Source organism: Stenotrophomonas rhizophila (genome assembly GCF_003651185.1).
GTDB classification, from domain to species: domain Bacteria; phylum Pseudomonadota; class Gammaproteobacteria; order Xanthomonadales; family Xanthomonadaceae; genus Stenotrophomonas; species Stenotrophomonas maltophilia_Z.
In genome coordinates this window covers 434086-491756 of record NZ_RCDC01000005.1, presented here as the reverse complement: position 1 = coordinate 491756, position 57671 = coordinate 434086, and the positions used below count along the sequence as shown (strand labels likewise).

Below are 57671 nucleotides of genomic sequence, written 5' to 3'. Positions count from 1 at the left end.
TTGGCTTTCTCACGCGACAGAACGGTTTCACCGAAGCCGTTCTCGATGGAATCGAGGGCAACCTTGACGACGTCGCCTTCAGCGACATCGATCTCGCCAGCGTCGTTACGGAACTGTTCGATCGGCACGATGCCTTCGGACTTCAGGCCGGCGTTGATCACCACGACATCGCCGCGGACTTCAACAACGACACCGCTGACGATCGAGCCCGGCTTCAGCTTGGCCAGATTGGCCTGACTGGCTTCGAACAGCTCTGCAAATGATTCGGTCATTAGATTTACTCTGTTGGACACATGGGCATTGGCCCCCGAAGGGAACCGCTTACTGCCCGCCTGTTGGTCGACCCCGGTAACGCAGGTCGTGTGTTAAGTAGGAAAACCGCCACGCATCATTGCGGGACGGAGCTTTTGTTGCCTTGCGATGGTGCGACACCGTCGATGGATTGACGGCCTCCTTTACAACGGATCAGGCACCCGAAACCGGAAGCAGATCCAATACCTTGGCAACGACAGCGTCGATGCCAATACCACTGGTGTCGATGACGACGGCATCGTCTGCCGGCTTCAGGGGCGCCACTGTGCGCTGTGCATCACGGGCGTCGCGGGCCATGATCTCGCGCAGGAGGTCGTCAAAGTTAACCGAAACACCCTTGTCTTTCAACTGCTTATGCCGCCGCTCGGCCCGTTCCTCGGCGCTGGCGGTCAAAAACACCTTGAATGGGGCGTCCGGGAAGATGACCGTGCCCATGTCCCGTCCGTCGGCGACCAGGCCCGGCTCCATCCTGAATGCGCGTTGGCGCTCTTTCAGCGCCGCCCGGACCTCCGGGATGGCGGCAATGGCCGAGGCCAGCGCCCCGGTGGTCTCCAGGCGCAGCTCGTCGGTGGCATCGGTCTCGTTGACCAGCACCCGCAGCCCGCCATCGGCCGATTCCACGAAGCGCACGTGGGTGTCGAAGGTGCAGCGCACCAGCGCCGAGGCGTCTGAGGTATCGATATCAGCCCAGCTGGCGGCCACGCCCACCGCCCGGTACAGGGCGCCCGAATCCAGGTAATGCCAGCCCAGGCGGCGTGCGACAATGCGGCTGACAGTGCCTTTGCCGGCCCCGGAAGGACCGTCGATGGTGAGCACGGATGGAAGCTGATTCATGGGTTTCCCGGTAGATGTGACCGCCCATTCTAGCCCCTGCCCGGGGCGGCTTGAGACTTTTTTGGCCCAACCACTTGAAAGGATGGGAAAAAGCCCGGTAGAATGGCGGGCTTGAACGGGCGTCACCTGCCGATTGTCATCTGCATATCGCGGCCGCGCTCCAACCGAATCCAACGTTTACGCCGAGGTATGCAATGAAAGTCCTGTCTTCCCTGAAGTCGGCCAAGACCCGTCACCGCGACTGCAAGGTCGTCCGTCGCCGCGGCAAGATCTTCGTGATCTGCAAGTCGAACCCGCGCTTCAAGGCTCGCCAGCGCTGAGCCGGCTGGCCTCACGGCCGCCATCGGTCCCTCACCGGACCGGGTGATGAACAAAAAGCCGCCTCCGGGCGGCTTTTTGCTGCCATTTTTGGTGTAATCGCCGGGTAGCTCACGACCGTTGGCCGTGGGACCTTCCGCATTCTTGACCACTGGGGAGTAGATCGAGATGAAGCGTTACCTGACCACTTTGCCGTTGCTGGCCGTGCTGGCCGTTTCCAATGCCCACGCCGACACCCTGCTGATCGACCGCAGCCGTGAAAAGCCCGCCGTCGCCCTGCCCGTCCGCGGCCAGAGCATGCAGCAGGTCCAGGCCCAGTTCGGCGAGCCGGGCGAGCGCCTGGATCCGCGCGGCGGGCAGAAGCGCCAGTGGCCCACGATCAACCGCTGGGTCTACCCGCAGTTCACCGTGTACTTCGAAAAGCAGAAGGTGATCGACGTGGTCGCCAACCGCGCCGACGCCAACGAGATCGGGCCGAAACCGCCGATCCGCTGACCCCTTTCCCTTTGCCCGCCAGCCGGCGGGCCATCGCACTGAGATCATGAACGACACGCTCCGCTTTCCGGCCGAATGGGAATCCCAGTCCGCCATCCTGATCGCCTGGCCCCACGCCGACACCGACTGGGCCGACCGCCTGGGTGACGTCGAGGACACCTACATCGCGCTCGTCGCGGCCATCACCCGCTTCCAGCCGGTGGTGATCATCGTCGCCGACGACGACCTGGAGGCGTACGCCGATGCGCGCCTGCGTTCGAACCGGATCGACACGGATCGCGTGCGGTTCGTGACCGCCCAGTACGATGACACCTGGCTGCGCGACTCCGGCCCGATCACGCTCAAGCGTGCCGATGGCGGCTTCCGCCTGCTGGACTTCCGCTTCACCGGCTGGGGCGGCAAGTTCGACGCCAGCCTGGATGACCAGCTGGTGGGTGTGCTGCACGCGGCCGGCACCTTCGCAAACGCCGAACTGCAGAGCATTCCGTTCGCGCTGGAAGGCGGCGGCATCGAGACCGACGGCGCCGGCACCCTGCTGACCACCTGGCAGTGCCTGCACGAGCGTCATCCGGACCGCAGCCGCGAATCGCTCAGCGCCGACCTGGCCACCTGGCTGGCCCAGGACCGTGTGCTGTGGCTGGACCATGGCTATCTGGAAGGCGACGACACCGACGCCCACATCGATACCCTGGCCCGCTTCGCCTCGACCGACAGCATCGTCTACCAGGCCTGCGATGACGCCGGCGATTCGCACTACGCCGAACTGCAGGCGATGGGTGCCGAGCTGGCGGCGCTGCGTACGACCGACGGCCAGCCGTACCGCCTGTTCCCGCTGCCGTGGGCGCAGCCGGTAATCGACGAAGGCCGCCGCCTGGCGGCTTCCTACGCGAATTACCTGATCCTCAACGGCGCGGTGCTGATGCCGGCCTACGGCGATGCGGCCGACGAAGCGGCGCGTGCGGTGTTGGCCCAGGCTTATCCGGACCGCGAGATCGTGCCGGTGCCGTGCCGTTCGCTGATCTGGCAGAACGGCAGCCTGCACTGCATCACGATGCAGCTGCCGGCGGGGTTGCTGGCCTGACAGCAAAGCACGCGGCCTGAAGGCTGCGGAGGCTGGGCTGGCGGGGGCGGAGGTGCGGGACGCGCCGTAAACCCATCCCTGGGGGCTCGTGGGCGCCATCCATGGCGCCCTGACGGTCCCGCACCTCCGCCCCCGCCATCCCTTCGACAGTGCACGGGCGGCCAACGGAAGAGCGACAGGTCACGCCGATGCGCCTGGCCAGTGAACTGTTGCCCGGAACATTCTGCGGAGCCGGCCAGCGGCCGGCACTACCGACGCGCGGGTGTTGACCATTTAGCAGCCAGCACGCTGCGTGCACCCATCCGCGATAAACTGCGTTTTTCCCCTTGCAGGACCGTCTCCGGATGAGCTCACGCCACACCCTTTCCGTCGCCCTGATCCAGGAGCGCAACCACGGCGATGCCGAGGCCAATCTGGCCGTCATCGAAGCGCGCGTGGCTGAAGCGGCCGCGCAGGGTGCCAAGCTGATCCTGCTGCAGGAACTGCACAACGGTGCGTACTTCTGCCAGCACGAGTCGGTGGATGAATTCGATCTGGCCGAGCCGATCCCGGGCCCGAGCACGGAGCGCCTGGGCGCGCTGGCCAAGAAGCACGGCGTGGTGATCGTCGGCTCGCTGTTCGAGCGTCGCGCTGCCGGGCTGTACCACAACACCGCGGTCGTCTTCGAGAAAGACGGCACCCTGCTCGGCAAGTACCGCAAGATGCACATCCCGGATGATCCGGGCTTCTATGAGAAGTTCTACTTCACCCCGGGCGATCTGGGCTTCACCCCGATCGACACCTCGGTGGGTCGCCTCGGCGTGCTCGTGTGCTGGGACCAGTGGTATCCGGAAGCGGCGCGCCTGATGGCGCTGGCCGGCGCGGAGCTGCTGCTCTACCCCACCGCGATCGGCTGGGATCCGGACGACCAGCGCGACGAACAGGGCCGCCAGCGCGATGCGTGGGTGCTCAGTCACCGCGGCCATGCCGTGGCCAACGGCGTGCCGGTGTTGAGCTGCAACCGCGTCGGCCATGAAGCCTCGCCGATGGGTGCCTCGGGCATCCAGTTCTGGGGCAACAGCCACGTGCTGGGCCCGCAGGGCGAGTTCATCGCCGAAGCCGGTGGCGAGCCGACTGTGCTGGTCTGCGATGTGGACCTGCAGCGCAGCGAACACGTCCGCCGTATCTGGCCGTTCCTGCGTGATCGCCGCATCGATGCATACGGCGATCTGCTCAAGCGCTACATCGACTGACCGACCAGGACACCCCACCGTGACCGTGCACCTGCGCGACGCCACCGATGCCGATATCGCGGCCATCACCGCGATCTATGCGGTGGAAGTGACCGACTTCGTCAACACCTACGAGTACGAGATCCCGGAGGCGGCGGAAATGCGCCGCCGCATGCAGGACATCGTCGGCCGCGGCTTTCCATACATCGTGGCCGAAGTCGATGGCCAGGTGGCCGGCTATGCCTACGCCAATACCTACCGCGGCCGGATCGCCTATCAGTGGACCGTGGAGAACTCGGTCTATGTGGATGCGGCGTTCCAGGGCCGTGGTGTCGGCACCGCACTGATGCAGGGGCTGATCGATGCCTGCGTCGCGCGCGGTTACCGGCAGATGGTGGCCGTCATCGGCGAGCCCACCAACACCGCCTCCATCAAACTGCACGAGCGTTTCGGTTTCCATACCGTCGGCGTTTTCCGCGGCCTCGGCCGCAAGCATGGCCGCTGGCTGGATACCGTCCAGATGCAGCGCGCGCTCGGCGATGGTGCCGACAGCGCCCCTTCGAATGAATGATGCAATGACCGATACCCTGATTGACGCCGGCGACACGTTGTTCGCCGGCCAGCCCGTCCGCATCGTCGAACGCGATGGCGTGCGCTACACCCTGCTGGGCACCGCGCACGTCTCGCAGGCCAGCGTGGAAGCGGTGGAACGTGCGATCGAAAGTGGCCGCTTCGATGCGGTCGCGGTCGAACTGGACGCGCAGCGCCTGCAGGCACTGACCGACCCGGATGCGCTGGCCAAGCTCGACCTGGTCGAGGTGATCCGCAAGGGCCGCGTCGCCCTGTTCGCGGCCAACCTGGCCTTGGCCGCCTACCAGCGCCGCCTGGCCGAACAGCTCGAGATCGAGCCGGGTGCCGAGCTCAAGCGCGCGGTCACCCTGGCCAACGAGCGCAACCTGCCCGTGCATCTGATCGACCGCGAGGTCGGGCTGACCTTCCGGCGTGCCTCGCAGCGCCTGGGCTTCTTCGGCAAGATCAAGCTGGTGATGGGCCTGGGCGCTGGCCTGTTCGCGTCCGAGGAAGTCGGCGAAGACGAGATCGAGAAGCTCAAGCAGGGCGACATGCTCGAAGCCAGCTTCGGCGAGTTCGCCAGCGAGAGCCCTGCCCTGTACGAAACCATCATCGGCGAGCGCGACCGCTACATGGCCACGCGCCTGCGCGAAGTGCATGATCCGGCCCAGCGCGAAGTGCTGGCCGTGGTCGGTGCCGGTCATCTGGCCGGTCTGGCCAAGTACCTGGAAACCGACACCGACGCGCCGGGCCCGCTGCGCGAGTCGCTGGAAGACGTGCCGAAGAAGCGCAACATTCCGTGGATCACGCTGGCGATCCTGGCCATCGTGCTGACCGGTATCGGCGTGGGCTTCTATCGCGGTGGCCTGGGTGTCGGCAGTGAACTTCTGGCGGTCTGGGCGATGTACACCGGCGGCTTGGCCGGCCTGGGCTGCCTGCTGGCCGGCAGCCACCCGCTGAGCATCCTGACCGCGATCGTGGTCGCGCCGTTCAAGCCGTTCCGGCTGAGCATCCCGACCGGTGCGTTCTCGGCCCTGGTGGAAGCGCGCCTGCGCAAGCCGGCCTACGAGGACTTCCTGAAGCTGCGCGACGATGCGCAGAGCGTCAAGGGTTGGTACCGCAACCGGGTGACCCGCGTGGTGCTGACCTTCATGCTGACCAACCTGGGCAGCATGCTCGGGTTGTGGCTGACCGGGTTCCAGGTGTGGGGCAAGGTCGCGGGGTGATTCCCGCGCCGGCTGTGAATCGAAAGGCCACGCAATGCGTGGCCTTTTTTGTGCGCGAATGTGGGAGTCGCGGGTAATGCACGCGTGGGTGCGGTCCGCGAAAAAAAGGAGGTCCGCCCAACGGGCCTCCATGCACCCTCAAACCGATTCTGCGCCCGGTTCTACCACCGGAGCATCCACGCCGCGGCCACGCGCGCGCAGGATGATCCGCGACACCGCGGTGCTCATGTCATCAAGCATCGCGTAGATGGTCGGCAGGAACAGCAGGCTCACCACCGTGGAGAACGCCAGGCCGCCGGCGATGGCGCGGGCCATCGGGTAGTACGGCGGGCCATTGCCGAGCAGCTGGGTGTCGGTCATGGAGATCGGGATCATCGCCAGGATCGCGGTGCCCATCGTCATCATGATAGGGCGCAGGCGCTCGCGCGAGCCTTCCACCAGCGCCTGGGTCCGGCCCATGCCACGGCGGCGCAGGTTGTTGATGTGCTCGATCATCACGATGCCGTTGTTCACCACCACGCCCATCAACACCAGGATGCCGATGAAGGACATGATCCCGAACGAGGTGCCGGTGATCCAGAACAGCCAGAACACGCCGAAGATCGAGAACAGCACGCCGCTCATGATCGCGGCCGGGAACAGCAGCGACTCGAACACGGCGGCCATCACCACGTAGATCATCACCAGCGCGATCACCAGATTGAACATCATCTGCGACATCGCCTGGTCGTCGTCGCCGTAATCCCCGCCGTCGAAGCTGAAGGTGTAGCCGGCCGGGAAACTCATCGGCTTGAGCGTTTCTTCCATCGCCTTGCGGCCGTCCGGCACCGTCACCTTCTCGGCCAGGTTGGCCTTGATGGTCAGCGTGGTCTGACGGTTGGTGCGGCCGATCTGGGTGGCCGACGGCTTGATTGCCACATCGACCAGGCTCAGCAAGGGCACCGAGCGGCCGTCGCCAGTGCGTACCGTGTAGCTGGCCAGGTCCTCCGGGCTGCTCTGCTCGGCACCGGCGAAGCGCACCCATACCGGCACTTCGCTGTCACCGCGGCGGAACTCGCGCAGCGGCGCGCCACGCAGGGCCAGGCCGACGAAACTGGCGACCTGCTCGGCGTTGAAGCCGAAGGCTGCCGCGCGCTCCCGGTCCACATGGATGGACAACTCGGTGCCCTTTTCGCCGTTGTCGATGCGAACGTCGCGCAGCTCCTTGCGCTGGGCCAGCAGCGGCACCACTTCCTCGCCGATCTCCTGCAGCATCTTGGTCGAGTCGCCGACCAGTTGCACCTGCACCTGGTTGTTGCCGCTTCCGCCATTGCCCTCGCCCGAATTACCGACCACGTAATCGGCACGCGCCGAGCGAGGCAGCCCCTTTCGCAGTGCTTCCTGCACGGCCGGCATGTTCTTGGCGTGCGCGGTGTCGAACGTCACGATCGTGCTGCTGCCTTCCTGCTCGCTGTACCAGGAATACACCTGGGTGATGTGCAGCGCCTGCCGGTTGTCGTCCAGGTAGCGTTCGACGCGCGCCACTTCCTCGGACATCTGCCCGAAGGTATAGGCGCCCTTCCAGTTGTACCCGATGAACACCTCATGGCCCCCCTCGCCACCGAACATGTCGATCTTGGTCAGCTTCATCGGCACCAGACTGATCAGGATCACCATCGCGATGCCGAACACGCTCCAACCGCGGTGCTCCAGGGTCCACTGCAGCAGTGTGGCGTAGCGGCGCTGCAGGCGTGCGATCACGCCGCTGTCCGAATGCACCAGTTTGGGCGTCTGCATGCGCGCGGACAGCATCGGGATCAGACTCACCGCGACCAGCCAGGAGGCCAGCAGCGAGACCGAGATCGTGATGGCGATCTGCGACATGAAGATGCTGATGTTGTTGGTCTCGCCGAACAGGTTCGGCACGAATACGATGCAGTGGCACAGGGTGCCGGCGCTCAGCGCGATGGCCACGTTGCGGGTGCCGATGATCGAGGCCAGCCGCGGCTGGTCGGGCATGCGCTCGCGTTCCTGGTAGATGCTTTCCACCACCACCACGGCATTGTCCACCAGCATGCCGACCGCCAGCAGCAGGCCCATCATGGTCAGGATGTTGAGGGTGACGCCGGCGAAATACATGAAGCCCAGCGTGATCACGAAACAGATCGGGATCGCCAGGGTCACCATCAGCGTGGACGGCCAATGGCGCAGGAAGAAGAACAGCACAGTGATCGACAGCAGCAGGCCGACCGCACCCGCCTCGGCCAGTTCCAGCAGCGAAGACGTCACCATCTTGCCCTGGTTGTCGATCACCTTGATCTGCACATCGCGCATCGAGGGCTGCGTGCGGATCGCCTCCACTTCGGCCAGCGCGGCACGCGACACCTCCACCAGGTTGGCGCTGCGCTCCTTGTAGATATCCAGGCCGACGGCCGGGTTGCCATCCAGGCGCCGCCCGTAGTTCATGCGGGTGGGCTTGAGCCGGATCTCGGCGATGTCGCCCAGGCGCAGGCCCTTGTTGTCGATCACCAGATCGCGCAGTTCCTGCAGGTCGGTGATCTCGCCTACTGGCTGGATGCGTACGCGCTGGCCGTTGTCGTCGATCTGCCCGGCCGAGATCGAGAAGTTCAGCGTGCGCAGGCGATCGCTGAGCTCGTTGATGCTCAGGTTGTGCGCGGTCAACCGGTCCGGGCTGATCGCGATCTCGACCTCGTTCGGCGGGGCACCGGAGATGTTGACCCGCGCCACGCCCGGGATGCGCTCGATCCGCCGCTTGAACTCGCGGTCGAGCATGTCGTAGGCGCCGGTCAGGTCGGTGGCACTGGCCAGGCGCACCTTCAGCACCGGGTCGTCGCTGCTGGACCACTTGAACACGTTGTAGCGCTGCAGGTCGTCGGGCAGATCGCTGCGGATCGCATCGATGCGCTCGCGGGCGTCCGAAGCCGCGATGGCGATGTCGCGGTCCCAGTCGGTGAACTCGATGAAGATGCTGGCGCCTTCGGAGGTGGCCGAGGAGCGCATGCGCTTGATCCCGGTCATCGTTGCCAGCGCTTCTTCGGTCGGCCGGATGATGTTGCGCTCGACCTCCTCCGGGGTGGACCCGGTATACGGCACCTGCACGAACAGGAACGGCGCGGAGATGTCCGGCAGCGCTTCCAGCGGCAGCCGGAACGAGGCGATCAGGCCCACCACCGCCAACGACACAAAACACATGATCGTGGTGATGGGCCGGCGGATGGAGAACTCGGCAATGCTCATGCCGGCTCCCGTGCGGTGTCATGGCCGGCATCGGCCAGCGGCGTCTTGAGGTGGCGGCCACGCTCGCGGTAGTAGGCGTCGCCACGACGATCCAGCAGGTCGTACACCACCGGGATCACCACCAGGGTCAGCAGGGTGGAGACCAGCAGGCCACCGATCACGGTGATCGCCATCGGCGCACGCACTTCCGCGCCCTCGCCCATCGCCACCGCCAGCGGCAGGAAGCCGAACAGCGTGCACAACGTGGTCATGATGATCGGCCGCAGGCGGGAACGCGCGCCCTCCACCAGTGCCTCGCGCTTGGGCACACCGGCCTCGCGCAGCTGGTTGACCTTGTCGATCAGGATGATCGCGTTCTTGGTTACCAGGCCCACCAGCAGGATCAAGCCGATGAACACCACCACCGAGATCGGCTTGCCGGTCAGCATCAGCGCCAGGATCGCGCCGACCAGCGCCAGCGGGATGGTGAACAGGATGACGAACGGGTGCAGCAGCGACTCGAACTGCGAGGCCATCACCAGATACACCAGGAAGATCGCCAGGCCGAAGGCGAAGATCAACGAGCGTGCCGAGTCGGCCAGCTCCTCACCCTGGCCGCCGATGTGCATGCCCACACCCGCACCCAGCGGCTGCTTGGCGACCATGTCCTGCACTTCGCGCACGGCGCCGCCCAGGTCGATGTCGCGCAGATTGGCAGAGACCACCGCCACGCGGGTCTGGTCGGCGCGATGGATCTCGCTGGGGCCGTTGGTGGCGACCACCTCGGCCACCGAATCCAGCGTCACCGGCCGGTTGCTGCCCGGATTGACGATCAGCCGGCGGATGCTGTCCACGCTGGCCCGGTCACCTTCCTGGGCACGCACCAGCACGTCGATCTTGCGGTCGCGGAAGCTGTAGCGCGTGGCCACGTCACCGCGCACCTTCTTGACCACCACATCGGCAATCTGCCGCGTGGTCAGGCCCAAGGCACCGGCGCGCTCCTGGTCGAAGCGGATCTGGATCTCCGGGAAGCCCTCTTCCACCGTGGATTTGACGTCAGCATAGTGCGGGTTGTTGCGCAGCATCGCGGCCAGCGCCTTGCCGGCCGTCTCCAGCGTGGCCATGTCCTGGCCACGCAGTTCCACTTCCAGCGGGGTGGAGAAGCTGAAGAGCGCCGGGCGGGCGAAATCGACCTGCACGCCAGGGTGCTGCTGCATCGATTCACGCAGACGCTCGGTGATCGCCGCTTCGGTGCGCGCGTTGCCGCCGCCGGCCATGACCACCGTCAACTTGCCGATGTTCTCGCCACTCTCGGTCGGGCTGGCATCCAGGCGGGTGCCGCTGCCACTGACCCCATACAGCGAGGCGATGCTGTCATCCTTGGCATGGGCCAACTGCATCTCGCGGACCAGCGCATCGGTCTGCTTCAGCGGTGTACCGGCCGGCAGCTTGGCGGTCATTTCGAAGCGGTCCTGGGCCAGCTGCGGGATCAGATCCGCACCCAGCATCGGCACCAGCGCCATCGTGCTGACGAAGGCCAGCGCGGCCAGACCGAGCACCTTGCCCGGGTGATGCAGCGCGCCCGGCAGCAGCTTCAGGTAACCGCGCTCGGCACCGGCGTACGGCTTCATCGCCACATCGCTGGCCTTGCGCATCACCGGGCCGACCACGGCCACCAAGCCGCGCCAGACGCGGATCACCGACCAGGCCATCCCGAAGCAGATCCAGCGCACCAGCGTGCCCACGCCACGACGGCTGCCGGCGACCGGCTTCAGCCAGCGGCTGTCCGGCTGCCACGGTTGATGCGTGGGTTCTTCCGGGAAGGCCAGCGGTGGGCGGCCCTTGAGCGAGCTCAGCATCGGGATCAGGGTCATCGAGACCAGCAGCGAGATCGCGATCGCGATCGCCACGGTCAGCGCCTGGTCGCGGAACAGCTGGCCGGCGATACCGTCCACGAACACCAGCGGCAGGAACACCGCAATGGTCGTCAGGGTCGAGGCGACCACGGCCATGCTCACTTCGCGGGTGCCGACGATGGCGGCCTGCAGGATGCTCAGGCCACGCTCGCGCGCCTTGGCGATGCTCTCCAGCACCACGATCGAGTCATCCACCACCAGGCCGGTGGCCAGCGCCAGACCGCCCAGCGACATCACGTTCAAGCTCAGGCCGAGCTGGCCCATGAAGAAGAACGTGGTGATGATCGAGACCGGCAGGGACAGGCTGATCACGAACGTGCTCCAGCCATCGCGCAGGAACAGGAAGATGATCAGGATGGCGAGGATGCCGCCGATCACGGCGTCTTTCTTGACGTCGCTGATGGCGTGTTCGATGAAGCGCGACTGGTCTTCGATCGTGGTCAGCTCGGCATCGCCGGGCACCTGGCCCTTGATCTGCTCCAGGCGCGCACGCAGCGCTTCAGCGGTCGAGACCGTGTTGGCATCGCCCTCCTTGTAGATCGCCAGCTCGACCGCTTCCTTGCCGCCCAGGCGGATGATCGCTTCGCGTTCCTTGTAACCCTGGCGCACGGTGGCGACATCCTTGAGCCGCACCGGCACGCCGTTGGCGATGTTGGTGGAACTGCTGCTGGATGCGCTCTGCGCGGCCGAGGCGGCGGCCACGGCGGCATCCGAGCCGGTCGAGGCGGCGATGGCGAACATCTGCTGCATCGCTGCATCGGCCGCGCTGCCGTTGCTGCTCTGGGTGGTCACCAGCAGGTTGCGGATATCCTCCAGATCGGCGAACTGGTTGACGGTACGCACCAGGTAACGCTGCGAGCCTTCCTCCAGGCGACCGCCGGAGATGTTGATGTTCTCTTCCTTGAGCCGCTTGATGACGGTGTCGATCGGCAGGTTGAGCTGGGCCAGCTTCTGCTGGTCGATGTCGACCTGGATCTCATCCTCCAGACCGCCGCCGACCTTCACCGCCGCCACGCCGGTAACCGGCTCCAGCTTCTTCTTGAGGTCTTCATCGGCGTAGCGGCGCAGCTCGGTGAGCTGGCGCACGGCCTCGGCATCGCTGGCTGGATCGGTTTTGGCCGAGATCACCAGACGCATGATCGGTTCGGTGGACGGATTGAAGCGCAGCAGCACCGGAGACTTCGCCTCCAGCGGCAGGTTCAGCGCTTCCATCTTGTCGCGCACCTCCAGGCTGGCCTGGTCCATGTTGGTGCCCCAGGCGAACTCGAGCACGACATCGCTCTGCCCGGTACGCGAGATCGATTTGAGTTTGCGCAGGTTCTTGACCACGCCGACGGCCTCTTCGACCGGCTCGGTGATCAGCGTTTCGATTTCCGCCGGCGCTGCACCGGTGTATTCGGTGCGCACGGTCAGGGTCGGGTAGCTCAGGTCGGGCAGCAGGTTGACCTTGAGATTGCCCAGCGCGATGAAGCCGAACAGCATCAGCGTGACGGTGAACATCGCGATGGTGACGCGGCGGCGGGTGGCGAACTCCACCAGGCCGCCGCCGTGGGCACCGGGGCGATCGCCCTGGTGCGGATCGTTGCCGTGGTCGTTGCCGGCCGCTGTCATTGACGGCTCTCCGCCTTGGCCGGCGCCGGCGTGGCCGCGGCGGTGGCGGCCGGCTTGGTGCCGATCACCTGCACCGCGGTGCCATCACGCAGCGCCACCTTGCCGGCGGTGACCACCTGATCACCGGCGGCCAGGCCTTCGCGGATTTCCACCCACGGGCCTTCGGCGTAGCCGAGCTTGACCGGCACGCGCGCCGCCTTGCCCTCGCGCACGCGGAACACCGCCGGTTCACCGTCATCAAGCAGCGCCAGGCGCGGCACCACCAACGCATCGGCGCGCTGGTCGTAGTCGATCCGGATGCGGCCGAACATGCCCGGCTGCAGGCCTTCAGCATCTTCGCCGAAGCCGCTGACCACGCGGAACGTACCACTGCCTGCATCGACCACCGGCGAGATGCGGTCCACCGTGCCCGGGAAGGTCTTGCCCGGCAGCGCATCGGCGATCAGCGTCACCGGCTGGCCCGGGCGCAGCGTGGCCAGCTCGCGCTCGGGCACATTGAGCGTGGCTTCCAGGCGCGAGGTGTCGACGATGCGGAAGATTGGCGTGTTGATCTGCACGAAGTTGCCGGTCTTGATCGAGCGCGAGGCGATCACGCCCGAGATCGGCGCGATCACCGTGGTGTAGGACAGTTCCAGCGTGGCCAGCCGGTACTGCGCGCGGGCGTTGTCGAGGTCGTACTTGATCTGGTCGACATCGGCGGCGCTGACCATCTGCTGGCCCACCAGCTTGTGGGCGCGCTGGTAGTTGTTCTCCAGCTTGCGCATCTGCGCTTCGCTCTGGGCAACCGCCAGGCGCGCACGGTCCGGATCCAGCCGCACCAGCGGCTGACCGGCACGTACCTGCTGCCCTTCTTCGACCAGAACGACCAGCGCGACGCCGGAGGTCTTGGCGACCACCTGCGACTCGCCCCGCGGTTCCAGTGCGGCCGTGCCGGTGTAGCTGGCGGCGACGGCGCGACGGCTGGCGGCGACGGCTTCGACCGGTACCGCATCGACCTTCTTCTCGGCCTTGCCGTCCTTTTCAGCAGCGTTGGCTTCGGCGGGGCCGGCGCCACCGCAGCCGCTCAGCAGCAGGGTGGAAGTGATCAGCAACGCGGCGGCACAGCGTCCGGTGCGGCCGAGCAGGAAAGAATGTCGCGACATCGTCGTGTCCCTAAGGATGCGTGGGCAGGTGTGGTAGCAAAGTAATGCACCACGTCACGACCACACCATATCCCAAAGGTCATGGTGACCTGCGGCGATGGCTTCCGGGGGCCGGTTTCAGCTAGATGAAATGGCAGGCTATACTCGGCCCAGTTCCGTACCCCACGCCGGAACGACCAGACCCGTTTATCGGAAAAGGACATCATGCGCCCGCAGCCGCTCGCCGCTTGTCTCGTTCTGGCCGTCCTCCTGCCCCTCGGGGCCGCCGCACAGGCCGCAACACCCGCTCCTGCTGTACCTGCCACCCCCGCTCCGGCCGCCACTGCGCCGGCGCCCGCCGCCGTCACCGGCCGGTTCGACAATGGCCGGGTCCTGGCCTACACGTGCCAGGGGTGCCACGGCATCACCGGGTACAAGAACGCCTACCCCAGCTACAAGGTGCCCAAGATCGGCGGGCAGACCCGTGAGTACCTCAGCCAGGCGCTGACCGAGTACCGCCACGGCAAGCGCAAGCATCCCACGATGCAGGCGCAGTCGATGAGTTTCAGCGAACAGGAGATCGCCGATCTCGCTGTTTACCTGTCCACCGTCAAATAAGCGCGCTCATGTCGAAAGCCACGCCACTCCAGCGTTATGCCATCGCCCTGTCCGTTGCCCTGCTGATGACTGCGTGTTCGCAGTCACAGGTGGAGAACAGCGCAGATTCCGCCGCCGATCCGGGCCACGCCAGTGGTGAACACGGGTCCGGCTCCTCCGCCGGCCTGCCGGCCGGCCGCATCGCCGCCGGTGAGGCGCGTGCCCAGGTCAAGGGCAAAGCCACCGGCCAGAGCTGCATCGACTGCCACGGGGCGGACGGCAACAAGCCGATCGACCCGACCTATCCGAAACTGGGTGGGCAGTACGGGGATTACCTGGCGCACAGCCTGCAGGCCTACCGCGCGGGGGATCGCCAGCACGCGCTGATGACCCCGCAGGCGACCGACCTGAGCGATCAGGACATCGCCGATCTGGCTGCATATTTCGGCTCACGACCGACCCAGCTGCGGGATCTGCACGGCTTGAAGTGACGACGGTGGAGCCGACCAACGGTCGGCTCTACATCGATCGCTGGATCAGGCGTCCAGCTCTTCCCAGCGCGCGTACGCGGCATCCAGCTCGGCCTGCACCTTGGCGAGCTTCGCATTGTGCGCGGCCATGTCGGGCGCGCTGCGCTGATAGAACGCCGGGTCGTTCATCGCGGCGGTGAGGCCTTCGACGTCCTTCTCCAGCGTTTCGATCTTCAGCGGCAGCTGTTCCAGCTCGCGCGCGTCCTTGTAGCTCAGCTTGCGCTTGGGCTCGGCCGGCGCGGCAGCGGCAGCAGCCGCAGCAACCGGCTTGGCCGCCACCACCGGTGCGGACGCAGCCGCGGCGGCCACGCGTGCGGCGTGGCGCTGCCAATCGGTATAGCCGCCAACGTACTCGCCGACCACGCCGTCGCCTTCCATCACCATCGTGGAGGTCACCACGTTGTCCAGGAAGTCACGGTCATGGCTGACCAGCAGCAACGTGCCGGTGTAATCGCTCAGCAGCTCTTCGAGCAGCTCGAGGGTTTCCACGTCCAGATCGTTGGTCGGTTCATCCATCACCAGCAGGTTGGACGGCTGCGCGAACAGCTTGGCCAGCAGCAGGCGGTTGCGCTCACCACCGGACAAACGGGTGATCGGCGCGCGGGCACGCTCGGGCGAGAACAGGAAGTCCTGCAGGTAGGCATGCACGTGCTTGCGCTTGCCGTTGAACTCGATGAAGTCGCGGCCCTCGGCCACGTTCTCGATCGCGGTCCAGTCTTCGCGCAGGACCGCACGGTACTGGTCGAAATACGCGATCTGCAGGTTGGTACCGGCGCGCACTTCGCCGCTCTGCGGCTGCAGGTCGCCCAGCAGCAGCTTGAGCAGCGTGGTCTTGCCGCTGCCGTTCGGCCCGATCAGGCCGATGCGGTCGCCGCGAAGGATGACGGTACTGAAATCCTTGACCATCACGCGCTCGCCGAAGGCGAACGAGATGTCCTTGACGTCGATGACCTTCTTGCCGGAGTTCTCCGCCTGCGCCGCTTCCATGCGCACGTTGCCGCCGAGTTCGCGGCGCTGCGAGCGATCGTTGCGCATCGCCTTGAGGCGGCGCACACGGCCTTCGTCGCGGGTGCGGCGGGCCTTGATGCCCTGGCGGATCCAGATTTCTTCCTGCGCGAGCAGTTTGTCGAAGCGCGCGTTTTCCTGCGCCTGCGCGTTCATGCGCTCTTCGCGGCGACGTTCGTAGTTGGCCCAGTCGCCCGGCCAGCTGGTGACCTGGCCGCGGTCGATCTCGACGATGCGGGTGGCCAGTGCACGCAGGAAGCGACGGTCATGGGTGACGAACACCACGCTGCCGTTCCAGTTCTTGAGGAACATTTCGAGCCAGTCGATGGCTTCGATGTCCAGGTGGTTGGTCGGTTCGTCGAGCAGCAGCAGATCCGGCGAGGACACCAGCGCGCGGCCGAGCAGCACACGGCGCTTCATGCCGCCGGACAGGCGCGCGAATTCGGCATCGCCGTCCAGGTCGAGCTTGGTCAGGGTCTCGCTGACGCGCTGATCCAGGCCCCAGCCGTTGGCGGCATCGATCTTGGCCTGCACGGCCGAGAGCGCATCGCCGTCGAAATCCTCGGCCATGCTCAGGTGGTGGAACTCGGCCAGCCACTGGCCCAGTTCGCCCAGACCATCGGCGACCACGTCGAACACGCTGCCGGCGGCACCGTGCGGAACCTCCTGTTCCAGGCGGGTGATGCGCACCCCCTGCTGCACGCGGACTTCGCCGTCATCGGGCTTGTGATCGCCGGACAGCAGTTTGAGCAGGGTCGATTTGCCGGCGCCGTTGCGCCCGATCAGGGCGATACGCTCGCCCGGCTCGATCGACAATTCGGCTTTTTCCAGCAACAGGGGGCCGCCGACGCTGAAGTCGACGTTTTGCAGAGTAATCAGAGGCATCCGACCATTGTACGGTCTGGCGGCAACCGCGTCGCTTACTCCTGACCGAACGCGTCCGCGGGCAGCGCCAGCAGCGCCCGCAGCGCCGCGGGCACCCGCTTGCCCGGATGACGTACCACCCACAGCTGGCGCGACATCGGCGGCACCGGCGTTTCCACGACGCTCAAGCTGCCCAGCGCGAGCAGATCGGCCACCGCATGCCGCGACAGGCACGCCAGGCCAAGCCCGGCCGCAGCGGCCTGCTTGATCGCCTCGGTGCTGCCCAGCTGCATGGCGCGGGCAAAGTGGTGCAGGTGCGGCAGCAGCGCCTGCTCAACCGCCTCGCGGGTGCCCGAACCCGGCTCGCGCAGCAGCCAGCGGGCCTGCGCCAGCGCCGCGACATCCATGCAGGTGGGCGTCGTGCCCGGCGCGGCCACGATGACCAGATCATCGCGCTGCCACGGCAGCACCTGCAGGCCGCTTTCATGGCACGGGCCTTCAATCAGGCCCAGATCGACCTCCAGGCGCTGTACGGCCGCGACCACATCTGCGCTGTTGCCGATCCGCAGGTCCACCTGCGCCTGCGGGTTATCGGCCAGCAGCGCGGCGACGCGGGATGGCAGCAGGTAGTTGCCGATCGTGGTGCTGGCCCCGAGCCGCAGCAGCAGAGGCAAGACGCCGGCATTGGACTGCCCTGCGCCGGCCAGCCGCTCCAGATCGGCGGCGGTGACCAGCAGCGCGCGGGCCGGATCCAGCAGCGCCCGTCCCTGCGGGTTGAGCACCAGCCGGCGCCCGATCCGGTCGAACAGTGGGCTGGCCAGCTGGCTCTCCAGTTCATTGAGCGCGGCGCTGGTGGCCGACTGCGATAACGCCAGCTGCGCGCCCGCCGCAGCCGTGGTGCCGGCGTCGGCAATGGAGACGAAAACCTGCCATTGACGGAGGGTGAGGTGCATGACGCCAATTAACGCACTAAACAGGTCGAAATTACAGGAACAATGCGTTTTACAGGTTCATCAGCAACGCGCAGGCTATGCCGGTGCTTTGACTGGAGACCCTTGTGAACACCTCTGCCGCCGCCCTGCCTTCACCCACCACCGCGCAGCGCTGGCGCAGCCGCCTGCCCGGGCTGCTGCTGACCGGCGCCGTTGCGGCTACGGCCATGGGCCTGGCGCCGCTGCCGTGGCTGCAGGCGCACGGCATCAGCGCGCTGACCCTGGCCATCGTGCTCGGCATCGCCGTGGGCAACACTGCCTACCCGCGGCTGGCGGCCCATGCCGGCGCCGGGGTCGGCTTTTCCAAGCATTGGCTGCTGCGGGCAGGCATCGTGCTGTACGGCCTGCGCCTGACCTTCCAGGATATCGGCCAAGTCGGTATCAGCGGGGTGCTGATCGATGCGCTGGTGCTGACCAGCACGTTCGCGCTGGCCTGGTGGGCCGGCACGCGCTGGTTCGGGCTCGAGAAGGAAAGTGCCCTGCTGATCGGCGCGGGCAGCTCGATCTGCGGGGCGGCGGCGGTGATGGCGGCCGAGCCGGTGGTGCGCGGGCGCGCCGAACAGGTGACCGTGGCCGTGTCCACCGTGGTGGTGTTCGGCACGCTCGCGATGTTCCTGTACCCGCTGCTGTACCAGCTCAACCTCGCGCACGGGTGGATCCCGATGACCGCGCAGGGCTACGGCGTGTTCACCGGCTCGACCGTGCACGAAGTTGCGCAGGTGGTCGCCGCCGGCCGCGCCGTGAGCACAGCTGCCGCCGACACCGCCGTGATCGCCAAGATGGTGCGGGTGATGATGCTGGCACCGTTCCTGATCGGGCTGTCGATGCTGCTGGCACGCGGTGGTACGCCGGGGGCGCCGGGCCAGCGCGCCAGGATCGTGGTGCCCTGGTTCGCGTTCGGCTTCGTCGCGGTGGCCGGGCTCAACTCGCTGCAGGTGCTGCCGGCGGCCATCGTCAGCGCGGCGATCGAACTGGACACCGTGCTGCTGGCGATGGCGATGGCCGCGCTCGGTCTGACCACGCATGCCTCTGCGCTGCGCAGGGCCGGGATGAAGCCGCTGCTGCTGGCGCTGCTGCTGTTCGGCTGGCTGTTGGCGGGTGGGTTGGGGATCAACCTGGGCGTGCACGCGCTGCTGGGCTGAGGCACGCCGGGCGGACTTCTGCGACACTACCGCATGTCTGAATTCTCCTCCCTGCCGCTGAAACCAGCGCTGCTGCCCGGCATCGATGCCATGGGCTATACCTCGCTCACCCCCGTGCAGGCCCAGAGCCTGCCGGCCATCCTCGAGCGCCGCGATGTCATCGCACAGGCCCCGACCGGCAGCGGCAAGACCGCCGCCTTCGGCCTGGGCCTGCTGCAGGCGCTGGACCCGTCCGTGACACGCGCCCAGGCGCTGGTGCTGTGCCCGACCCGCGAGCTGGCCGATCAGGTCGGCAAGCAGATCCGCAAGCTGGCCACCGGCATTCCCAATCTGAAGCTGCTGGTGCTGACCGGCGGCATGCCGCTGGGCCCGCAGCTGGCCTCGCTGGAAGCGCACGATCCGCAGGTCGTGGTCGGCACCCCCGGGCGCATCCAGGAACTGGGCCGCAAGCGCGTGCTGCATCTGGGCGGCGTGACCACGCTGGTGCTGGATGAAGCCGACCGCATGCTCGACATGGGCTTTGAAGAGCCGATCCGCGAGATCGCCGGACGCACCAGCAAGGACCGCCAGACGCTGCTGTTCTCGGCGACCTTCCCGGATGAGATCCGCGAGATCGCCCGCGTGCTGCTGCGCGACCCGGTGGAAGTGACCGTGGAAGGCGCCGATCACGCGCCCGCGATCCGCCACCTGTTCTGCGAGACCGAGCTGGCACTGAAGCAGAAGGCGCTGGCCGGCCTGCTGCTCAAGTACACGCCGGAATCGGCCGTGGTGTTCTGCAACACCCGCCGCGATGTCGACGATGTCGCCATTTCGCTGCAGCAGTTCGGGTTCTCTGCGCTGCCGCTGCACGGCGAGATGGAACAGCGCGACCGCGACGAAGTGCTGGTGCGCTTCGCCAACCGCAGCTGCAACGTGCTGGTTGCCAGCGACGTCGCCGCGCGTGGCCTGGATGTGCAGGATCTGGCCGCGGTGATCAATTACGAGCTGCCGACCGATATCGAAACCTATGAGCATCGCGTTGGCCGTACCGGCCGCGCCGGTGCCACGGGCCTGGCGATCAGCCTGGTGACGCACCGCGAGCGCAACCGCGCCGATGCGCTGGAAATGGCACAGGGCAAGCCGCTGGACTGGCAGAAGACGCCGCTGGCCACCGCACGCCCGCCGGTGCTGCCGCAGGCCGCGATGACCACGCTGCGCATCGATGGCGGCAAGACCGACAAGCTGCGCCCGGGCGACATCCTCGGCGCACTGACCGGCGATGCCGGGCTGGCGGCCAAGTACATCGGCAAGATCGACATCTACGCCACGCGCTCGTACGTGGCCATTGCGCGCGAACATGCCGGCCGGGCGATCGGCCAGCTGGAGGCCGGCAAGATCAAGGGCCGCCGGTTCCGCGTCCGCAAGATGGATGTCTGAGCGGTAGAGCCGACCGTTGGTCGGCTGCACGTTCCTCGAGGCGTTCGAGGTGCCGGCCAGCGGCCGGCACTACCGGTGCCGGCACGCCCGCGCGGATTCCCGGATCAATAGACCAGATTGGCCAGCAGCGGGACGTCACTCGTCCAGCGGTCGCGGCCACCGAGGCCGGCCAGTTCCACCAGCACGGCCGCACCGACCACCTCGACCTGCAGCTGGCGGGCCAGCGACAACGCCGCCAGCAGGGTACCGCCCGTGGCGAGCACATCATCGATCACCAGCACGCGTGCGCCGGCCGGCAAGGCATCGGCGTGCACTTCGATGCTGTCGGTGCGGTATTCCAGGGTGTAATCCTGGCGCAGCACCTTGCCCGGCAGCTTGCCCGGCTTGCGCACCGGCACGAAGCCCACGCCCAGCACCCGCGCCATGGCCGCGCCGAGGATGAAGCCGCGCGACTCGATCCCCATCACTGCCTGCAGGTTGGCATCGCGCCAGGGCGCAACCATCGCATCGATGGCGGCCGCGAAATCCGGGCCGTCGGCGAGCAGCGGCATGATGTCCTTGAACAGGATGCCCGGCTTGGGGAAATCGGCGATGTCGCGCAGGCGGCCGGCCCAGGCGGGCGTGGCGGAAGACTCGGTCATGGGTCTGGGAACGAACGGGGTGGCATAGGGTAACCGAGGCGCTTACGAGCTGCAGGACAGCATCGAGCAGCCGGCCTTCACGCGCGCCCACTCGGGCCGCTTGGCCGCGAAGTGTTCGCGCCCCGGCTGCGTTTCATACGGCCGCCGCAGCACCTCCAGCAGCGTATGCACGCCGCTGAGGTCGCCCTGCTCCGCCTGCTCGATCGCCTCCTGGGCCAGCCAGTTGCGCAGCACGTAGCGCGGGTTGGCGCGGCCCATCTGCTGCTGACGCGCCTGTGCACTCAGGCCATCGCCGCGCAGGCGCGTCGCGTACTGCTGCAGCCATGCCTGCAGCGACGGCAGCACCGCGTCGCGACGGGCCGGGCTGTAGAACGCCTCCTCCAGCACCACCACGGAAGGCGATGCAGGATCGAGCGCCATCAGCCCACGGAAGGCCAGGGTCATGTCCATCTCGCCCTCGTGCAGGATCTCCAGCCAGGCGGCCATCAACGCCACATCCTCATCGCGGCAGCTATCCAGGCCCAGCTTCGCGGCGATGTCGGCGCGCTCGCAGGCCGCGTGCACCTGCTGGAAACGCGCCAGCCCGTCATGCAGCGGGGTGACATCCTCGAACAGCGGTGCCAACGCCTGCGCCAGCCGGGTGAGATTCCAGTACGCCACCTGCGGCTGCGTGCCGAAACGATAGCGTCGGCCCTGCGCGTCGGTGGTGTTGGGGGTCCACTCGGGATCGTAATCCTCGACCCAGCCATACGGGCCGTAATCGATGGTGAGCCCGAGGATGGAGAGGTTGTCGGTGTTCATCACGCCGTGCACGAAACCCACGCGCATCCAATGCGCGACAAGCACCGCGGTGCGCTCGCAGATGTCGGCAAACCAGCGCGCATGGCGCGCCTCGCCCGCCTCTGCCAGCGCAGGAAAATCGCGCGCGATGCAGACATCGGCCAACTGCCGCAGCAACGTCGTGTCACCGCGCGAGGCCGGCAGTTCGAAGCTGCCGAAGCGGATGAACGACGGCGCGACGCGACACACGATCGCGCCGGGTTCGGCTTCAGGGTGACCGTCGTAGAACATGTCGCGCACGACGGCATCGCCGGTGCCGACCAGACTCAGCGCGCGCGTGGTCGGCACGCCGAGGTGATGCATCGCTTCACTGCACAGGAACTCGCGGATGGACGAGCGCAGCACCGCACGCCCGTCGGCGCCCCGCGAGTACGGTGTGCGCCCGGCGCCCTTCAACTGCAGCTCCCAGTGCGCACCGTCCGGGGTGAGCAGCTCGCCCAGCGAGATCGCACGGCCATCGCCGAGCTGCCCCGCCCAATGGCCGAACTGATGGCCACCATAGTTGGCCGCCCACGGTGCCATCCCGGCATACAGCGCATTGCCGCCGAACACCCGTGCGAAATCCTCGCTCTCGATCAGGTCCTCGCCGATGCCCAGCAGCGTGGCCACCTCCGGCGAGTACGCCAGCAGCTGGGGCGCGGCGACCGGCGTCGGCATGACCGACGACCACGCAGCCTCGCGCACCTCGCGCACGCGCGGGCCGGTTTCCGGGTCGCCGGGCAGGTCACGGATGAAACGGTTGTCGAAACGCAGGGGCTGGGTGCTCATCGGTATGAAATGGGGGCAGACCGGCTGCCCCGCAAGTTCAGCGCGAACCGCCGCCGAGGTTCAACGGACCGCCGCGCTCCACCGCACGTTGGTAGGCCGGGCGCTGCTCGATCCGGGCCAGGTATGCCTGCAGCCGTGGGTAGGCGGCCATGTCGCCACCGCGCGCGGCGGCGGCCTGGATCGGGAAGCTCATCTGGATATCGGCGGCGGTGAAGCGCTCACCGGCGAACCACGGCGACTGGCCGAGCTCGCGTTCCATCCAGTCCATGTGCAGCTTCACCTGCGGACGCACGAAGCCGTTGAGCGCCTTGTCGGCGATGGAGCGCGCGATCGGCTTGGCGAAGAACGGCATCGGCGCATTGCGCAGCCGCGAAAACACCAGCGTCATCACCAGCGGCGGCATCGCCGAGCCTTCGGCGTAGTGCATCCAGTAGCGGTAACGCACGCGCTCGGGGGCCTGGGCCGGCATCGGCTCGGGGGAGAGCTGGCGGCCGCTGTCGTAGCGGTCGGCGAGGTATTCCAGGATCGCGCCGGATTCGGCCAGCACCAGCGCGTCGTCCTGCAGCACCGGCGACTTGCCCAGCGGGTGCACGTCGCGCAGCGCCTGCGGCGCGAGCCAGGTCTTGGGATCGCGCTGGTAGTTGACGACCTGGTACGGCAGGCCCAGCTCTTCGAGCATCCACAGCACGCGCAGCGAGCGCGAATGGTCCAGATGGTGCACCTTGATCATCGAGGGTTCCGCAGGGTCAAAGCGGCATCGTAACCGGGCGACGGGAACGATGACGTCTTCAACGGGATCTGCGTCGACGATGGCCGAATGCCGCCCAATAAAAAACGCCGGAAGCTTTCGCTTCCGGCGTTTTAGGCGACCTTACGGTTGCGGGGGGTCGATTAGACCGCCTGCACCTGGTCAGCCTGCATACCCTTCTGGCCCTGCACGGCGACGAAAGTCACCTTCTGGCCTTCCTGCAGCGACTTGAAGCCGGTGCCCTGGATCGCGCGGAAATGCACGAAGAGGTCCGGGCCGCTTTCCGGGGTGATGAAGCCGAAGCCCTTGGCGTCGTTGAACCACTTCACGGTGCCCTGCTGACGATCAGACATGTACTAACTCCTGAAACAATAGTTGAAATAATCGCGGCCGCCGCGTATCGGAGCCGAGACTGAGTTGCAGGCGTTGGTAAAGCGGATCGATGAGCAGATCGTGAGATCAACTGCACCAGGCCACGATTCACGGTGACCCTAGCAAACACAGTGTGGGTGACGATACTCGTGTTTTACCGAAAAAGCGATAGCTGGTTGATTCAGCCATCCTCCCCCTCCCGCCTGACAGGACAAGGGGTCGGGCGATCCTACACGAAATCGCACCCCCTATTCAGATTTTTCCTACCTTAAGATCAGCCAAATGACTGATGCCCCGACCCCTAAAGTTCACATCTGGGTGGACGCCGACGCTTGTCCGGCCGTCATCAAGGAGATCCTGTTCCGTGCCGCAGAGCGTGCCGGGATCGAGATGACCCTGATCGCCAACCACTGGCTGCGGACCCCTCCGTCCCGTTTCATCCGCTCCATCCAGGTTCCGCCGGGCCTGGATGTGGCCGACAGCGTGATCGTGGAACGGGTCCAGCCGGGCGATCTGGTCGTCACGCAGGACATCCCGCTGGCGGCCCTGGTGTTGGACAAAAAGGCCGTCGCATTGAACCCGCGCGGCGACCTGTACACCCCCAACAACATGGCCGAGCGGCTGTCGATGCGCAATTTCATGGAGGAACTGCGCGGCTCGGGCGTTCAGACAGGCGGCCCTCCGCCGCTGCATGCGCGCGACAAGCAGGCCTTTGCCGCGCAACTGGACCGTTGGCTGGCCAAACGTTAAGGCTGATGAACCGTCAGCACCCTGATGAACCGCTGGCCGGCTGAGGGTTCGGTGTGGAAAGGGTCCGGCATGGCTGAGGGGCCGGTGTCGGTAGAGCCGGCCGCTGGCCGGCTCCTCCGTCGCATCTGGTGACCACCACAGATCCCGGCAGCCGGCCAGCGGCCGGCCCTACAGGTGAAGCGACAACCCGCTGGCGAACGTGCGCCGCTCCCCGGTCAACGGGTCATCGAACGCCAATTCCTTGGCCAGCAGCTGCAGCGGCGCGTCCGCCGGCGCATCCGCGTGCAGCTCCGGGTACAGGTCGTCCCCCAGGATCGGGGCGCCCAGCGCGGCCATGTGCACGCGCAGCTGGTGCTTGCGGCCGGTCACCGGGTGCAGTCGGTAGCGCCAGACCGGTCCGGTGCCGTCGATCACCTCGATGCGAGTCCGCGCATTGGGCTCGCCGGGCTCCTCGGCCATGCGGAAGAACGGCTCTCCCGGGACCAAGCGGGTCTGCCGCTCCAATGGGAACGGCAGTTCGGGCAGTCCCGGCGCCAGCGCTTCGTACACCTTCTCGATGCGCCGCTCGCGGAACAGGCGCTGGTAGGCATCGCGGCTGTCTGGCCGGGTGGAGAACAGCACCAGCCCGGCGGTCAGGCGGTCCAGGCGGTGCAGCGGCACCAGATCCCGGTTGCCGGTGCGCGCCACCAGCCGGGCCAGCAGCGTCTCGCGCACGTAGCCGCCGGCAGGGGTGACCGGAAGGAAGTGCGGCTTGTCGGCCACCAGCAGGTGCGCGTCCTGGTGGACGACGGCCTCGGCGAAAGGAATCGCCGGCTCATCAGCCACCTCGCGGAAATACACGATCTCCAGCCCCACCTGCCAGGCCTGATCCGGCGCGAGCGCCCTGCCCTGCGCGTCCTGCACCCGCCCCCGGGCGAAGCGGTCTGCCCACTGCGCGCGGTCGATGCGCGGAAAGCGCGCGCACAGCCCGTCCAGCAGGCTCGGCCAGTCGCCGGGGGGCAACTGCAGGCGGCTGGGTGCGGGGGCAACGAGGATCGGATCGGACGGGCTCATGGCGAACCATTATCATGGCGCTCTTTGTTTCAGGTATCCCCATGGCCCTCACCGCCACCATCCGCAAGGCCGAACTGCAGATCAGCGACATGGATCGCGGCTATTACGCCAGCCATACGCTGACGCTGGCCCAGCACCCGTCCGAGACCGATGACCGCCTGATGGTGCGCCTGCTCACCTTCGCGCTGAACGCCGATGACCGGCTGGAGTTCGGCCGCGGCCTGAGCGTGGACGACGAGCCGGACCTGTGGCGCCGCGATTACACCGGCGACATCGAGCTGTGGATCGAACTGGGCCAGCCCGACGATTCGCGCCTGCGCAAGGCCGCTGGCCGCGCGCGTGCGGTGCAGCTGGTCACTTACGGCGGCCGCGCCGCCGACATCTGGTGGGACCGCAACGCCTCCGCGCTGAAGAAGCTGTCCACGCTGGAGGTCATGGACCTGCCGGGCGAGTTCGTCACCGAATGGGGCGCGCAGATCGAACGCACGATGCAGTGGGACGTGCAGATCCAGGACGGCGAAGTGCAGTTGACGTCCGACAAGGCGCAGCTCAGCGTCATCCCCACCTGGCGCAAGCAGAAGCCGCAGGCGTGAGTGTGATCCGCTGTGATGTGCTGGTCATCGGGGCCGGTGCTGCCGGGCTGATGTGTGCGATGACCGCAGGCAAACGCGGGCGCCTGGTGCAGGTGATCGACCATGCCAACAAGGTTGGCAAGAAGATCCTGATGTCCGGCGGCGGGCGCTGCAACTTCACCAACACCGGCACCACGGCGGCCAATTTCCTGTCGGCCAATCCGCACTTCTGCAAATCCGCGCTGGCCCGTTACACGCCATACCATTTCATCGAGATGGTGGAGCGGCACGGCATCGCGTATCACGAAAAAGAGCTGGGCCAGCTGTTCTGCGATATCTCCTCCAAGCAGATCGTGAAGATGCTGGTGGACGAATGCCTGGCCGCCGGCGTGCAGATCCGCACCGACTGCGGCGTGCAGAAGGTGGAGCGCGGCGCGGACGGCTTCCACGTGCACACCACGCAAGGGCATTTCCATGCCGCCTCGCTGGTGGTGGCCACGGGTGGCCTGTCGATCCCGAGCATGGGCGCGACCGGCGTCGGCTATGAGCTGGCCCGCCAGTTCGGTCATGAGGTCCTGCCGACCCGCGCCGGGCTGGTGCCGCTGACCCTGAGTGGCAAGCATCAGGAGCGCTTCAACGACCTCTCCGGCGTGGCCCTGCCGATCGAAGCGCGCTGCAACGGCACCGAGTTCCGCAACTCCATGCTGATCACCCACCGCGGCATCAGCGGCCCGGCGATCCTGCAGATCTCCTCGTACTGGCAGCCGGGCGACGAGCTGCGGCTGGACCTGCTGCCGGGCCAGGACGCGCTGGAGTGGCTGCGCAGGATGAAGGCCGAACGCGGTGCCGCCGAACTGCGTACGGTGCTCTCGGAGGTGTTGCCGCGCCGGCTGGCGCTGCGCCTGTGCGAGCACTGGCTGCCGGACCGGCTGGTGCGCCAGATCGACGAGCCACAGCTGCGCGAGGCGGCCGAGCTGCTGCAGAATTTCCCGCTGGTGGCCAGTGGCACCGAGGGGTACCGTACCGCCGAAGTGACGCTGGGCGGGGTCGACACCCGCAAGGTGTCCTCCAGTACGTTTGAATCGCACGTGGTTCCCGGCCTGCACTTCATTGGGGAGGTGCTGGACGTGACCGGCTGGCTGGGGGGCTACAACTTCCAGTGGGCCTGGGCCTGTGGCCATGCCGCGGGCAGCGTGGCCTGAGCCGGAACCAGCGTGCCATGATCGGCTACCGTTTGCCGCATGGACGTAGTCACACGCATCGTGTATCAAGTTTGCAGTCCGGGGAGTAGTGAATGCAGAACGCGAATGACATGACGGTCCGCCTGCTGATCGTGGACGACAGCGGCGAGAACGCCGAGACCATCGTCAGCACGCTGCGCAACAGCGGCATCGCGGTGCGCCCGACGCGCCCGCAGCACAGTGAGGAACTGGCCCAGGCACTGGGTACCCAGCCGATCGACCTGGTGCTGGTCGCCGCAGCGCAGAGCATCCCGCTGCTGCACGTGACCCAGCAGATCGCGGCCAGCGGCAAGGACATCCCGATGATCCTGCTGGCCGAATCGATCAACGAAACCGAGTGGGTCGAGGCCGGGGCCAATGGCATCCGCGCCATCGCCCTGCGCCACCGCCCCGAGCACCTGCTGGCGGTAGTGCGCAACGAATGGACCGATCTGCATGCGCGCCGCGGGCTGCGCCGGATCGAGGCGCAGATGCGCGAGACCGAGCGCCGCTGCGACGCGCTGATCTCGTCTTCGCGCGACCCGATCGCCTACATCCATGAAGGCATGCACATCCGGGCCAACGAGGCCTATCTGGAGATGTTCGGCTACGAAACCTTCGACGATGTGGAAGGCATCTCGCTGCTGGACATGGTCGCCCCGCAGCACGTGGACGGCTTCAAGCAGCTGCTCAAATCCATGAGCAAGGGCGATGCGCCACCGCCGCAGTACCAGGTGGATGCGCGCAACCAGGACGGCGCGGTGTTCCCGGCCACGATGGAGTTCACCCAGGCCAGCTACGAGGGCGAATCCTGCCTGCAGGTGGTGTTCCGCCGGCGCATGGAGTTCGATCCGGAACTGGCGCGCGAGGTGGAGGACCTGCGCCAGCGCGACCAGGTCACCGGCCTGCTCAACCGCCCGACCTTCATGTTGCACGTCGAGCATGCGGTGGCCCAGGCCGGCCGCAGCGAGGGCCAGTTCGGCCTGCTGCTGATCGAGCCGGACCATTACGCGCGCCTGCTGCCGGAGATCGGGCTGGACTCGGCCGATGCGCTGATCGGCGCCCTCGCCCGCGTGCTGGCCCAATCGGTTGGCGACACCGCACAGGTGGCCCGCTTCGGCGAGCACAGCTTTGCCGTACTGACCGAGGCCCCCTACGCGCAGACCGTCGCCCTGGCCGACCATATCCGTGAGGCCTTCGCCGCGCAGGTGTTCAGCATCGGCGAGCGCTCGGCCACCGTGACCGTCAGCGTGGGCGGTGTGCAGGTGGGCGAGAAGATTGCGAGCATCGGTCAGGTGCTGGCGCGCGCGACCGAGTGCACCCAGGCCGCCCTGGAACTGGGCAACACCACCCGCGTGTTCGATCCGGCCGCGGTGGATCGCGTGGAAGAAGAGCGCATCCAGCACTGGGTGGCACGCATCCGCCAGGCCTTGGCCGGCGATGGCTTCCAGCTGCATTATCAGCCGGTGCTCAGCCTGCAGGGCGAGGCACTGGAGTTGTACGAGGCCTACCTGCGCCTGGACCACAACGGCGAGCTGCTCAGCCCGAACGCGTTCCTGGGCATCGCCGAGGACCATGGCCTGCTGGCCGACATCAACCGCTGGGTGGTCACCCACGCGATCGGCATGCTCGCGGCGCGCAAGCGCGAGGGCCATGTGACCCACCTGATGGTGAAGATCACCCCGGAGTCGTTCAACGACCCGCAGATGATCGCCACGCTCCGGCGCGAACTGGAGGCGCAAGGCGTGCCGGGCGAACAACTGTGGCTGCACGCGCCGGAGGCCAAGGTGTTCACCCACCTGCGCAATGCCCAGCAGTTCCTGGCCGCGGTCGCCCCGTTGGGCTGCCGGATCGGCCTGGAGCAGTTCGGCTCAGGACTGGATTCGTTCCAGCTGCTGGCGCACTTCCAGCCGCAGTTCCTCAAGCTGGACCGCGACTTCACCTCCGACTTCGCCCGTACGCGCGAGCACAGCGAGAAGATCAGCGAGATCACCGCGCGTGCGCAGGCCGCCAACATCCGGACCATCGCCGAATTCGTCGCCGATGCCAACTCGATGAGCCTGCTCTTCAGTGCCGGCGTGGATTACGTGCAGGGTGAGTTCGTCGGCCCGGCCGGCCCGGTGATGAATTTCGATTTCAGTTGACGGGATGCGTCACGACCCACGGTCGTGACCTGCCGTCTCCCGCGCATCAGGAGCCGCACCGCCCGGGCATCAACGGACGCGCCGCGCGGCCATCCGGGCACGCACCGCACCGGTAGATGCCGACCGTTGGTCGGCATCCCTCCTTCCGATCAGGCCATCTCGACCAGGTTCGGAATCTTCACATCGGTGGCGACATCGGCGTCGTAATCCACGCCCTCCACGCCGAACCCGAACAGACGCAGGAAGTCGGCCTTGTAGCCGGCCAGATCGCTGATCTCGTACAGGTTCTCGTTGGTCACCTGCGGCCACAGCGCGACCACCTCGCCCTGCACCTCCGGTGCCATTTCCTTGTAATCCGCGCGCAGGCGGCCGGCGTCATCGATCAGCGCGACCTTGCGCCCGCCATCGGCGACCAGATCGTGACGCAGGCGCTCGGATGCGGTGCCCGCGTCCTTGCCGCCGTAGAGGATGTCGTACAGGGTATCGAGCTGCTCGATGCAGCCTTCGTGCGTGCCCTTGGCCTTCATCACCTTGAACAACAGCGACAGGTACAGCGGCATGGTCGGGATCGCCGAGCTGGCCTGGGTGACCACCGCCTTGAGCACCGACACGCGCGCATCGCCACCGATCGGGGCCAGCTTCTGGCGCAGGCCGACGACCTTCTCGTCCAGGTCCTTCTTCGCCGCACCGATGGAGCCGTTCCAGTAGATCGCCTGGGTGATCTCCTCACCGACGTAGGTGAAGGCCGTGGTGGTCGCGCCCTCGGCCAGCACACCGGCCTCGAGCAGCGCATCGATCCACATCTGCCAGTCTTCGCCGCCCATGACGGCGACGGTGCCGGCGATCTCTTCCGGCGTGGCCGGCTCGATCGTGGTCTCGGTGATCACTTCCTTGTCCGTATCCAGGCCACGCAGCGTGATCGGCGCACCGATCGGCTTGAGCGTGGAGCTGATCACTTCACCGGTCTTGGGATGCTTGCGGCGCGGCGCGGCCAGGCTGTACACCACCTGGTCGACCTGGCCGAGGTCCTGCTTGATCAGCTCGATGACCTTGGCCTTGACCTCATCGGAGAACGCATCGCCGTTGACGCTCTTGGCGTACAGACCGGCCTGATCGGCGTACTTATGGAACGCGGCGGTGTTGTACCAGCCAGCGGTGCCGGGCTTGGTCTCGGTGCCCGGGCGCTCGAAGAACACACCCAACGTGGCGGCATCGCTGCCGAAGGCAGCGGTGATGCGCGCAGCCAGCCCGTAGCCGGTGGAGGCGCCGAGCACCAGCACCTTCTTCGGGCCGTTGGTGATCTTCGGCTTGGACTGGATGTAATCGATCTGCTGCTTGACGGCCGCATCGCAGCCGACGGGATGGGTGGTGACGCAGATGAAGCCGCGCACACGCGGTTTGATGACCATGTAAACCTCGAGGGGGACTGGCGCAGGGCGGACCGGCGCGATGAAAAGGGAGGTCGCGCGCCACCGGAGCGGCTGCGCGGAACGCAAGGGATCGTAGTGCGCAGCGCTGCGGAGTACAACCGACGGGGGTGTATGGCGCCGTGTTGTTCCCTGTAGGCCTGGGACCGGTGAGGGCAGACCGGGACGCGCCGTGAATCCGTCCCTGGAGGCTCGACACCCGCATCCCTGCGGGTGACGGTCCCGCCCTGCCCTCACCGGCCCCTGCCTGACACACGGCCGCTGCGGACGGGAGAGCCGCCACGCATGGCGTGGCTCTACACGGAACACCTGGCGTTATGACGAGTGCATTGGATGCTGAATCCTGGAGATTGGCCGACTGTCGCCGAACCAGGATCGCGCGTGTAGAGAGCCACCAACGCCAAGACCGATGCTTGCCCCGCGTAGATCCACGCCAGCGCGGGTGCCGTTGCTTTGCTTTGCGTGACTTTGCGTGGCTTTGCCTTGCTTCGCTCTGCCCTACCAACCGCCATCCAGCCCCCTGTCTGGAGGGTGACGGATAGCGCTGTGCAGGACCGTTGGAGCGCCATGGATGGCGCTCACGAGCCCCCAAGGATGGGTTTACGGCGGGTCCAGCACAGCGCTATCCGTCGCCCTCCAACAGTGAGCATCCAAGGCGCCGCCCTGGCTCTGGCTCTGGCTCTGGCTCTCGCTTCGGCTGCGGCTCTGGCTCTGGCTCTCGCTTCGGCTGCGGCTCTGGCTCTGGCCCTGAACAAAAAGAAAGGCCGCGCAATGCGCGGCCTTTCAGATGTTTCAAACCACCAGCAACCTTACGGACGACGCTCCAACGCTTCCACGTCCTTGGCCTTCGGCAGCAGATCCTGCTTGGTCACCGCCAGCGCGCCCATGGTCAGCAGCGGGCAGGCAATGAAGATCGACGACAGCGTACCGATCACCGCACCGATCATCTGGCTCAGCGCCAGCCCTTCCAGCGAACCACCGCCGTACAGATACAGCGCCAGCACCGACAGGAAGAACACCAGCGAAGTGATGATCGTGCGCGACAGCGTCTGGTTGATCGAACGGTTCATCACTTCCAGCGGCTCCACACGCAGGCTGCGGAAGTTCTCACGCACACGGTCGAACACCACGATGGTGTCGTTGATCGAGAAGCCCATCACCGACAGCAGGCCGGCCAGCACGGTCAGATCGAACTCACGGCCACTCAGCGAGAAGTAACCCGCCACCACCAGCACGTCGAACAGCGTGGTGATGATCGCCACCATCGCGAACTTCCACTCGAAGCGGAAACCGATGTAGATCAGGAAGCCGATCAGCACGAACAGCGCCGCGTACAGGCCGTTCAGCGCCAGCTCCTTACCGACCTGCGGGCCGACGAACTCGGCACCCACGATGGCGGCCTGGTTGCCCTCCATCGAGATCGCCTTCTGCACGGCTTCGGCGGTGCGGTTGTTGGCCTCACCGGCGTTCTCGCCTTCGGCCATCTCCTGCGGCTGCAGACGGATCAGCAGATTGCTGCCGCTGCCGAAGCTCTGCACCTGGGCACCGGCATAACCGGCACCTTCCAGATGCTCGCGCACGGCATCGACGTCAGCGGGCTTGTCGAAGCGGACTTCGACCACGGTGCCGCCGGTGAAGTCCAGCGCGTAGTTGAAGCCCTTGAAGGCAATGCAGCCGATGGCGGCAATGAACACCAGCGCCGCCAGACCGATGGCCACCCAGCGGGTGCGCATGAAGTCGAACTTGGTGTCGTTCGGGATCAGATGCAACGGGAAAAGTTTCATGGTTTCTATTCGCTTCCCGTCAGATGGCCAGGGTCTTGAGCTTCTTGCGGCGGCTGTAGACCAGCACGGCAAGGGCACGCGAGACGGTAATTGCAGTGAACATGGAGGCCAGGATGCCGACGATCATGGTCACGGCGAAGCCCTTCAACGGACCGGTACCGAACGCATACAACGCCACACCCGCCAGGATGCCGGTGAGGTTGGCGTCCAGGATGGTCCCGGAAGCCTTCTCGTAACCGGCCACGATGGCCGTCTTGGGTGGCATGCCGGCCCGCAGCTCTTCACGGATACGTTCGTTGATCAGCACGTTGGCGTCGACCGACAGGCCGATCGACAGCGCCAGACCGGCGAAGCCGGGCAGCGTCATCGTCGCACTGAACAGCGACATCACCGCCACCACGATCAGCAGGTTGAACAGCATGGCCACCGAGGTGATCACGCCGAACATGCGGTAGTACACGGTGAAGAAGATCAGGGTGAACAGGAACGCGAAGCCGACCGCGGTCACGCCGCGCTCGACGTTCTCCGCACCCAGGCTCGGGCCGACGATGCGTTCTTCAACGAAGTCCATCGGTGCAGCCAGCGAACCGGATTTCAGCAGTTTGGCCAGATTTTCCGCCTCGGTCTTCTCAAGGCCGGTGGTCTGGAAGTTCTTGCCGAACACGCCGTTGATATTGGCGACCGAGATCACTTCTTCCTTGACGCGGAAGCTGCGCACTTCCTTGCCATCGACCACGTTCACGGTCGGGATGCGCTCGGTGTAGACCACCGCCATCGGCTTGTTGACGTTGGCGCTGGTGAAATCGAACATGCGCTGGCCGCCGACATTGTTCAGCGTCACGCTCACCGCCGCGGCGCCGTTCTGGTCGGTGGTGGCCTGTGCGGCGACCATCTGGTCACCGGTCACGATCACGCGCTTGTTGAGCAGGATCGGGCCGCGATTGTCACGCTGCTGGTAGACCTTGGCCTCCGGCGGAATGCGGCCACTGGTGATCGCGTCCTGGGCATTGCCCTCGACCACGGCGCGGTATTCCAGCGTCGCGGTGGCACCGATCATGCGCTTGGCTTCGGCGGTGTCCTGCACACCCGGCAGCTGCACGACCACACGGTCGGCACCCTGACGCTGGATGATCGGCTCGGAAACACCGAGCTGATTGACACGGTTGCGCAGCGTGTTGACGTTCTGCTCGATGGCGCCGTTGGCGATCGCGGTCAGTTCGGCCTCCGGCATGCTCACGGTGATGCGGTTGCCCGCCACCTCGTAGCCCAGCGTCGGCTGCGCCTTGACCATCACTTCGCGGGCACGCGCGGCGGCATCGGCACCGGCGGACGGGCTGATGCTCGCCACGATGGTGTTGTCGCCACGGCGTTCGACCGACTGGTAGGCGATGCGGGCATCGCGCAGGCTGGTGCGCACGTCTTCGGCGTAGGCGTCCAGACGCTTGTCCAGTGCGGCCTTCTGGTCGACCTGCAGCACGAAGTGCACGCCGCCCTGCAGATCCAGGCCCAGCACCATCGGCTTGGCGCCGAGGTCGCTCAGCCACTCCGGCACGGTGGAGGCAAGGTTCAGGGCAACCACGTAGTCCTCGCCCATCTCGTCGCGCAGGGCGTCGTTGGCGGCGGTCTGCGCCTGCAGCGTCGGCAGGCGCACGATCAGGCTGTCGCCTTCCTTGGCCACCGACAACGGCTCCACGCCGGCCTGCTTGAGGTCACCCAGCACGCGGTCGCGCAGGGCGTCGTCGATCTGCCCGCCACGATTGGCGGTGATCTGCACGGCAGGGTCCTTCTGGTAGATGTTGGGCAGTGCGTACAACGCACTGACCGCCAGCACGATCAGGATGAGGAAATACTTCCAGCGTGGAAATTCGAGCATTGCTTGGGTCCCGCGCGGTGCCCGTCCCGGCACCGCGGTTGAACGGAAAGGAGGTGGATCAGTTGGCCGACTTCAGCGTGCCGGTCGGCAGCACATTGCCCACGGCGCCCTTCTGCACGCGGATGCGCACGTTCTCGGCCACTTCGATGGTGATGAAGTTGTCGCCGATGTCGGTGACCACGCCGGCGATGCCGCCGTTGGTCAGCACTTCATCACCGCGCTTGACCTTCTCCAGCATGGCCTTGTGTTCTTTCTGGCGCTTCATCTGCGGGCGGATCATCAGGAAGTACATGATCGCGATCAGGATGATCGGGAACAGCAGGGTGGTCAGGCCCATGCCCTGCGACTGGCCACCGGCGGCCTGGGCGTTGGCGGTGGGAATGAGGAAGGCGAGCAGGTTCATAGTGTGTCCTTGGGTTGGGAGGCGCCCTGCCCCTTGAAGGGTCAGGGAGTCGCCGCGAAACGGGGGTCAGCCTCGAAGTATGCCATGGCCCCGGGAGTTCGTCCTTGGGCCGTTTGGCAGGGTCGGCGCGCCGGATCGGCCGGCGGGGGTCACTTTACAGCGCAGGCGTGACCGCTCCACGAGCCGCGTAGAAAGACTCGCGGAAGGCGGTAAAGGTTCCCGCCGCGATCGCGGCACGCATGTCGGCCATCAACGTCTCGTAGTAATAGAGGTTGTGGATGGTGCCCAGCATCGGTGCCAGCATCTCGTTGCAGCGGTCCAGATGGCGCAGGTAGGAGCGCGTGTAGCCGCTGGTGCAGGCATGGCAGCCGCAGCCCGGCTCGATGGTGTCCATGTCGCGCTCGTAGCGGGCGTTGCGGATGCGCACCGTGCCGAACGAGGTGAAATAGTGGCCATTGCGGGCATTGCGGGTCGGCATCACGCAATCGAACATGTCCACGCCGCGGGCGACGCCTTCGACCAGGTCCTCCGGGCGGCCGACGCCCATCAGGTAGCGCGGCCGGTCGGCCGGCAGGATCGGGTGCATATGGTCGAGCATGGCGTTGCGTTCGTGCTCGGGCTCGCCCACGGCCAGGCCGCCGATGGCGTAGCCGTCGAAGCCGATCTGCTGCAGGCCCTCGGCCGAGCGGCTGCGCAGGTCGTGATGGACGCCGCCCTGGACGATGCCGAACAGCGCCGCGTCGTTGCCCAGTTCATCGTGCGCGTTGCGGCTGCGCTGCGCCCAGCGCAGGCTCAGCTCCATCGAGGTGCGTGCGACCGGCTCGGTGGCCGGGTACGGGGTGCACTCGTCGAAGATCATCACCACGTCCGAATCGAGCACCTTCTGGATGCGCATGCTCTCTTCAGGGCCCAGGAACACGCGGGCGCCGTCGGTCGGCGAGGAAAAGGTCACGCCCTGCTCGGTGATCTTGCGGCGGTGGGCCAGCGAGAACACCTGGAAGCCGCCGGAGTCGGTCAGGATCGGGCCGTTCCAGCGCGCGAAGCCATGCAGGCCGCCGTGGTCGGCGATCACGTCCAGGCCCGGGCGCAGGTAGAGATGGAAGGTGTTGCCCAGGATGATTTCCGCACCCAGCGCGCGGATCTGCTCCGGCAGGATGCCCTTCACCGAGCCATAGGTGCCCACCGGCATGAAGGCCGGGGTTTCCACGGTCCCGCGCGGGAAGGTCAGGCGGCCGCGGCGGGCGCGACCGTCGGTGGTCTGGAGCTGGAACTGGAGTCGGGACATGGAGCGGTCATTCGGGCAGATAGTCTGCCATTGTCGCCGAAAACGGCCGCGCCTGCCCCGCTCTCTCTCACTCCCCCTGCGGGAACAGCAGCATCGCATCGCCATAGCTGAAGAAGCGGTACTTTTCCGCGATCGCGGCCTGGTAGGCCTCGATCACCCGGGCCTGGCCGGCAAACGCCGAGATCATCATCAGCAGCGTGCTTTCCGGCAGATGGAAGTTGGTCACCATCGCGTCCACGCTGCGGATCCGGTAGCCCGGGGTGATGAAGATCTGGGTTTCCCCGGCGTAGGGCAGCAGTTCGCCGTCGCGCATGGCGCTTTCCAGCGCACGCACCACGGTGGTCCCGACGCCGATCACCCGGCCGCCCGCAGCCCGGGTGCGGCGCACCTGCTGGACCAGCTCGGCGCCGACGTTCAGCCACTCACGGTGCATCACGTGTTCTTTCAGATCGTCCACGCGGACCGGCTGGAAGGTGCCCGCGCCCACGTGCAGGGTCACGTGGCCGAAATCCACGCCCTTGTCCTTCAACGTGGCCAGCAGGGCCTCATCGAAGTGCAGGCCGGCGGTCGGGGCGGCCACTGCGCCGATCTCGCGCGCGAACACAGTCTGGTAGCGTTCGCGGTCGTCCATACCCGGCTCGCGCTGGATGTAGGGCGGCAGCGGCAGCCGACCCGCGTGCAGCAGCCATTGCTCCAGCGCCTCGGGCACGTGGAACTGCAGCACGTAGAACTCGCCATCGCGGCCCAGCACCTCGGCCTCGCCACCGGCGTCGAGCGCGATGCGGCTGCCCGGCTTGGGCGACTTGCTGGCGCCAACCTGCGCGCGGGCCTGCTGGCCACCGAGCAGGCGCTCGATCAGGATCTCGACACGGCCGCCGCTGGCCTTCTGGCCGAACAGACGCGCCGGGATCACCCGGGTGTCGTTGAAGACCAGCAGGTCGCCGGGCTGCAGCAGGTCGGGCAGATCGCGCACCTGGCGGTGATCAAACGCGGCCGGGGCCGGCGGCACCACCATCAGGCGGCTGGCCGAGCGCTCGGCGAGCGGAGCCTGGGCAATCAGTTCAGGCGGCAGGTCGTAGTTGAAATCGGACTTCTTCAAGGGAGCGCACGGCAACGTGTAGGCAATGTCGGCCATTGTACGACTGGCCCTCGGTGGCAACGAAGGATTCGCCAAACGTCGCGCAAAATGCTGCTTTGCAACAGTTTTTGACGGGGTTATCGCGCGAAAAACCGCGTGCTAGCATCGAGCCGGAAGTCTGATGCACGAGCAGGAATGCCCGAAGCGCGCGCGAATAGACGCGCGTTTTGCTTTTCCGCCGTGCCGCCATCGTTTCAGGAGATCTGCAATGAGCTTCATCGAACGTCTCGCCCCGCTCCGCGCCCAGCCCGGCACCCGCCTCACCTCCGGCCTGGATGACGCCACCCTCGAACGCCTGGCCGCCGGCCACCCCGCCCTGGTCGCCGCCATCGACGCCGCCGCCGTTGAATTCGAGCGCGTGCGCGCCGATCTTGGCGGCCTGCTGGCACTGGACGAGCGCGCCCAGATCGATGCGATGCAGGAGGGCTTCGTCAATTTCTATGCCGATGATGCGGTCACCCCGTACGTTGCCCTCGCCGCCCGTGGCGCATGGGTGGTCACCCTGAAGGGCGCGGTGCTGTACGACGCCGGCGGCTACGGCATGCTCGGCTTCGGCCATACCCCCGAGGCGGTGATGGAGGCCATGGCGGCCCCGCAGGTCATGGCCAATGTGATGACGCCCAGCCTGTCCCAGCAGCGCTTCATCCAAGCCCTGCGCAAGGAGATCGGCCACCGCCGCGGCGGCTGCCCGTACAGCCACTTCATGTGCCTGAATTCGGGCTCCGAAGCGGTCGGGCTGGCTGCCCGCATCGCCGACGTCAACGCCAAGCTGCAGACCGATCCGGGCGCCCGCCACGCCGGTGCGAAAATCAAGCGCGTGGTGGTCAAGGGCAGTTTCCACGGCCGCACCGACCGCCCGGGCCTGTATTCCGACTCCAGTCGCAAGACCTACATGCAGCACCTGGCCAGCTACCGCGGCGAGGACACGGTCATCGCGATCGCGCCCTATGATGAAGTGGCGCTCAAGCGCGTGTTCGCCGAGGCCGAACAGAACCACTGGTTCATCGAAGCGGTGTTCCTGGAGCCGGTGATGGGCGAAGGCGACCCCGGCCGCTCGGTGCCGCCCGCGTTCTATGCGCTGGCCCGCGAACTGACCCGCCAGCACGGCAGCCTGCTGCTGCTGGACTCGATCCAGGCCGGCCTGCGCGCGCACGGCGTGCTGTCGATCGTGGATTACCCGGGCTTTGAAGGCCTGGACGTGCCGGACATGGAAACCTACTCCAAGGCGCTCAATGCGGCGCAGTTCCCGCTCTCCGTGCTGGCCGTGACCGAGCACGCCGCGCAGCTGTATCGCAAGGGCATCTACGGCAACACCATGACCTCCAACCCGCGGGCGCTGGACGTGGCCTGCGCCACACTGTCGCTGCTGACCCCGCAGGTGCGCGAGAACATCCGCGTGCGCGGTGAGGAAGCCGTGCGCAAGCTGGAACAGCTCAAGACCGAGCTGGGCGGGCTGATCACCAAGGTCCAGGGCACCGGCCTGCTGTTCTCCTGCGAGCTGGCCCCGCAGTTCAAGTGCTACGGCACCGGCTCCACCGAAGAGTGGTTGCGCAACCATGGCATCAATGTGATCCATGGCGGTGAGAACTCGCTGCGCTTCACCCCGCACTTCGGCATGGACGGCGAGGAGCTGGACCTGCTGGTCGGCCTGGTCGGCCGCGCGTTGAAGGAAGGTCCGCGCCGGGAGCAGTCGCAGGCGGCCTGAGGCCGGCTTCCTTGCGGGTGTGAACCCGCAGGGGGTCGCCGACCGACGGTACGAGAAACGGCAGGCGACCAACGGCCGGCTCTGCCCCGGTGCGCCATCCCGGTGGAGCCGACCGTTGCTCGGCCGTCGTCACCGATGGCCGATTGGCCCCCGCGCCCGAAACGCGCGATAATCCGCCACCGCACCTGCGGAACGACACCCCGTCACGAGACCAGCGCACCGGTCATCGGCGGGGCTTTTTCGTTTCCGGTCGCTACAGATTCGGACAACAGGAAGATCCAATGAAGTCGATTTGCGTTTACTGTGGTTCCAACCCCGGCAGCAAGCCGGTCTACACCGAGCGCGCCATCGCGTTGGGTGACCGCATCGCCCGCGACGGCCTGCGCCTGGTCTACGGCGGCGGCAACGTCGGCCTGATGGGCACCGTGGCCAACGCCGTGCTCGCCGGCGGCGGTGAAGTCACCGGCGTGATCCCGCAGCAGCTGGCCGATTGGGAAGTGGCCCACCGCGGCCTGACCGAGCTGGAAATCGTCGGTTCGATGCACGAGCGCAAGTCGCGCATGTTCGACCTCTCCGATGCCTTCGTCGCCCTGCCCGGCGGTTTCGGCACCATGGAAGAAATCTTCGAGATGCTGACCTGGCGCCAGCTGGGCATCGGCAACAAGCCCTGTGCGTTCCTGGATGTGGACGGCTTCTATGCCCCTCTGATCGGCATGATCGATCGCATGGTCGAAGAGCGCTTCCTGCACCCGGCCCAGCGCGCGGATCTGTGGTATGGCTCGGACATCGATGAAATGCTGGCCTGGATGCGTGCCTACGAGCCGGCGCAGGCCTCCAAGTGGATCGACGAAAAGCGGGCCAACGCGCTGCGTTGATCCCTGCGGCGCCGCGACGGTTCAGGCCGTCGCGGTGGTTGCCATCGGGGCCGGCCTGCCGAGCAGATAGCCCTGGCCGTAATCGCAGCCGAGCTGCAGCAACGTGTCGTGCTGGGCCTGGGTTTCGATGCCCTCACCCACCGTTTCGATGCCCAGCGTGCGCGCCAGTGACAGCACGCCCTGCACCAGCGCATGCGTGCTCTGCATGTCCTGCCCGTGCAGGCCGGCGATGAAGGACTGGTCGATCTTCAGCGTCGAGATCGGGAACCGGTGCAGGTAGGACAACGCAGAAAAGCCGGTGCCGAAATCATCCAGCTGCACCAGCACCCCACGCTCACGCAGGGTCTGCAGGATGCGCAGTGTCCGCGGGCCGTCATCGAGCAGCGCCACCTCGGTGATCTCCAGCCGCAACCGGTGCGGATCGGCACCGGCCGCTTCGATCAGGCCGAACAGGCGCGTGCTGAAATCGGCCGAGCGGAAGTGGCGCGGCGATACGTTCACCGAGAGATAGCCACGGCCACCGCGCGCGAGCTGGGTGATCACCTGTTCGTACAGCAGCCAGTCCACCTGTTCGATCAGGCCGCTCTCTTCGCCCAGATCCAGGAACGCACTCGGCAGCAGCAGCCCGCGGCGCTCATGCTGCCAGCGCAGCAGCGCCTCGTGGCCGACCAGTTCGCCGTCGCTGAGCCGCACGATCGGCTGATAGAACGGCATGAAATCCCGGTTGATGATGGCCCGCCGCAGGTCCGCCTCCAGATCCAGGCTGCGCAGGGCCTGCTCGCGCATCGCCTCATCGAATACGGCGCAGCGATCATTGCCCTGCGCCTTGGCGCGGTACATCGCCGCATCCGCATCGCGCACCAGTTCCTCGCCGTTGCGGTAGCGCGGGTTCCACATGGCGATACCCAGGCTGCCCGAGGGGAACAGCTCGCGCCCCTTCACCCACATCGACTCTTCCAGCGCCACCAGCATCCGCTGGGAAAACTCCAGCGCCGAGGCCAGGCCATCACCGCACTGGAGCAGGATCGCGAACTCATCGCCGCCCAGCCGCGCGACCACGTCCTGCGCGGAGATCATCGAGACGATGCGCTTGGCCACCTCCACCAGCATCTGGTCACCGGCAGCATGGCCGATGCTGTCGTTGACCAGCTTGAAGCGATCCAGGTCCAGAAACAGCACGGCAAAGCCCTGGCTCTCGTTGGCGCGCGCACGCACGATCGCGTCTTCCAGCCGATCCAGCAGATGCAGGCGGTTGGGCAGCCCGGTCAGCGCGTCGTGCATGGCCTGGTGGGTGAGGCGCTGTTCGGCACGCAGGCGCTCGCCGATCTGGCCCAGCAGTCTGTCGTTGACGTCGGCCAGCTCGCGGGTGCGCTCGTCCACGCGCTGTTCCAGATCGGCATGCGCATTGCGCAGCCGCTCCTGGTCGCGCTGGCGGGACAGCCCGTTGCCGATGTTCTGTGCCACGAAGGTGAGCAGCCGCTGGTCGTGCACGGTGAACACCACCTCCGGCGAATAACTCTGCACCACGATCACACCGACCACATCGTCATCGCTCAACAACGGCACACCCAGCCAGCAGTTCGAGCGCGCGCCGAACTCGCGCACCACGCCACTGTCGCGCAGCGCATCGATGCGCTCGCGCGTGGCCAGCAGCGGTTGCCGGTTGCGCACGATGAACTCGGTCAGGCCTTCACTGAAGGGGCGCGGTGCGCGCGAGGGGTTGTACTCATCCACCGAGTACACGAACTCCAGCCCATCCCCCCTTTCATTGACCAGCGCGATATAGAAGTTGCGCGCATCCAGCAGCGTGCCCACGACCCCATGCACCTGGCCGTAGTACTGCGACAGCGATTCAGCGCTCATCGCCAGCTCGGCGATGTTGAACAGCGCCAGCTGCAGTTTTTCGGCACGGCGGCGCTCGACCACCTCCTCCTGCAGGTTGCGGTTGGCGCGCTGCAGTTCGACCGTGCGGCGCTCGACCTGGCGCTCCAGCTGCACCTGCGCCTGGCGCCGGTCCATCGCGGTCAGGATGTGCTGGGCGACATAACCCAGCAGGGTGCGGTCGGCCTCGCCATAACGCGCCCGGTGCTCGTAGCTCTGCACCACGATGGCACCACAGACCCGCCCATCGCGCAGCATCGGCACGCCCAGCCAGTCCAGGCTTTCCGGCCCACGCTCGGGGTCGTGCTCGTCATCAAGGACGGCCAGCAGCTCCCGCGAGGGCCCGCTCAATGGCTCGCCATGCCGCAGCAGCGCGAAGGTGAGGCTGCGCGGCATTTCGTGTTCTTCGTAGCTGCGATCCGGGTCAGCAACGAAATCATCTTTCTGGTCGGCGAAATACAGGAAGCGGACCCGGTGGCGGATGTCGTCGTATTCGACGATGAAACAGTTCTGCGCGTACATCAGCGAATTGAGCACGCGATGGAAGTGGCGCAGCATCTCGGCCATTTCCAGATCCGCACCGGCCAGATCGGCGATTTCATAGAGCGCCTGCTGCAGGCGTTTGGACTCCTCCAGGGAGGCGATCTCGCGGCGCTGCCTCGCCAGCAGCAGGGTGCTCTGGAACAGGGAGCGCGCCAACGCCCACCACGTGTCCGGCGGTGTCGTCCCGGCGGCCAGGGTCACCTCCAGCGTCAGGTCGGCGCCGCTGTGGCTCCAGCGCTGCTGAAACGCCATGCCGGCCGAGGCCGCCTGACGCCGCGCGGGAACAGCGTCCGCCGGCGGGGTGCGGCCCTGAGGGTGGTCCAGAGCGCCCTCGCCCAGCACCGGATCCGACCAGGCTAGCGTGATCGCCGCCCCGGCCGGCAACAGGGCGCACAACGCCGTGGCGACCGCGGCAGGGATCACCGCATCACCGTCCCGTTGCACTGAAGAGGTCACCATCTGGCTGGACACGTCGCTCGTCTCTCGGGCGCCGGCTGCCCGGCACCTCCCCTGTCCTGCGAGCATAACGCGCAGACCGGGGGGCAATGGAAGCGCTTCAACCCCATCCGGCGCTGCTGGACGTTGTTACTGCCGTGCCCCAGGTCATCGCCATGCCATCCCGCTCCGCCGCCGCGCGCGCCGTCGACTATGCGAACACCCCCGCAGCGCTTACTCTGTGCGGCGTGGACGCCCTTGCCCTGCCGACCGATGAAGCGCTGATGCTGGCCTGGGCCGGCGGCGACCTGCGTGCGTTCGAGGCGCTGTATGGCCGTCATCGCAGCCGTCTGTACAGCTTCCTGCTGCGCCAGCTGCGCGATGGCGCGCTGGCCGATGAGATGTTCCAGGATGTCTGGCAGCGCGTGATCGCCGCGCGCGCCGGCTGGCAGCCGGACGCCGCCTTCACCACCTGGCTGTTCCGGATCGCCCACAACCGCCTCAACGACCACTGGCGTGCGGCCAGGCACCGGCCTGCGGCCCCGATCGACGCCGATGAGCGGGTCGCGGCGATCGCCGATGCGCGCACCCCGGAAACGCAGCTTTCAGAGTTCGAACAACGCCGCCAGCTGCAGCTGGCAATGGAGCAGCTGCCGCCGGAGCAGCGCGAGGTCCTGCAACTGCGTCTGGAACAGGAATTGAGCCTGGAAGAGATCGCCGAGATTACCGGCGTCGGCCGTGAGACAGTCAAATCGCGACTGCGTTATGCCATGGACAAACTACGCGCGGGGTTGAGCGGATGAACCGCCCGGATTCGCTGACCCCGGAAGAACGCGAACTGGCCCGGCTGCTGGGTCGGCCGAGCGCGACCGGTCCCGCACCGGCGATCGACGAGGCCGTACTCGCGGCCGCGCGTACCGCCGTGGAAGCACCGGCTGCGGACGCTGCTACCTGGAAGCTGCCGCCGGCTGCGCCGGTGCGGGCAACGCGCCCGCGTTCGCGCCTGCCGGCGGTGTTCGGCCTCGCCGCCTCGGTGATCTTCGCGGTCGGCATCGCCTGGCAGCTCAAGCCTGAAGAACCACCCGCGCCACCGCTGGCCGAACCGGTTGCCGCACCCGTACCGGGCGCCGCCGCATCGAGCACGGCAAGGACGGAGGCTGCGCCGGCGCTGGACGCCGCACCGCCACCGGCCCCGGTCGCTGCACCGCCCGTGGTCCAGCAAGCGCGCATGGCGAAAGACACAGCGGCCGCCACCGCGCCAACCGGGGCGCCTGCGCCCGAGCATGCGCGGACGGCCGCCCCGCCCCGCCCGGAAGTGATCACGGCACCCGCGCCGCCTGTTTCCGCACCAGCGCCGGCCCCGGCCCCGGCGCCAATGATGCCGGCACCGGCACCGGAGGCGGCATCGGCGTATGCCATGGACACAAGCGAACCGGCGCTGGACAGCGTCGTGGTGACCGGCTCCACGATGGACCGCGAAGCACCACGTGCGGCGCTAAAAAGCGCAGCGCCAGCCAAACCCGCGCCCAGCGCTCCCGGCGTGATGCGCCGCGCCGCCGGGCCGATGGCGGCGCCCGCCTCGGCAGACGAGGCGGTACGTGCCCTTCACCAGGCCGTCGCTGCCGATGCCGGACTGCCGCGCAAGCAATGGCTCAAGCGCATCCGCGAGCGACGCGATGCCGGCGATGTGGATACCGCACGTGCCAGCCTGGAGCGTTATCTGCAGCAGTACCCGGAAGTGCGCATCCCGCGCGATCTCCGCCAGCTGCTCGAGAACTGACGCGGCGCGTACGGTGATCAGGCATCCCCACTAGAATGATGGGAATGCCCGATACGCTCGCCACCCCCGTCAGCCACAGCCTGGAGATCAAGCACAGCCGCTTCATCGCCCATGCCGCGCCGATCCAGAATGCGGCGGCCGCGTTGGAGTTCCTGCAGCAGGTCGCCGTCGCCGATGCCACCCACAACTGCTGGGCCTACCGCTACGGCAACGACTACCGCTCCAGCGACGATGGCGAGCCATCCGGCACCGCCGGCCGCCCGATCCTGGCCGCCATCGATGGCCAGGGCTTCGATCGGGTGATGGTGGTGGTGACACGCTGGTACGGGGGCATCAAGCTCGGTGCCGGCGGCCTGGTCCGCGCGTATGGCGGTACCGCCGCCGAGTGCCTGCGGCTGGCACCACGGCTGCCCCTGATCGCCATGGCCGAGCTGGACGTGCAGGCCGGCTTCGAGGATCTGGGCCCGCTGCATGCCGCCCTGGGCGCCCATCTGGCCGAGAAAGTGGACGAAGCGTTCACCGCCGACGGCGTGAACCTGCACCTGCGCTTGCCGGCCGATCAGGTCGAACCGTTGAAAAACCGCCTCCGCGACGCCACTCGTGATCGTGTCCGTATTGAATCCCGCATCGAACCAGGCCCATCGAATGACTGACGCACCCGTTCCGAACGACACGCCGATGCGCCGATTGGGCAGCTTGAACACCTTGTGGCCGTTCGTCCGCCGGCACGTCGGGCTGTTCAGTGCCTGGCTGGTGGCCTTGGCGGTGTCCTCGGTGGCCACCCTGAGCCTGCCGGTCGCGGTGCGCCAGATGATCGACCACGGCTTCACCAGTGGCGGCCAGATCAACAAGGCCTTCGCCCTGCTGTTCCTGGTCGCGGTGGTGCTGGCGCTGGCCACCGCCGCGCGCTTCTTCTTCGTCTCGCTGCTGGGCGAAAAGGTGGTCGCCGATCTGCGCAGCCGCCTCTACGCCCATCTGATCACGCTGGGTGCCGGCTTCCACGACCGCAGCCGCAGCGGCGAGCTGGTCTCGCGGCTGACCGCCGACAGCGAACTGCTGCGCAGCGTGATCGGCTCGACCATGTCGGTGGCCCTGCGCAGCAGCGTGACCGTGGTCGGCAGCCTGGTGATGCTGTTCGTGACCAGCCCGCATCTGGCGGCGTGGTCGCTGGTCGGCATTCCGCTGGCGGTATTGCCGATCATCATCGGCGCCCGCCGCCTGCGCAATATCGCGCGCGCCAGCCAGGACCGCATCGCCGATGCCAACAGCCTGGCCTCTGAAACCCTGGGGGCGGTACGCACCGTACAGGCGCACGCGCGTGAGCCGTATGAGCGCGGCCGTTTCAATGCCGCGCTGGGCGATGCGATTAGTGCCGCCCGCCGCCGCATCCGCGCCCAGTCGATCGTCACCGCCAGCGCCATCGTGCTGGTGTTCGGTGCCATCGTCGGCGTGCTGTGGCTGGGCGCGCACGAGGTGATCGACGGCAACATGAGCGCCGGTACGCTGGGTCAGTTCGTGCTGTATGCGCTGATCGGCGGCGGTTCGGTCGGTGCGCTGGCCGAGGTCTGGAACGAGCTGCAGCGTGCGTCGGGCGGCATGGGCCGCATTGCCGAGCTGCTGCAGGAAGACGTGGAGATCACCGCCCCGGCCCATCCCACCCCGTTGCCGCAGCCACTGCGCGGCGAGATCCGTTTCGAGGATGTGGTGTTCCACTACCCGCAGCGCCCGGATACCGCTGCGCTGGACCATGTGGATCTGCACGTGCGCCCGGGTGAAACGGTCGCGCTGGTCGGCCCGTCCGGCGCCGGCAAGAGCACCATCCTGTCGATGCTGCTGCGCTTCCACGATCCCGCGGCCGGTCGCATCCTGGTCGATGGCGTGGACCTGCGCGAGGTCGATCCGGCGCAGCTGCGCGAACAGCTGGCGCTGGTGCCGCAGCAGCCCACCCTGTTTGCCAGCAGTGCGTTCGAGAACATCCGCTACGGGCGCCTGGAGGCGACCGATGAGGAGGTGCAGCGCGCGGCCGAAGCCGCCGAGGCCGATGAGTTCCTGCAGGCACTGCCCGAAGGCTATGCCAGCGAGCTGGGCGAGCGCGGTGCGCGCCTCTCCGGTGGCCAGCAGCAGCGCATCGCGATCGCCCGCGCCCTGCTCAAGGACGCCCCGATCCTGCTGCTCGACGAAGCCACCAGCGCCTTGGATGCACAGAGCGAGCGCGCCGTACAGCAGGCGCTGGAGCGGTTGATGGCCGGCCGCACCACGCTGGTGATCGCGCACCGCCTGGCCACCGTGCTCAAGGCCGACCGCATTGTGGTCATGGACCACGGCCGCATCGTCGCCCAGGGCACGCATGCCGAGCTGCTGGCCGAGGGCGGTCTCTACGCCGAACTGGCGCGCCTGCAATTCATCGATTGATGACGGGCCGGTAACACCGGCCATCGCATCCTGCAGCCCTCACTGGATGCGCTGCAGGAGGTGTTTCATGTCGTTCCGACAGTTCCCCGCCACGGATGCCAACGGCGACGATTACGTCATCATCGAGTTCAAGGATGAGCAGGCCGATGCCGCTGCAGGCAGCGGCCAGAGTGCGCGTTACGAGCTGGCCGATGGCCGCCATCTGATCCGCGACGGCCGCGAGTTCCGCACGGCCGGCGGCGAGCTCACGCTCGTCACCTGAGGCGTTGAAAAAAAGTTACGCGGATGTTGGTCAATTTTTGACCAAGTATCTTGACAGCCTTTTGTCGCAAGGCGCGCCCACACTTATCCACACGTTTGTGCGCAGATCATCCACACCCCCTGTGGATGAATGCTGCAGCGCACCGTGTCAACGCACCAGCACGCGGCCGATACCGGAGGCATCGATCTCGATGGCCGCCGCCTGCAGTGCGAGGGCATCGCTGCCTGCCACGAAGCCCACCCGGAAGTGCACCTCACCGGCCGGCGTACGCGATGAATGGATCGAAGCCAGGCTGACCCGGTGCCGCTCGAACACGTGCAGCAACTCGCGCAACGAGCCGGGCCGGTCTTCGGGCAGGTGCACACTGATCGCGTTGCGTTCGGTGAGATCGGCCAGCAGGTAGCCGACCCGCTCAAAGGTGTAATTGCCATCGGCCAGCACCTCCGCGCCCAGGCTGTCGCGGTTGTCCAGCAGCAACTGCTGGCGGAACGCCGCGCGTGCCGCGTCATCGCCCTTCTCCAGCTGCGATCGCAGCTGCTGCAACTGGGCCAGCAACCGGTCCAGCATCGGCGCCACATGCGGGTTGCCGAACTGGATGTCTTCGTAGATCGCCGGATTGAGCGAAAGGATGCGCGCGATGATCGCGGTATCCAGCTCGAACGAGGCCGAGCGATACGGCATCAACGCCGGCAAGGCACCCAGGAGCGGCGCGTACTCACGCAGCACACCGGCCTGGGCCAGATGCGTGGCATGCACCATCGCCTGCACCAGCGCCATGACCTGGTCGTGGTGCTCGGGCGTGGCACGCACGCACTCCGCTTCCAGTGCCTCGCACAGCTGCTGCACGAACGGCTGCCACCGCGACAGGCGCGCCTCGCAGACCACCATCACCCTGCCCTTCAGCGTCGGCGCCTTGGGCGGGGCCGTCATCGGATGCAGGCCCACCACCTCGGCCTGCGAGGCGAGCATCGCCTCCACCGGGGCCGATTTCACCGAGGTGACATCCAGCCACAGGCGACCGGCTTCACGACCGGCCGAGCGGGCCACGTAGTCGGCGATCAGCGCGGGCGTGTGCCGGATCGGTGCCGAGAAGATCAATACCTCGGCGCGATCAAGCAGCGTTTCCGGATTGTCCGACGATGCGTCGGCCGGGTCATGGCCGATCACGTCCAGCCCGAGGCGCTGCTCCAGGAACCGGCGCAGCCAGCGCCCGTAGGCACCGTCGCTGCCGACGATGCCCACCACCGGCGTCAGACTCACGCCAGGCGCTCGGGAACGAAGCGATCCGGCAGTGCCAGCGCCGCCGGCGCCGCGGCCAGAACATCGAACTCTTCGTGGCCGTTGGCCAGCGTGGTCTCCAGCGCGACATGCACGCCGGCGATGGCGCGCGAGATCGCCTGTTCGAAGGTTTCTCCCCGCAGCAGGAACGCCACCAACAGCGACATCAGCACGTCGCCGGTACCCGCCACGTCCACCGGTAGATGCGGGGAGGACCAGCGCCAGATCGCGTCGCGGCTCACCGCGAGCGTGACCAGCTGGCCCGGATCGCCGCCGACGCTGTGCGCCAGCACCCACTCCGGGCCACGCGCCAGCAGCGCCTGCGAGGCGGCGATCGCATCGTCCTGGGCCAGGCTCGGCATGCCGGTCAGGCGGCCCAGTTCAAAGGCATTGGGCGTCACCAGCCAGGCATGCGGCAGCAGACGCTCGGCGAAGACGTTTTCCAGGCCCGGCTCGACGTAGGGGCCGGTGTGGGTGTCGCCAATGACCGGGTCCAGGCAGTAGCGCAGCTGCGGCGAGGACGGCAGCACTGCATCGAGCCAGTCGGCGAAGGCCGCACCATTGCCGACGCTGCCGAAGTAGCCGGAGACCAGCATCTTCGCCCGCTGCGGCAGGCCGCGCTCACCGGCGCCGAGCAGCAGGTCGGCGAACCAGTCCGAGGGCAGCACGCGGCCGCGCGTGGTTTCATAGAACGGCGCGTTGCTGAGCAGCGTGGTCGGGATTTCGGCCACGCGCACGCCCAGCGCGCGCAGCGGTGGCACAGCCGCGCTGTTGCCGGCATAGCCGTACACCAGCTGGGACTGGACCGAGATGACGTCGACCGGCGACGGACCGTCCGGGCGCTGGCGGCGGCCGTGGACCAGGTGGCTTTCGAGGGATTCGTTCATGCCGACATTTTACGCCTGCGAGTCTCTCCAGGCGCGGCGGAAGGTGGGTCGAGCGGGGGACCGTGTCGAGAGCACCGGCGGACCGGAGAGGCCCGCTTTTCCGCGCGCGGACCACACACCGCCGTCCGCGCACAAAAAAGCCCCCTGTGTCCAGGGGGCCTTCGGTAGTTCACAGGAACCCGTGACGCTTACGACGTCATCCGGTCCCAGAAGCCCTTCACGCCATCGATGAAGGTCGCCGACTTCGGCGAATGCTTGCGCGCTTCCTCACCGGTGAAGGTGGTTTCGAACTGTTCCAGCAGCTTGCGCTGCTCCGGGGTGAGGTTGACCGGGGTCTCCACCACCACGCGGCAGTACAGGTCGCCTTCGCTGCGGCTGCGCACCGAACGCACGCCCTTGCCACGCATGCGGAACAGTTTGCCAGTCTGGGTCTCGGCCGGGATGCGGATCTCGGCATAACCCCCCAGCGTGGCCACACGGACGGTATCGCCCAATGCCGCCTGCGAGATGCGGATCGGCACTTCGCAGTGCAGGTCGTCGCCGTCGCGCTGGAAGATGGCGTGCTCGCGCACCCGCACTTCCACGTACAGATCGCCTGCCGGGGTGCCGGCCGGACCGGCCTCGCCTTCACCGGACAGGCGGATGCGGTCGCCGGTGTCGACGCCCGCGGGCACCTTGACCGACAACACCTTGTCTTCCTCGACACGGCCATTGCCGTGACAGGTCTTGCAGGGGTTCTGGATGATCTGGCCACGGCCGTTGCAGTGGTGGCAGGCCTGCTGCATCGCGAAGATGCCGCGCTGGATGCGCACCTGGCCCTGGCCACGGCAGACCGAGCAGGTCTCGACCTTGCCATCTTCCGAGCCGCTGGCGTTGCAGTCATCACACTCGACCAGACTCGGAATCTCGATGCGGCGCTCCACGCCCATCACCGCTTCTTCCAGGTCCAGCTCCATCACGTAGCCGATATCGGCGCCACGACGGGCCTGGCGCGGACCACCACCACCGGCGCCACCGCCGAAGATGTTGCCGAAGATGTCACCGAAAATATCGCCCATGTCCGGGCCACCCGGACCACCGCCACCGCCGCCCATGCCGTGCTCGAACGCCGCGTGGCCGTGGGCATCGTACATCCGGCGCTTGTTGCCATCGGACAGGGTTTCGTAGGCTTCCTTGCACTCCTTGAAGGCGGCCTCGGCCTCGTTGTCCCCCGGATTGCGGTCCGGATGGAACTTCATCGCGCAACGGCGATAGGCCTTCTTCAGTTCTTCATCGCTGGCGGTGCGGGACACGCTCAGCACTTCGTAGTAATCGCGCTTGCTCATAACTTGAATCGGGTTCCGGAAGTCGGGATTCGTCAAAACGGAAGAGCGGCACCAGGTCCGCTCTTTCGCCGGGCGCCCCGACAGGCCGGGATACGGCTGTCAGGACCAGAAGGGGGATACGACAACGGGACGTTGCCTGCGCAACGTCCCGTGTCATGGCCGGATCAGGACTTCTTGTCGTCCTTGACTTCGGTGAACTCGGCGTCGACCACATCGTCGTGCGCGCCGCTGTTGCCACCGGCATCCGGGCCCGGTGCCGCGCCACCCTGCTCGGCTGCCGCGGAGGCCGCGAACAGGGCCTGGCCGGCTTCTTCCAGCACCTTCGACTTGGCTTCGATCTGTGCCTTGTCATCGCTCTTCATCGCGATTTCCAGATCGGCCAGGGCCGACTCCACCTTGCCGATCACATCGCCACCGACCTTGCTGCCGTGTTCGGTGATCGCGGTACGGGTACCGTGGATCAGCGCGTCAGCCTGGTTGCGGGCCTGGACCAGCTCATGGAACTTCTTGTCTTCTTCGCGGTTGGCTTCCGCGTCGGCGACCATGCGTGCGATCTCGTCCTCGGACAGACCCGAACCGGCCTTGATCTCGACCTTCTGTTCCTTGTTGGTCTTCTTGTCCTTGGCCGACACGTGCAGGATGCCGTTGGCGTCGATGTCGAAGGACACTTCCACCTGCGGCAGGCCGCGCGGCGACGGCTCGATGCCGGAGAGGTCGAACTTGGCCAGCGACTTGTTGAAGCGGGCCTGCTCACGCTCACCCTGCAGCACGTGCACGGTCACGGCCGACTGGTTGTCCTCGGCGGTGGAGAACACCTGCGAGGCCTTGGTCGGGATGGTGGTGTTCTTCTCGATGATCTTGGTGAACACGCCACCCAGGGTCTCGATGCCCAGCGACAGCGGGGTCACGTCCAGCAGCAGCACGTCCTTGACGTCGCCGCCCAGCACGCCGCCCTGGATCGCAGCACCCAGTGCCACGGCTTCGTCCGGGTTGACGTCCTTGCGCGGTTCCTTGCCGAAGAACTCGGTCACGGCCTGCTGCACCTTCGGCATGCGGGTCTGACCGCCGACCAGGATCACTTCACCGATGTCGCTCGAACGCAGGCCGGCATCGTTCAGCGCGATGCGGCACGGCTCGATCGACTTCTTGATCAGGTCTTCCACCAGCGCTTCCAGCTTGGCGCGGGTCAGCTTGATGTTCAGGTGCTTCGGACCCGACGCGTCAGCGGTGACGTACGGCAGGTTCACTTCGGTCTGCTGGCTGGTGGACAGCTCGATCTTGGCGCGCTCGGCGGCGTCCTTCAGGCGCTGCAGGGCAAGCGGATCCTTGCGCAGGTCGATGCCCTGGTCCTTGTTGAACTCGTCGACGAGGTATTCGATGACGCGGTTGTCGAAGTCTTCGCCGCCCAGGAAGGTGTCACCGTTGGTGGCCAGCACTTCGAACTGCTTCTCACCGTCGACGTTGGCGATCTCGATGATCGAGACGTCGAAGGTGCCGCCGCCCAGATCGTACACAACGATCTTGCGGTCACGGCCGTCACCCTTGTCCAGGCCATAGGCCAGGGCAGCAGCGGTCGGCTCGTTGATGATGCGCTTGACTTCCAGACCGGCGATGCGGCCTGCGTCCTTGGTGGCCTGGCGCTGGCTGTCATTGAAGTAAGCCGGCACGGTGATCACGGCCTCGGTGACGGTCTCACCCAGGAACGCTTCGGCGGTCTTCTTCATCTTCTCCAGCACGCGGGCGGAGATTTCCTGCGGGGCCATCTTCTTGCCGTCGCTGGTCTGGACCCAGGCGTCGCCGTTGTCATGGGCCAGGATGCCGTAGGGCACGTGCGCGATGTCCTTCTGGACTTCAGCGTCGGTGAACTTGCGGCCGATCAGGCGCTTGACAGCGTAGAAGGTGTTCTTCGGGTTGGTCACCGCCTGGCGCTTGGCCGAGGCGCCGACCAGGACTTCGCCGTCCTTGGTGTAGGCAACGATGGAGGGCGTGGTGCGATCGCCTTCCGAATTTTCGATGACGCGGGCCTTGCCGCCGTCCATGATCGCCACACACGAGTTGGTGGTGCCGAGGTCGATACCAATGATCTTGCCCATGAGGGAGACTCCTGAAAGTTCTGGGTACATCCGGCAGCTGCCGGGTTATGAATGGGATGTGTGGGACGCTGCGGACACTTTCAAGCCGTCCATCAAACACAGTGTCCGATGGCGACCCAACGCGTTCAGCGTCCGGTCGAACCGCCGGGCCTGGCCCGGCGGACCGACCCGTGGGTCAGTCGCGGGCCACCACGACCAGCGCCGGCCGCAGCAGGCGGTCGTTGAGCAGGTAGCCCTTCTGGAACACCTGCACCACGCTGCCCGGCGCCGCGCCGGGCGCGTCGACCTGGCTGATGGCCTGGTGGTGGTCCGGGTTGAAGGTCTGGCCGGTCGGGTCGAGCAGGGTCAGGCCATTGTCGGCGGCGACCTTGAGCAGCTGCTTGTAGGTCAGTTCGAGACCTTCGCGCAGCGGGCTCGGCTCGCTGCCGGCGGCATTGAGGCCGGCATCGAGGCTGTCGAACACCGGCAGCAGCTCGCCAAGCAGCTTTTCGTTGGCGAAGCGGCGCGCCTGTTCCACGTCGCGGGCAACGCGCTTGCGCTGGTTGTCCAGGTCGGCGCGTTCGCGCAGCGACTCCGAACGCAGCAGGGCCAGCTCGTTGTGCAGGCTGTCCAGCTGCTGCTGCAGGGACGGCTCAGCGCCCGGCTCGCCGGCGGGATTCTGGGATGCGATATCTGACTGATCTTGGTTCATTTCCGGATCCTTGGCGGTGACTCTCCGCCTCCACCCACCCCTATGTGGGCGCGGCTACGGGATTCAAGAGTCCAGGGCCGCTTTATGCGCGATCGCGGGACAATCCGCCGCCCGCGGGCGAGCCCAGCGCGGCCCCCAGCACCTGGGCGGTGGCTTCCACCAGCGGGATCATGCGGTCGTAGGCCATCCGCTTCGGGCCGATCACCCCCAGCACGCCCAGCACTTGGCCGTCGGCCGAGTATGGGGCGGTGACCAGCGAGACGCTTTCCAGCGGCATCACCCCGGTCTCCTCGCCGATGAAGATGCGCACCCCCGGGGCCTCGATGGTGCGCTCGAGCAGCTGCAGGATCTCGCGCTTGCTGGCGAACACATCGAACAGCTCGCGCAGGCGCTCCAGATCGGACAGGTCCTGCACGCCCATCAGCCGGGTCTGCCCGGCCAGCACCATGTCATCGGCCGGCGGCACCATCGCCTGCTCGGCCAGTTCGATGCTGTGCGCCAGCAACTGCTCCATTTCCGACTGCGCATCGCGCAGCTCCAGCAGCAGGCGGGCCCGGATCTCGGCCAGCGGCCGACCGGCGCAGTTGGCATTGAGGTAGTTGGCGACCTGCTCCAGCTCCCCGGGATTGAAGCCGCGGCGCGGTTCGATCACCCGGTTCTGCACCTCGTTGTCGGCGAACACCAGGATCGCCAGCACCCGGCGCGCGTCCAGCGCCACGAAATCGATATGCCGGAACGCGAACTGCTCCCGGCGCGGGGCGCTGACCACCCCGACGAAATGGCTCATCGCCGAGAGCAGCTCCGAGGCACTGCCGAGCAGGGCCTGGGTGCCGGTGCCGGTGGCCAGCTCGGTGCGCAGGCGGCTGAGCTCGCCCTCGCCCGGCGGCTGCATCTTGACCAGGCTGTCCACGAACACCCGGTAGCCGTGCGCGGTCGGCACCCGGCCGGCCGAGGTATGCGGCGAACTGAGCAGGCCGAGGTCTTCCAGGTCGCCCAGGATGTTGCGGATCGTGGCCGGGCTGACATCCAGGCCGGCATGCCGGGCAAGGGTCTGCGAGCCGACCGGCTCCCCATCCTGGATGTGGCGCGCGATCAGCGTCCGCAGCAGATGGCGGGCGCGCGGGGCGAGATGGGACGCGGAAGGATGCATGGAATCAGCCTGTGAGACGCCCACTTAGATAATGGCTGCACGGGGCGTTGGCAAGTCATTGGAGACGCCCCCGGCCCATGCTAGCGTGCGCGGCTTGGAGACACCCCTCGTGTACAACGTAGACCATGCTTAGACATCTATCGATCAAGGATTTCGCGGTCGTCCGCGCCACCGAGCTGGAATTCGGCGCCGGCATGACCGTGGTCTCAGGTGAAACCGGCGCGGGCAAGTCGCTGATGGTGGACGCGCTGGGCTTTTTGTCCGGGCTGCGCGCCGACAGCGGCGTGGTCCGCCACGGTGCCGCGCGCGCCGAGCTCTCGGCCGAATTCGCGCCGCTGGCCGACGCGCCGGCCCGCCAGTGGCTGCGCGACAACGAGCTGGACGACGAAGAACAGTGCCAGTTGCGACGGGTGATCCGCGCCGACGGTGGCTCGCGCGCCTTCATCAACGGCCGCCCGGTGACGCTGACCCAGCTCACCGAGCTGGCCGGCATGCTGGTGGAGATCCACGGCCAGCACGAACAGCAGGCGCTGCTCTCGCGCCCCTCGCAGCTCTCGCTGCTGGATGCCTTCGCCCGCAACGACGCCGAGCGCGCCCAGGTCCGCCAGACCGCGGCACGCTGGCAGACGCTGGTCGATGAAGCCGAGGCGCTCTCGCGCCAGGGCGACGTGAGCGACCGGATCGGCTACCTGGAGCACCAGCTCAGCGAGCTCAAGCGTGAGGATCTGGACCCGGCCTCGATCGCCACCCTGGGCAGCAGCCACCGCCGCCAGGCCCATGCCAGCGCGCTGATCGGCGCCTGCGACGTGGCCGTCAGCCGCCTCAATGGGGATGACGAGGTCTCGGTCCTGCAGCTGCTGCAGCAGACCCGCCATGACCTGGCCCGCGTGGCCGAACACGACAGCCGACTCGGCGAGGTGGATGCCCTGCTCGACAGCGCCGCCATCCAGCTGGACGAAGCGCTGTCCCTGCTCGATCGCGTGCATGACGACCTGGATGCCGACCCGGAGCAGTTCGAGGATATCGAGCGCCGTCTCGGCCGCCTGCACGACCTCGCCCGCAAGCACCGCGTTCCGATGGAAGCGCTCGGCGAGCACCGCGACGCAATGGAGGCCGAAGTCGAGCAGCTGCGCGGTGCCGACGAGCGCCTGCAGGCCCTGGCCGGCGAGATCGACCGTGCCGCCGGCCAGTGGAAGACCGTGGCCGAGGTGCTCAGCGCCAGCCGCCGGAAAGCCGCCAAGGCCCTGTCGGACACCACCACCACCCTGATCGGCGAGCTGGGCATGGGCGGCGGTCAGTTCCTGATCGATATCGAGCCGCAGACCGTGGCCAAGCCGGACCCGAACGGCGCCGAGCGGGTCGAGTTCCTGGTCGCCGCCAACGCCGGCCAGCCACCGCGCGCCCTGCGCAAGGTCGCCTCGGGTGGTGAGCTGTCCCGTATCTCGCTGGCGATCGAAGTCGCCGCGCTGGGCCTGGATGCGGTGCCGACCATGGTCTTCGACGAGGTCGATTCGGGCATCGGCGGCGCCGTGGCCGACATCGTCGGGCAGAAGCTGCGCGCTTTGGGCGAGAAGCGTCAGGTGCTGTGCGTCACCCATCTGCCCCAGGTCGCCTCCAAGGGCCACGCCCACTACCGGGTCAGCAAGGCGCCGGTGGACGGCATGACCCAGAGCGCGGTCGAAAAGCTCGATACCAAGGCCCGCGAAGAAGAGCTGGCCCGGATGCTGGGCGGCGTGGAAGTCAGCAAGGAAGCCCGGGCGGCGGCGCGCAAGCTGCTGCAGGCCTGAGGCCCCCGTGATCGGCTAGTGCCGGCCGCTGGCCGGCGCCCCGCCGGAACCGGCGCCTCCCCCTGAAAACGAAAACCCCGGGCATGCCCGGGGTTTTTTGATCGCATCCGGGCGGCCTGCAGGCCGTTACCGACGCTTCTTGCGGACGTAGAGCACCAGCGAGTGCTCTTCCAGCTCGTAGCCATGGTCGGCCGCGATCTTGCGCTGCAGCTCCTCGATCTCATGGCTTTCGAACTCGATGATCTTGCCACTGTCGACATCGACCATGTGGTCGTGGTGGCCACCGCGGTCCAGCTCGTAGACGGCCTGGCCACCTTCGAAATTGTGCTTCAGCACCAGGCCGGCGGCCTCGAACTGGGTCAGCACCCGGTACACCGTGGCCAGGCCGATCTCATCCCCGTGCTCCAGGAGCTGGCGGTAGATGTCTTCGGCGGTCATGTGGTGACTGGCATTGCGCTGCTCGAGCAGCGCCAGGATCCGCATACGCGGATGGGTCACCTTCAGGCCGACTTTGCGCAGGTCGTGGGTTTCCATACTTCTCCGTTCATTGGCGATTTAGCGCCAGCTGCCTCGGATTGGGTCGCGGCGACACGTCAGGAGTGTATCATCGACTCGATTTCCCCAAACGCCATTCCCCGATGCGCAATCTCCTGCTGGTCGCCGCCGTTGCCCTGTCCACCACGGGCTGCGGCATCATTTACAAGCAACCCATCTATCAGGGCAACCTGATCCGGGAGCAGGCCGTCGGTCAGCTGCAGGTGGGCCAGAGCAAGCAGCAGGTCAGTGCCCTGCTCGGCACGCCCTCCGTCGCGGACCCGTTCCATGCCCAGCGCTGGGACTACACCGCCAGCCAGCGCGTGAACCGCGTGGGCAAGACGGACGTGAAGAACTTCACCGTCTACTTCGAGAACGACGCGGTCACCCGCTGGGACGGCGAGTACTTCGCCAGCGATGATGCCCAGCTGGCCCGCAGCACGGTGCGCCAGTTCGGCCGCAACCTGCCCAAGGACAAGAAGAAGCGCGGCCGCTGAGGCCTGACTTCTTCACTCAGCCGCCGGCGCGTGCGCGCCGGCGGCGGTTGTCTTTCGGGTC

At 67.0% G+C, this 57671-nt stretch carries 50 protein-coding genes (2 of these 50 only partly in view); 23 read left to right on the top strand and 27 right to left on the bottom strand.

The window, feature by feature from the left end; all coding sequences use genetic code 11:
- Positions 1-272: the beginning of a 30S ribosomal protein S1 gene (gene rpsA, locus BCL79_RS14060; RefSeq protein WP_121042136.1), read on the bottom strand. Its footprint begins 1414 nt before the window's first position; the window shows 272 of its 1686 coding nt (coding positions 1-272); the start codon lies at positions 270-272; the stop codon falls past the left edge of the window.
- Between the two features lie 193 nt (positions 273-465).
- On the bottom strand, positions 466-1146 hold the full coding sequence (gene cmk, locus BCL79_RS14055) for a (d)CMP kinase (RefSeq protein WP_046273768.1): 681 nt from the start codon (positions 1144-1146) through the stop codon (positions 466-468).
- Positions 1147-1340: 194 nt separating this feature from the next.
- On the opposite strand from cmk, the gene ykgO reads away from it, so the two are divergent.
- From ykgO to BCL79_RS14025, 6 genes are all read left to right on the top strand, one after another.
- Positions 1341-1466 carry a type B 50S ribosomal protein L36 gene (gene ykgO, locus BCL79_RS14050; RefSeq protein WP_057628212.1) on the top strand — a complete coding sequence of 42 codons (126 nt, stop codon included), beginning with the start codon at positions 1341-1343 and terminating at the stop codon, positions 1464-1466.
- A gap of 166 nt (positions 1467-1632) precedes the next feature.
- The gene (locus BCL79_RS14045) at positions 1633-1959 is read left to right on the top strand and encodes a hypothetical protein (protein WP_121042134.1); all 327 of its coding nucleotides are present in this window, start codon (positions 1633-1635) and stop codon (positions 1957-1959) included.
- A 46-nt stretch (positions 1960-2005) separates the two neighbouring features.
- On the top strand, positions 2006-3040 hold the full coding sequence (locus BCL79_RS14040) for an agmatine deiminase family protein (RefSeq protein ID WP_121042132.1): 1035 nt from the start codon (positions 2006-2008) through the stop codon (positions 3038-3040).
- A 344-nt stretch (positions 3041-3384) separates the two neighbouring features.
- Positions 3385-4272: a carbon-nitrogen hydrolase gene (locus tag BCL79_RS14035; RefSeq protein ID WP_121042130.1), complete on the top strand. Its 888-nt coding sequence runs from the start codon at positions 3385-3387 to the stop codon at positions 4270-4272.
- Between the two features lie 19 nt (positions 4273-4291).
- Positions 4292-4822: a GNAT family N-acetyltransferase gene (locus BCL79_RS14030; protein WP_121042128.1), complete on the top strand. Its 531-nt coding sequence runs from the start codon at positions 4292-4294 to the stop codon at positions 4820-4822.
- Complete coding sequence (locus BCL79_RS14025; protein WP_428999458.1) at positions 4815-6047, top strand: TraB/GumN family protein; 1233 nt, start codon at positions 4815-4817, stop codon at positions 6045-6047. Before BCL79_RS14030 ends, BCL79_RS14025 begins: the two co-directional genes overlap by 8 nt.
- Before the next feature lie 138 nt (positions 6048-6185).
- Here BCL79_RS14025 and BCL79_RS14020 read toward each other — a convergent pair whose 3' ends face one another.
- The 3 genes from BCL79_RS14020 to BCL79_RS14010 are packed head-to-tail and all read right to left on the bottom strand — an operon-like array spanning position 6186 to position 13932.
- Positions 6186-9284, bottom strand: coding sequence for an efflux RND transporter permease subunit (locus BCL79_RS14020; RefSeq protein ID WP_121042123.1), 3099 nt, complete (start codon positions 9282-9284; stop codon positions 6186-6188).
- Positions 9281-12790, bottom strand: coding sequence for an efflux RND transporter permease subunit (locus tag BCL79_RS14015; RefSeq protein ID WP_121042122.1), 3510 nt, complete (start codon positions 12788-12790; stop codon positions 9281-9283). The genes BCL79_RS14020 and BCL79_RS14015 overlap by 4 nt, the downstream gene beginning before the upstream one ends.
- Entirely contained in the window at positions 12787-13932 is a 1146-nt protein-coding gene (locus BCL79_RS14010) for an efflux RND transporter periplasmic adaptor subunit (protein WP_121042120.1), read from the bottom strand. The genes BCL79_RS14015 and BCL79_RS14010 overlap by 4 nt, the downstream gene beginning before the upstream one ends.
- A gap of 204 nt (positions 13933-14136) precedes the next feature.
- On the opposite strand from BCL79_RS14010, the gene BCL79_RS14005 reads away from it, so the two are divergent.
- Together BCL79_RS14005 and BCL79_RS14000 are read left to right on the top strand one after the other, a co-directional pair.
- Positions 14137-14529 (top strand): c-type cytochrome, encoded by a 393-nt coding sequence (locus tag BCL79_RS14005; protein WP_019183109.1) that lies wholly within the window; start codon positions 14137-14139, stop codon positions 14527-14529.
- Positions 14530-14537: 8 nt separating this feature from the next.
- Positions 14538-14999 (top strand): c-type cytochrome, encoded by a 462-nt coding sequence (locus tag BCL79_RS14000; RefSeq protein ID WP_019183110.1) that lies wholly within the window; start codon positions 14538-14540, stop codon positions 14997-14999.
- Between the two features lie 45 nt (positions 15000-15044).
- On the opposite strand, the gene BCL79_RS13995 is transcribed toward BCL79_RS14000, so the two are convergent.
- Both BCL79_RS13995 and BCL79_RS13990 read right to left on the bottom strand, forming a co-directional pair.
- Positions 15045-16928 (bottom strand): ATP-binding cassette domain-containing protein, encoded by a 1884-nt coding sequence (locus BCL79_RS13995; protein ID WP_121042118.1) that lies wholly within the window; start codon positions 16926-16928, stop codon positions 15045-15047.
- Positions 16929-16963: 35 nt separating this feature from the next.
- Entirely contained in the window at positions 16964-17860 is an 897-nt protein-coding gene (locus tag BCL79_RS13990; protein WP_121042116.1) for a LysR family transcriptional regulator, read from the bottom strand.
- A gap of 104 nt (positions 17861-17964) precedes the next feature.
- On the opposite strand from BCL79_RS13990, the gene BCL79_RS13985 reads away from it, so the two are divergent.
- Positions 17965-19041 carry a YeiH family protein gene (locus tag BCL79_RS13985; RefSeq protein ID WP_121042115.1) on the top strand — a complete coding sequence of 359 codons (1077 nt, stop codon included), beginning with the start codon at positions 17965-17967 and terminating at the stop codon, positions 19039-19041.
- Positions 19042-19074: 33 nt separating this feature from the next.
- Positions 19075-20457, top strand: coding sequence for an ATP-dependent RNA helicase DbpA (dbpA, locus tag BCL79_RS13980; RefSeq protein WP_121042113.1), 1383 nt, complete (start codon positions 19075-19077; stop codon positions 20455-20457).
- A gap of 104 nt (positions 20458-20561) precedes the next feature.
- Here the strand turns inward: dbpA and BCL79_RS13975 are convergent, their stop codons facing one another.
- The 4 genes from BCL79_RS13975 to BCL79_RS13960 all read right to left on the bottom strand — a co-directional run bounded on the left by BCL79_RS13975 (position 20562) and on the right by BCL79_RS13960 (position 23807).
- Positions 20562-21098 carry an adenine phosphoribosyltransferase gene (locus tag BCL79_RS13975; RefSeq protein ID WP_121042110.1) on the bottom strand — a complete coding sequence of 179 codons (537 nt, stop codon included), beginning with the start codon at positions 21096-21098 and terminating at the stop codon, positions 20562-20564.
- Between the two features lie 42 nt (positions 21099-21140).
- Entirely contained in the window at positions 21141-22706 is a 1566-nt protein-coding gene (locus BCL79_RS13970) for a protein adenylyltransferase SelO (RefSeq protein ID WP_121042108.1), read from the bottom strand.
- Between the two features lie 37 nt (positions 22707-22743).
- Complete coding sequence (locus BCL79_RS13965) at positions 22744-23436, bottom strand: glutathione S-transferase family protein (protein WP_121042106.1); 693 nt, start codon at positions 23434-23436, stop codon at positions 22744-22746.
- A gap of 161 nt (positions 23437-23597) precedes the next feature.
- Entirely contained in the window at positions 23598-23807 is a 210-nt protein-coding gene (locus BCL79_RS13960) for a cold-shock protein (protein WP_017356920.1), read from the bottom strand.
- A 301-nt stretch (positions 23808-24108) separates the two neighbouring features.
- On the opposite strand from BCL79_RS13960, the gene BCL79_RS13955 reads away from it, so the two are divergent.
- A complete protein-coding gene (locus BCL79_RS13955; RefSeq protein ID WP_121042104.1) occupies positions 24109-24576 on the top strand; it encodes a YaiI/YqxD family protein in 468 nt (155 codons plus the stop codon).
- A 168-nt stretch (positions 24577-24744) separates the two neighbouring features.
- On the opposite strand, the gene BCL79_RS13950 is transcribed toward BCL79_RS13955, so the two are convergent.
- Positions 24745-25629, bottom strand: coding sequence for a pseudouridine synthase (locus BCL79_RS13950; RefSeq protein ID WP_121042102.1), 885 nt, complete (start codon positions 25627-25629; stop codon positions 24745-24747).
- Positions 25630-25670: 41 nt separating this feature from the next.
- Between BCL79_RS13950 and BCL79_RS13945 the strand changes: the two genes are divergently transcribed.
- From BCL79_RS13945 to BCL79_RS13935, 3 genes are all read left to right on the top strand, one after another.
- Complete coding sequence (locus BCL79_RS13945) at positions 25671-26222, top strand: YaeQ family protein (RefSeq protein WP_121042100.1); 552 nt, start codon at positions 25671-25673, stop codon at positions 26220-26222.
- Positions 26219-27403 (top strand): NAD(P)/FAD-dependent oxidoreductase, encoded by a 1185-nt coding sequence (locus BCL79_RS13940; protein WP_121042098.1) that lies wholly within the window; start codon positions 26219-26221, stop codon positions 27401-27403. Before BCL79_RS13945 ends, BCL79_RS13940 begins: the two co-directional genes overlap by 4 nt.
- A gap of 92 nt (positions 27404-27495) precedes the next feature.
- On the top strand, positions 27496-29565 hold the full coding sequence (locus BCL79_RS13935) for a GGDEF/EAL domain-containing response regulator (RefSeq protein ID WP_121042095.1): 2070 nt from the start codon (positions 27496-27498) through the stop codon (positions 29563-29565).
- A 149-nt stretch (positions 29566-29714) separates the two neighbouring features.
- Here BCL79_RS13935 and fabV read toward each other — a convergent pair whose 3' ends face one another.
- The 6 genes from fabV to queA form a co-directional block, all read right to left on the bottom strand.
- On the bottom strand, positions 29715-30974 hold the full coding sequence (fabV, locus tag BCL79_RS13930) for an enoyl-ACP reductase FabV (protein WP_121042093.1): 1260 nt from the start codon (positions 30972-30974) through the stop codon (positions 29715-29717).
- A gap of 827 nt (positions 30975-31801) precedes the next feature.
- Complete coding sequence (secF, locus tag BCL79_RS13920) at positions 31802-32776, bottom strand: protein translocase subunit SecF (RefSeq protein ID WP_121042091.1); 975 nt, start codon at positions 32774-32776, stop codon at positions 31802-31804.
- A gap of 19 nt (positions 32777-32795) precedes the next feature.
- On the bottom strand, positions 32796-34649 hold the full coding sequence (gene secD, locus BCL79_RS13915) for a protein translocase subunit SecD (protein WP_121042089.1): 1854 nt from the start codon (positions 34647-34649) through the stop codon (positions 32796-32798).
- A 58-nt stretch (positions 34650-34707) separates the two neighbouring features.
- Entirely contained in the window at positions 34708-35052 is a 345-nt protein-coding gene (gene yajC / locus BCL79_RS13910) for a preprotein translocase subunit YajC (RefSeq protein WP_121042087.1), read from the bottom strand.
- A 154-nt stretch (positions 35053-35206) separates the two neighbouring features.
- Entirely contained in the window at positions 35207-36337 is a 1131-nt protein-coding gene (tgt, locus tag BCL79_RS13905) for a tRNA guanosine(34) transglycosylase Tgt (protein ID WP_121042085.1), read from the bottom strand.
- A 67-nt stretch (positions 36338-36404) separates the two neighbouring features.
- A complete protein-coding gene (gene queA, locus BCL79_RS13900; RefSeq protein ID WP_121042083.1) occupies positions 36405-37436 on the bottom strand; it encodes a tRNA preQ1(34) S-adenosylmethionine ribosyltransferase-isomerase QueA in 1032 nt (343 codons plus the stop codon).
- Positions 37437-37683: 247 nt separating this feature from the next.
- On the opposite strand from queA, the gene BCL79_RS13895 reads away from it, so the two are divergent.
- On the top strand, positions 37684-39180 hold the full coding sequence (locus tag BCL79_RS13895; RefSeq protein ID WP_121042081.1) for an aminotransferase class III-fold pyridoxal phosphate-dependent enzyme: 1497 nt from the start codon (positions 37684-37686) through the stop codon (positions 39178-39180).
- 281 nt (positions 39181-39461) lie between these two features.
- Positions 39462-40055, top strand: coding sequence for a TIGR00730 family Rossman fold protein (locus tag BCL79_RS13890; RefSeq protein WP_019183145.1), 594 nt, complete (start codon positions 39462-39464; stop codon positions 40053-40055).
- A 21-nt stretch (positions 40056-40076) separates the two neighbouring features.
- Here the strand turns inward: BCL79_RS13890 and BCL79_RS13885 are convergent, their stop codons facing one another.
- Positions 40077-42938, bottom strand: a complete 2862-nt coding sequence (locus BCL79_RS13885; RefSeq protein WP_121042079.1) for a bifunctional diguanylate cyclase/phosphodiesterase — start codon at positions 42936-42938, stop codon at positions 40077-40079.
- 224 nt (positions 42939-43162) lie between these two features.
- Here BCL79_RS13885 and BCL79_RS13880 point away from each other — a divergent pair, with 224 nt between their 5' ends.
- The 5 genes from BCL79_RS13880 to BCL79_RS13860 all read left to right on the top strand — a co-directional run bounded on the left by BCL79_RS13880 (position 43163) and on the right by BCL79_RS13860 (position 47368).
- Entirely contained in the window at positions 43163-43717 is a 555-nt protein-coding gene (locus BCL79_RS13880) for an RNA polymerase sigma factor (protein ID WP_121042227.1), read from the top strand.
- Positions 43714-44694, top strand: a complete 981-nt coding sequence (locus BCL79_RS13875; protein WP_121042077.1) for a hypothetical protein — start codon at positions 43714-43716, stop codon at positions 44692-44694. The genes BCL79_RS13880 and BCL79_RS13875 overlap by 4 nt, the downstream gene beginning before the upstream one ends.
- Before the next feature lie 44 nt (positions 44695-44738).
- The gene (locus BCL79_RS13870; protein WP_121042075.1) at positions 44739-45347 is read left to right on the top strand and encodes an IMPACT family protein; all 609 of its coding nucleotides are present in this window, start codon (positions 44739-44741) and stop codon (positions 45345-45347) included.
- Complete coding sequence (locus BCL79_RS13865) at positions 45340-47106, top strand: ABC transporter transmembrane domain-containing protein (RefSeq protein ID WP_121042073.1); 1767 nt, start codon at positions 45340-45342, stop codon at positions 47104-47106. The genes BCL79_RS13870 and BCL79_RS13865 overlap by 8 nt, the downstream gene beginning before the upstream one ends.
- Before the next feature lie 67 nt (positions 47107-47173).
- Complete coding sequence (locus tag BCL79_RS13860; protein WP_121042071.1) at positions 47174-47368, top strand: hypothetical protein; 195 nt, start codon at positions 47174-47176, stop codon at positions 47366-47368.
- A 147-nt stretch (positions 47369-47515) separates the two neighbouring features.
- Here BCL79_RS13860 and BCL79_RS13855 read toward each other — a convergent pair whose 3' ends face one another.
- From BCL79_RS13855 to hrcA, 6 genes are all read right to left on the bottom strand, one after another.
- Positions 47516-48628: a prephenate dehydrogenase gene (locus BCL79_RS13855; protein ID WP_121042069.1), complete on the bottom strand. Its 1113-nt coding sequence runs from the start codon at positions 48626-48628 to the stop codon at positions 47516-47518.
- The gene (pdxY, locus tag BCL79_RS13850; RefSeq protein WP_121042067.1) at positions 48625-49533 is read right to left on the bottom strand and encodes a pyridoxal kinase; all 909 of its coding nucleotides are present in this window, start codon (positions 49531-49533) and stop codon (positions 48625-48627) included. The genes BCL79_RS13855 and pdxY overlap by 4 nt, the downstream gene beginning before the upstream one ends.
- 188 nt (positions 49534-49721) lie before the next feature.
- Positions 49722-50858 carry a molecular chaperone DnaJ gene (dnaJ, locus tag BCL79_RS13845; protein ID WP_121042065.1) on the bottom strand — a complete coding sequence of 379 codons (1137 nt, stop codon included), beginning with the start codon at positions 50856-50858 and terminating at the stop codon, positions 49722-49724.
- A gap of 164 nt (positions 50859-51022) precedes the next feature.
- Positions 51023-52951 carry a molecular chaperone DnaK gene (dnaK, locus tag BCL79_RS13840; RefSeq protein ID WP_121042063.1) on the bottom strand — a complete coding sequence of 643 codons (1929 nt, stop codon included), beginning with the start codon at positions 52949-52951 and terminating at the stop codon, positions 51023-51025.
- A 175-nt stretch (positions 52952-53126) separates the two neighbouring features.
- Complete coding sequence (grpE, locus tag BCL79_RS13835; protein WP_121042061.1) at positions 53127-53642, bottom strand: nucleotide exchange factor GrpE; 516 nt, start codon at positions 53640-53642, stop codon at positions 53127-53129.
- Between the two features lie 82 nt (positions 53643-53724).
- A complete protein-coding gene (hrcA, locus tag BCL79_RS13830; RefSeq protein WP_121042060.1) occupies positions 53725-54792 on the bottom strand; it encodes a heat-inducible transcriptional repressor HrcA in 1068 nt (355 codons plus the stop codon).
- A 125-nt stretch (positions 54793-54917) separates the two neighbouring features.
- On the opposite strand from hrcA, the gene recN reads away from it, so the two are divergent.
- On the top strand, positions 54918-56579 hold the full coding sequence (gene recN, locus BCL79_RS13825) for a DNA repair protein RecN (protein WP_121042058.1): 1662 nt from the start codon (positions 54918-54920) through the stop codon (positions 56577-56579).
- Between the two features lie 126 nt (positions 56580-56705).
- On the opposite strand, the gene fur is transcribed toward recN, so the two are convergent.
- Positions 56706-57113, bottom strand: a complete 408-nt coding sequence (gene fur, locus BCL79_RS13820) for a ferric iron uptake transcriptional regulator (protein WP_070470227.1) — start codon at positions 57111-57113, stop codon at positions 56706-56708.
- A gap of 104 nt (positions 57114-57217) precedes the next feature.
- Between fur and BCL79_RS13815 the strand changes: the two genes are divergently transcribed.
- The gene (locus tag BCL79_RS13815; RefSeq protein ID WP_121042056.1) at positions 57218-57610 is read left to right on the top strand and encodes an outer membrane protein assembly factor BamE; all 393 of its coding nucleotides are present in this window, start codon (positions 57218-57220) and stop codon (positions 57608-57610) included.
- Positions 57611-57626: 16 nt separating this feature from the next.
- Here BCL79_RS13815 and BCL79_RS13810 read toward each other — a convergent pair whose 3' ends face one another.
- Positions 57627-57671 carry the 3' portion of an RnfH family protein gene (locus BCL79_RS13810; RefSeq protein ID WP_121042054.1) on the bottom strand. It continues 216 nt past the right edge of the window, so only the last 45 of its 261 coding nucleotides appear in the window; its start codon lies beyond the right edge, outside the window; the stop codon is at positions 57627-57629.

Excerpts from the sequence above, each read along its gene's own strand:
- cmk (WP_046273768.1), bottom strand. The coding sequence starts at position 1,146 with ATGAATCAGCTTCCATCCGTGCTCACCATCGACGGTCCTTCCGGGGCC.
- ykgO (WP_057628212.1), top strand. The coding sequence starts at position 1,341 with ATGAAAGTCCTGTCTTCCCTGAAGTCGGCCAAGACCCGTCACCGCGAC.
- BCL79_RS14045 (WP_121042134.1), top strand. The coding sequence starts at position 1,633 with ATGAAGCGTTACCTGACCACTTTGCCGTTGCTGGCCGTGCTGGCCGTT.
- BCL79_RS14040 (WP_121042132.1), top strand. The coding sequence starts at position 2,006 with ATGAACGACACGCTCCGCTTTCCGGCCGAATGGGAATCCCAGTCCGCC.
- BCL79_RS14035 (WP_121042130.1), top strand. The coding sequence starts at position 3,385 with ATGAGCTCACGCCACACCCTTTCCGTCGCCCTGATCCAGGAGCGCAAC.
- BCL79_RS14025 (WP_428999458.1), top strand. The coding sequence starts at position 4,815 with ATGAATGATGCAATGACCGATACCCTGATTGACGCCGGCGACACGTTG.
- BCL79_RS14020 (WP_121042123.1), bottom strand. The coding sequence starts at position 9,284 with ATGAGCATTGCCGAGTTCTCCATCCGCCGGCCCATCACCACGATCATG.
- BCL79_RS14015 (WP_121042122.1), bottom strand. The coding sequence starts at position 12,790 with ATGACAGCGGCCGGCAACGACCACGGCAACGATCCGCACCAGGGCGAT.
- BCL79_RS14010 (WP_121042120.1), bottom strand. The coding sequence starts at position 13,932 with ATGTCGCGACATTCTTTCCTGCTCGGCCGCACCGGACGCTGTGCCGCC.
- BCL79_RS14005 (WP_019183109.1), top strand. The coding sequence starts at position 14,137 with ATGCGCCCGCAGCCGCTCGCCGCTTGTCTCGTTCTGGCCGTCCTCCTG.
- BCL79_RS14000 (WP_019183110.1), top strand. The coding sequence starts at position 14,538 with ATGTCGAAAGCCACGCCACTCCAGCGTTATGCCATCGCCCTGTCCGTT.
- BCL79_RS13995 (WP_121042118.1), bottom strand. The coding sequence starts at position 16,928 with ATGCCTCTGATTACTCTGCAAAACGTCGACTTCAGCGTCGGCGGCCCC.
- BCL79_RS13990 (WP_121042116.1), bottom strand. The coding sequence starts at position 17,860 with ATGCACCTCACCCTCCGTCAATGGCAGGTTTTCGTCTCCATTGCCGAC.
- dbpA (WP_121042113.1), top strand. The coding sequence starts at position 19,075 with ATGTCTGAATTCTCCTCCCTGCCGCTGAAACCAGCGCTGCTGCCCGGC.
- BCL79_RS13975 (WP_121042110.1), bottom strand. The coding sequence starts at position 21,098 with ATGACCGAGTCTTCCGCCACGCCCGCCTGGGCCGGCCGCCTGCGCGAC.
- BCL79_RS13970 (WP_121042108.1), bottom strand. The coding sequence starts at position 22,706 with ATGAGCACCCAGCCCCTGCGTTTCGACAACCGTTTCATCCGTGACCTG.
- BCL79_RS13965 (WP_121042106.1), bottom strand. The coding sequence starts at position 23,436 with ATGATCAAGGTGCACCATCTGGACCATTCGCGCTCGCTGCGCGTGCTG.
- BCL79_RS13960 (WP_017356920.1), bottom strand. The coding sequence starts at position 23,807 with ATGTCTGATCGTCAGCAGGGCACCGTGAAGTGGTTCAACGACGCCAAG.
- BCL79_RS13955 (WP_121042104.1), top strand. The coding sequence starts at position 24,109 with ATGACTGATGCCCCGACCCCTAAAGTTCACATCTGGGTGGACGCCGAC.
- BCL79_RS13950 (WP_121042102.1), bottom strand. The coding sequence starts at position 25,629 with ATGAGCCCGTCCGATCCGATCCTCGTTGCCCCCGCACCCAGCCGCCTG.
- BCL79_RS13945 (WP_121042100.1), top strand. The coding sequence starts at position 25,671 with ATGGCCCTCACCGCCACCATCCGCAAGGCCGAACTGCAGATCAGCGAC.
- BCL79_RS13935 (WP_121042095.1), top strand. The coding sequence starts at position 27,496 with ATGCAGAACGCGAATGACATGACGGTCCGCCTGCTGATCGTGGACGAC.
- fabV (WP_121042093.1), bottom strand. The coding sequence starts at position 30,974 with ATGGTCATCAAACCGCGTGTGCGCGGCTTCATCTGCGTCACCACCCAT.
- secF (WP_121042091.1), bottom strand. The coding sequence starts at position 32,776 with ATGAAACTTTTCCCGTTGCATCTGATCCCGAACGACACCAAGTTCGAC.
- secD (WP_121042089.1), bottom strand. The coding sequence starts at position 34,649 with ATGCTCGAATTTCCACGCTGGAAGTATTTCCTCATCCTGATCGTGCTG.
- yajC (WP_121042087.1), bottom strand. The coding sequence starts at position 35,052 with ATGAACCTGCTCGCCTTCCTCATTCCCACCGCCAACGCCCAGGCCGCC.
- tgt (WP_121042085.1), bottom strand. The coding sequence starts at position 36,337 with ATGTCCCGACTCCAGTTCCAGCTCCAGACCACCGACGGTCGCGCCCGC.
- BCL79_RS13895 (WP_121042081.1), top strand. The coding sequence starts at position 37,684 with ATGAGCTTCATCGAACGTCTCGCCCCGCTCCGCGCCCAGCCCGGCACC.
- BCL79_RS13890 (WP_019183145.1), top strand. The coding sequence starts at position 39,462 with ATGAAGTCGATTTGCGTTTACTGTGGTTCCAACCCCGGCAGCAAGCCG.
- BCL79_RS13885 (WP_121042079.1), bottom strand. The coding sequence starts at position 42,938 with ATGGTGACCTCTTCAGTGCAACGGGACGGTGATGCGGTGATCCCTGCC.
- BCL79_RS13875 (WP_121042077.1), top strand. The coding sequence starts at position 43,714 with ATGAACCGCCCGGATTCGCTGACCCCGGAAGAACGCGAACTGGCCCGG.
- BCL79_RS13870 (WP_121042075.1), top strand. The coding sequence starts at position 44,739 with ATGCCCGATACGCTCGCCACCCCCGTCAGCCACAGCCTGGAGATCAAG.
- BCL79_RS13865 (WP_121042073.1), top strand. The coding sequence starts at position 45,340 with ATGACTGACGCACCCGTTCCGAACGACACGCCGATGCGCCGATTGGGC.
- BCL79_RS13860 (WP_121042071.1), top strand. The coding sequence starts at position 47,174 with ATGTCGTTCCGACAGTTCCCCGCCACGGATGCCAACGGCGACGATTAC.
- pdxY (WP_121042067.1), bottom strand. The coding sequence starts at position 49,533 with ATGAACGAATCCCTCGAAAGCCACCTGGTCCACGGCCGCCGCCAGCGC.
- dnaJ (WP_121042065.1), bottom strand. The coding sequence starts at position 50,858 with ATGAGCAAGCGCGATTACTACGAAGTGCTGAGCGTGTCCCGCACCGCC.
- dnaK (WP_121042063.1), bottom strand. The coding sequence starts at position 52,951 with ATGGGCAAGATCATTGGTATCGACCTCGGCACCACCAACTCGTGTGTG.
- grpE (WP_121042061.1), bottom strand. The coding sequence starts at position 53,642 with ATGAACCAAGATCAGTCAGATATCGCATCCCAGAATCCCGCCGGCGAG.
- hrcA (WP_121042060.1), bottom strand. The coding sequence starts at position 54,792 with ATGCATCCTTCCGCGTCCCATCTCGCCCCGCGCGCCCGCCATCTGCTG.
- recN (WP_121042058.1), top strand. The coding sequence starts at position 54,918 with ATGCTTAGACATCTATCGATCAAGGATTTCGCGGTCGTCCGCGCCACC.
- fur (WP_070470227.1), bottom strand. The coding sequence starts at position 57,113 with ATGGAAACCCACGACCTGCGCAAAGTCGGCCTGAAGGTGACCCATCCG.
- BCL79_RS13815 (WP_121042056.1), top strand. The coding sequence starts at position 57,218 with ATGCGCAATCTCCTGCTGGTCGCCGCCGTTGCCCTGTCCACCACGGGC.